At 62.8% G+C, this 55,387-nt stretch carries 55 protein-coding genes and 1 tRNA gene (1 of these 56 cut by a window edge); 25 read left to right on the top strand and 31 right to left on the bottom strand.

Translation table 11 applies throughout. The annotated features are described in order from the left end of the window. The 9 genes from nrdR to AC1DVW_RS14410 all read right to left on the bottom strand — a co-directional run. Positions 1 to 130, bottom strand: partial view of a transcriptional regulator NrdR gene (nrdR, locus tag AC1DVW_RS14450; RefSeq protein ID WP_477242825.1) — the 5' portion only. The gene continues 350 nt to the left of window position 1, outside the view; the window shows 130 of its 480 coding nt (coding positions 1-130); the start codon lies at positions 128 to 130; its stop codon lies off the left edge, out of view. A gap of 103 nt (positions 131 to 233) precedes the next feature. Beyond that, complete coding sequence (locus AC1DVW_RS14445; RefSeq protein ID WP_477269982.1) at positions 234 to 818, bottom strand: hypothetical protein; 585 nt, start codon at positions 816 to 818, stop codon at positions 234 to 236. A gap of 80 nt (positions 819 to 898) precedes the next feature. Further along, on the bottom strand, positions 899 to 2,212 hold the full coding sequence (glyA, locus tag AC1DVW_RS14440; RefSeq protein WP_477269172.1) for a serine hydroxymethyltransferase: 1,314 nt from the start codon (positions 2,210 to 2,212) through the stop codon (positions 899 to 901). A 173-nt stretch (positions 2,213 to 2,385) separates the two neighbouring features. Further along, positions 2,386 to 4,026 (bottom strand): Na+/H+ antiporter, encoded by a 1,641-nt coding sequence (locus AC1DVW_RS14435; RefSeq protein ID WP_477323882.1) that lies wholly within the window; start codon positions 4,024 to 4,026, stop codon positions 2,386 to 2,388. A 142-nt stretch (positions 4,027 to 4,168) separates the two neighbouring features. Further along, positions 4,169 to 5,422: a L,D-transpeptidase family protein gene (locus tag AC1DVW_RS14430; protein WP_477242822.1), complete on the bottom strand. Its 1,254-nt coding sequence runs from the start codon at positions 5,420 to 5,422 to the stop codon at positions 4,169 to 4,171. Positions 5,423 to 5,729: 307 nt separating this feature from the next. Then, entirely contained in the window at positions 5,730 to 6,119 is a 390-nt protein-coding gene (locus tag AC1DVW_RS14425) for a hypothetical protein (protein WP_477242821.1), read from the bottom strand. 203 nt (positions 6,120 to 6,322) lie between these two features. Further along, the gene (gene ldtR, locus AC1DVW_RS14420) at positions 6,323 to 6,838 is read right to left on the bottom strand and encodes a transcriptional regulator LdtR (RefSeq protein ID WP_142869475.1); all 516 of its coding nucleotides are present in this window, start codon (positions 6,836 to 6,838) and stop codon (positions 6,323 to 6,325) included. Positions 6,839 to 7,044: 206 nt separating this feature from the next. Continuing rightward, positions 7,045 to 7,467 carry a DUF6163 family protein gene (locus AC1DVW_RS14415; RefSeq protein ID WP_477242820.1) on the bottom strand — a complete coding sequence of 141 codons (423 nt, stop codon included), beginning with the start codon at positions 7,465 to 7,467 and terminating at the stop codon, positions 7,045 to 7,047. Continuing rightward, on the bottom strand, positions 7,464 to 8,501 hold the full coding sequence (locus AC1DVW_RS14410) for a 3-hydroxyisobutyryl-CoA hydrolase (RefSeq protein WP_477323880.1): 1,038 nt from the start codon (positions 8,499 to 8,501) through the stop codon (positions 7,464 to 7,466). The genes AC1DVW_RS14415 and AC1DVW_RS14410 overlap by 4 nt, the downstream gene beginning before the upstream one ends. Positions 8,502 to 8,691: 190 nt before the next feature. On the opposite strand from AC1DVW_RS14410, the gene AC1DVW_RS14405 reads away from it, so the two are divergent. Together AC1DVW_RS14405 and hemB are read left to right on the top strand one after the other, a co-directional pair. Then, positions 8,692 to 9,528 carry a DUF2066 domain-containing protein gene (locus AC1DVW_RS14405; protein WP_477323878.1) on the top strand — a complete coding sequence of 279 codons (837 nt, stop codon included), beginning with the start codon at positions 8,692 to 8,694 and terminating at the stop codon, positions 9,526 to 9,528. A 225-nt stretch (positions 9,529 to 9,753) separates the two neighbouring features. Then, on the top strand, positions 9,754 to 10,785 hold the full coding sequence (gene hemB, locus AC1DVW_RS14400) for a porphobilinogen synthase (protein WP_477323876.1): 1,032 nt from the start codon (positions 9,754 to 9,756) through the stop codon (positions 10,783 to 10,785). A gap of 33 nt (positions 10,786 to 10,818) precedes the next feature. Here hemB and AC1DVW_RS14395 read toward each other — a convergent pair whose 3' ends face one another. Next, positions 10,819 to 11,475 carry a glutathione S-transferase family protein gene (locus AC1DVW_RS14395; RefSeq protein ID WP_477323874.1) on the bottom strand — a complete coding sequence of 219 codons (657 nt, stop codon included), beginning with the start codon at positions 11,473 to 11,475 and terminating at the stop codon, positions 10,819 to 10,821. Between the two features lie 112 nt (positions 11,476 to 11,587). Between AC1DVW_RS14395 and AC1DVW_RS14390 the strand changes: the two genes are divergently transcribed. Continuing rightward, the gene (locus AC1DVW_RS14390) at positions 11,588 to 12,796 is read left to right on the top strand and encodes a polyhydroxyalkanoate depolymerase (RefSeq protein WP_477323872.1); all 1,209 of its coding nucleotides are present in this window, start codon (positions 11,588 to 11,590) and stop codon (positions 12,794 to 12,796) included. Between the two features lie 71 nt (positions 12,797 to 12,867). On the opposite strand, the gene AC1DVW_RS14385 is transcribed toward AC1DVW_RS14390, so the two are convergent. Continuing rightward, positions 12,868 to 13,194 carry a DUF1330 domain-containing protein gene (locus AC1DVW_RS14385; protein ID WP_477242814.1) on the bottom strand — a complete coding sequence of 109 codons (327 nt, stop codon included), beginning with the start codon at positions 13,192 to 13,194 and terminating at the stop codon, positions 12,868 to 12,870. Positions 13,195 to 13,374: 180 nt separating this feature from the next. Between AC1DVW_RS14385 and AC1DVW_RS14380 the strand changes: the two genes are divergently transcribed. Together AC1DVW_RS14380 and AC1DVW_RS14375 are read left to right on the top strand one after the other, a co-directional pair. Further along, positions 13,375 to 14,070: a winged helix-turn-helix transcriptional regulator gene (locus tag AC1DVW_RS14380; RefSeq protein ID WP_477242813.1), complete on the top strand. Its 696-nt coding sequence runs from the start codon at positions 13,375 to 13,377 to the stop codon at positions 14,068 to 14,070. Between the two features lie 99 nt (positions 14,071 to 14,169). Then, positions 14,170 to 14,814 carry a dihydrofolate reductase family protein gene (locus tag AC1DVW_RS14375; RefSeq protein ID WP_477323870.1) on the top strand — a complete coding sequence of 215 codons (645 nt, stop codon included), beginning with the start codon at positions 14,170 to 14,172 and terminating at the stop codon, positions 14,812 to 14,814. A gap of 47 nt (positions 14,815 to 14,861) precedes the next feature. Here the strand turns inward: AC1DVW_RS14375 and ppk2 are convergent, their stop codons facing one another. Next, positions 14,862 to 15,782: a polyphosphate kinase 2 gene (gene ppk2, locus AC1DVW_RS14370; protein WP_477323868.1), complete on the bottom strand. Its 921-nt coding sequence runs from the start codon at positions 15,780 to 15,782 to the stop codon at positions 14,862 to 14,864. Between the two features lie 214 nt (positions 15,783 to 15,996). Here ppk2 and AC1DVW_RS14365 point away from each other — a divergent pair, with 214 nt between their 5' ends. Further along, on the top strand, positions 15,997 to 17,040 hold the full coding sequence (locus AC1DVW_RS14365; protein ID WP_477323866.1) for an aldo/keto reductase: 1,044 nt from the start codon (positions 15,997 to 15,999) through the stop codon (positions 17,038 to 17,040). 20 nt (positions 17,041 to 17,060) lie between these two features. On the opposite strand, the gene AC1DVW_RS14360 is transcribed toward AC1DVW_RS14365, so the two are convergent. Then, a complete protein-coding gene (locus tag AC1DVW_RS14360; protein ID WP_477323864.1) occupies positions 17,061 to 18,029 on the bottom strand; it encodes a glycosyl transferase family 90 in 969 nt (322 codons plus the stop codon). Positions 18,030 to 18,232: 203 nt separating this feature from the next. On the opposite strand from AC1DVW_RS14360, the gene AC1DVW_RS14355 reads away from it, so the two are divergent. Continuing rightward, positions 18,233 to 18,391, top strand: a complete 159-nt coding sequence (locus AC1DVW_RS14355; protein ID WP_477323863.1) for a hypothetical protein — start codon at positions 18,233 to 18,235, stop codon at positions 18,389 to 18,391. Between the two features lie 65 nt (positions 18,392 to 18,456). Here AC1DVW_RS14355 and AC1DVW_RS14350 read toward each other — a convergent pair whose 3' ends face one another. Further along, a complete protein-coding gene (locus AC1DVW_RS14350) occupies positions 18,457 to 18,690 on the bottom strand; it encodes a DUF982 domain-containing protein (protein WP_477242807.1) in 234 nt (77 codons plus the stop codon). Between the two features lie 111 nt (positions 18,691 to 18,801). Then, positions 18,802 to 19,467 carry a GntR family transcriptional regulator gene (locus AC1DVW_RS14345; RefSeq protein ID WP_477323861.1) on the bottom strand — a complete coding sequence of 222 codons (666 nt, stop codon included), beginning with the start codon at positions 19,465 to 19,467 and terminating at the stop codon, positions 18,802 to 18,804. Positions 19,468 to 19,621: 154 nt separating this feature from the next. Here AC1DVW_RS14345 and AC1DVW_RS14340 point away from each other — a divergent pair, with 154 nt between their 5' ends. Both AC1DVW_RS14340 and AC1DVW_RS14335 read left to right on the top strand, forming a co-directional pair. Further along, positions 19,622 to 20,869 carry a multidrug efflux MFS transporter gene (locus tag AC1DVW_RS14340; RefSeq protein ID WP_477323859.1) on the top strand — a complete coding sequence of 416 codons (1,248 nt, stop codon included), beginning with the start codon at positions 19,622 to 19,624 and terminating at the stop codon, positions 20,867 to 20,869. A gap of 31 nt (positions 20,870 to 20,900) precedes the next feature. After that, positions 20,901 to 21,269: a DUF423 domain-containing protein gene (locus AC1DVW_RS14335; RefSeq protein ID WP_477323857.1), complete on the top strand. Its 369-nt coding sequence runs from the start codon at positions 20,901 to 20,903 to the stop codon at positions 21,267 to 21,269. Between the two features lie 264 nt (positions 21,270 to 21,533). On the opposite strand, the gene AC1DVW_RS14330 is transcribed toward AC1DVW_RS14335, so the two are convergent. Next, positions 21,534 to 21,665, bottom strand: coding sequence for a hypothetical protein (locus tag AC1DVW_RS14330; protein ID WP_477323855.1), 132 nt, complete (start codon positions 21,663 to 21,665; stop codon positions 21,534 to 21,536). A 164-nt stretch (positions 21,666 to 21,829) separates the two neighbouring features. Between AC1DVW_RS14330 and AC1DVW_RS14325 the strand changes: the two genes are divergently transcribed. Next, positions 21,830 to 22,909 (top strand): LacI family DNA-binding transcriptional regulator, encoded by a 1,080-nt coding sequence (locus AC1DVW_RS14325; RefSeq protein WP_477323853.1) that lies wholly within the window; start codon positions 21,830 to 21,832, stop codon positions 22,907 to 22,909. 8 nt (positions 22,910 to 22,917) lie between these two features. Here the strand turns inward: AC1DVW_RS14325 and AC1DVW_RS14320 are convergent, their stop codons facing one another. After that, a complete protein-coding gene (locus AC1DVW_RS14320; protein ID WP_477323851.1) occupies positions 22,918 to 24,096 on the bottom strand; it encodes an OpgC family protein in 1,179 nt (392 codons plus the stop codon). 202 nt (positions 24,097 to 24,298) lie between these two features. Here AC1DVW_RS14320 and AC1DVW_RS14315 point away from each other — a divergent pair, with 202 nt between their 5' ends. From AC1DVW_RS14315 to AC1DVW_RS14305, 3 genes are read left to right on the top strand one after another with little or no spacing between them, the layout of a single operon-like run. Further along, entirely contained in the window at positions 24,299 to 24,967 is a 669-nt protein-coding gene (locus AC1DVW_RS14315; RefSeq protein WP_477323849.1) for an alpha/beta hydrolase, read from the top strand. 25 nt (positions 24,968 to 24,992) lie between these two features. Continuing rightward, positions 24,993 to 25,178, top strand: a complete 186-nt coding sequence (locus AC1DVW_RS14310; protein WP_477323847.1) for a hypothetical protein — start codon at positions 24,993 to 24,995, stop codon at positions 25,176 to 25,178. A gap of 11 nt (positions 25,179 to 25,189) precedes the next feature. Further along, entirely contained in the window at positions 25,190 to 25,375 is a 186-nt protein-coding gene (locus tag AC1DVW_RS14305) for a hypothetical protein (RefSeq protein ID WP_477269132.1), read from the top strand. A 117-nt stretch (positions 25,376 to 25,492) separates the two neighbouring features. On the opposite strand, the gene AC1DVW_RS14300 is transcribed toward AC1DVW_RS14305, so the two are convergent. Together AC1DVW_RS14300 and AC1DVW_RS14295 are read right to left on the bottom strand one after the other, a co-directional pair. Then, positions 25,493 to 26,497 carry an inorganic phosphate transporter gene (locus tag AC1DVW_RS14300; protein WP_477324374.1) on the bottom strand — a complete coding sequence of 335 codons (1,005 nt, stop codon included), beginning with the start codon at positions 26,495 to 26,497 and terminating at the stop codon, positions 25,493 to 25,495. Between the two features lie 3 nt (positions 26,498 to 26,500). Beyond that, positions 26,501 to 27,142 carry a DUF47 family protein gene (locus AC1DVW_RS14295; RefSeq protein ID WP_477242797.1) on the bottom strand — a complete coding sequence of 214 codons (642 nt, stop codon included), beginning with the start codon at positions 27,140 to 27,142 and terminating at the stop codon, positions 26,501 to 26,503. Positions 27,143 to 27,249: 107 nt separating this feature from the next. On the opposite strand from AC1DVW_RS14295, the gene AC1DVW_RS14290 reads away from it, so the two are divergent. After that, a complete protein-coding gene (locus AC1DVW_RS14290) occupies positions 27,250 to 27,390 on the top strand; it encodes a hypothetical protein (RefSeq protein WP_477323845.1) in 141 nt (46 codons plus the stop codon). A 14-nt stretch (positions 27,391 to 27,404) separates the two neighbouring features. Here AC1DVW_RS14290 and sthA read toward each other — a convergent pair whose 3' ends face one another. Then, on the bottom strand, positions 27,405 to 28,793 hold the full coding sequence (sthA, locus tag AC1DVW_RS14285; RefSeq protein ID WP_477269129.1) for a Si-specific NAD(P)(+) transhydrogenase: 1,389 nt from the start codon (positions 28,791 to 28,793) through the stop codon (positions 27,405 to 27,407). A 216-nt stretch (positions 28,794 to 29,009) separates the two neighbouring features. Here sthA and AC1DVW_RS14280 point away from each other — a divergent pair, with 216 nt between their 5' ends. The 3 genes from AC1DVW_RS14280 to AC1DVW_RS14270 all read left to right on the top strand — a co-directional run bounded on the left by AC1DVW_RS14280 (position 29,010) and on the right by AC1DVW_RS14270 (position 31,513). Next, positions 29,010 to 29,480 carry an RDD family protein gene (locus tag AC1DVW_RS14280; RefSeq protein WP_477242795.1) on the top strand — a complete coding sequence of 157 codons (471 nt, stop codon included), beginning with the start codon at positions 29,010 to 29,012 and terminating at the stop codon, positions 29,478 to 29,480. Positions 29,481 to 29,619: 139 nt separating this feature from the next. Continuing rightward, complete coding sequence (locus AC1DVW_RS14275) at positions 29,620 to 30,384, top strand: arginyltransferase (RefSeq protein ID WP_107647332.1); 765 nt, start codon at positions 29,620 to 29,622, stop codon at positions 30,382 to 30,384. A gap of 232 nt (positions 30,385 to 30,616) precedes the next feature. Beyond that, the gene (locus AC1DVW_RS14270; RefSeq protein ID WP_477242794.1) at positions 30,617 to 31,513 is read left to right on the top strand and encodes a DMT family transporter; all 897 of its coding nucleotides are present in this window, start codon (positions 30,617 to 30,619) and stop codon (positions 31,511 to 31,513) included. 31 nt (positions 31,514 to 31,544) lie between these two features. Here AC1DVW_RS14270 and AC1DVW_RS14265 read toward each other — a convergent pair whose 3' ends face one another. The 3 genes from AC1DVW_RS14265 to parC all read right to left on the bottom strand — a co-directional run bounded on the left by AC1DVW_RS14265 (position 31,545) and on the right by parC (position 36,729). Further along, on the bottom strand, positions 31,545 to 32,795 hold the full coding sequence (locus tag AC1DVW_RS14265; RefSeq protein ID WP_477323843.1) for an MFS transporter: 1,251 nt from the start codon (positions 32,793 to 32,795) through the stop codon (positions 31,545 to 31,547). A 240-nt stretch (positions 32,796 to 33,035) separates the two neighbouring features. Beyond that, positions 33,036 to 34,241 carry an AI-2E family transporter gene (locus AC1DVW_RS14260; protein ID WP_477323841.1) on the bottom strand — a complete coding sequence of 402 codons (1,206 nt, stop codon included), beginning with the start codon at positions 34,239 to 34,241 and terminating at the stop codon, positions 33,036 to 33,038. 235 nt (positions 34,242 to 34,476) lie between these two features. Beyond that, entirely contained in the window at positions 34,477 to 36,729 is a 2,253-nt protein-coding gene (gene parC / locus AC1DVW_RS14255; RefSeq protein ID WP_477242791.1) for a DNA topoisomerase IV subunit A, read from the bottom strand. Positions 36,730 to 37,170: 441 nt separating this feature from the next. Here parC and AC1DVW_RS14250 point away from each other — a divergent pair, with 441 nt between their 5' ends. Further along, positions 37,171 to 38,358, top strand: a complete 1,188-nt coding sequence (locus AC1DVW_RS14250; protein ID WP_477323839.1) for a hypothetical protein — start codon at positions 37,171 to 37,173, stop codon at positions 38,356 to 38,358. A 92-nt stretch (positions 38,359 to 38,450) separates the two neighbouring features. On the opposite strand, the gene aspS is transcribed toward AC1DVW_RS14250, so the two are convergent. Together aspS and AC1DVW_RS14240 are read right to left on the bottom strand one after the other, a co-directional pair. Then, positions 38,451 to 40,247, bottom strand: coding sequence for an aspartate--tRNA ligase (gene aspS, locus AC1DVW_RS14245; protein ID WP_477242789.1), 1,797 nt, complete (start codon positions 40,245 to 40,247; stop codon positions 38,451 to 38,453). Positions 40,248 to 40,360: 113 nt separating this feature from the next. Beyond that, entirely contained in the window at positions 40,361 to 41,119 is a 759-nt protein-coding gene (locus AC1DVW_RS14240; RefSeq protein ID WP_477269116.1) for a DeoR/GlpR family DNA-binding transcription regulator, read from the bottom strand. Positions 41,120 to 41,239: 120 nt separating this feature from the next. On the opposite strand from AC1DVW_RS14240, the gene AC1DVW_RS14235 reads away from it, so the two are divergent. The 3 genes from AC1DVW_RS14235 (at position 41,240) to rnd (ending at position 45,075) form a co-directional block, all read left to right on the top strand. Next, on the top strand, positions 41,240 to 42,484 hold the full coding sequence (locus tag AC1DVW_RS14235) for an MFS transporter (protein WP_477323835.1): 1,245 nt from the start codon (positions 41,240 to 41,242) through the stop codon (positions 42,482 to 42,484). Positions 42,485 to 42,603: 119 nt separating this feature from the next. After that, on the top strand, positions 42,604 to 43,848 hold the full coding sequence (locus tag AC1DVW_RS14230; protein ID WP_477242786.1) for an MFS transporter: 1,245 nt from the start codon (positions 42,604 to 42,606) through the stop codon (positions 43,846 to 43,848). Positions 43,849 to 43,923: 75 nt separating this feature from the next. After that, complete coding sequence (rnd, locus tag AC1DVW_RS14225; RefSeq protein WP_477243113.1) at positions 43,924 to 45,075, top strand: ribonuclease D; 1,152 nt, start codon at positions 43,924 to 43,926, stop codon at positions 45,073 to 45,075. Positions 45,076 to 45,140: 65 nt separating this feature from the next. On the opposite strand, the gene AC1DVW_RS14220 is transcribed toward rnd, so the two are convergent. Genes AC1DVW_RS14220 through guaB form a run of 3 tightly spaced genes read right to left on the bottom strand, consistent with a single transcriptional unit; the run spans position 45,141 to position 47,681 of the window. Next, the gene (locus AC1DVW_RS14220) at positions 45,141 to 45,560 is read right to left on the bottom strand and encodes an MAPEG family protein (protein WP_477242785.1); all 420 of its coding nucleotides are present in this window, start codon (positions 45,558 to 45,560) and stop codon (positions 45,141 to 45,143) included. Between the two features lie 32 nt (positions 45,561 to 45,592). Further along, the gene (locus tag AC1DVW_RS14215; protein ID WP_477242784.1) at positions 45,593 to 46,228 is read right to left on the bottom strand and encodes a hypothetical protein; all 636 of its coding nucleotides are present in this window, start codon (positions 46,226 to 46,228) and stop codon (positions 45,593 to 45,595) included. Then, positions 46,179 to 47,681: an IMP dehydrogenase gene (gene guaB, locus AC1DVW_RS14210; protein WP_477323833.1), complete on the bottom strand. Its 1,503-nt coding sequence runs from the start codon at positions 47,679 to 47,681 to the stop codon at positions 46,179 to 46,181. Before guaB ends, AC1DVW_RS14215 begins: the two co-directional genes overlap by 50 nt. A 292-nt stretch (positions 47,682 to 47,973) precedes the next feature. Here guaB and AC1DVW_RS14205 point away from each other — a divergent pair, with 292 nt between their 5' ends. Next, on the top strand, positions 47,974 to 49,395 hold the full coding sequence (locus AC1DVW_RS14205) for an MFS transporter (protein WP_477323831.1): 1,422 nt from the start codon (positions 47,974 to 47,976) through the stop codon (positions 49,393 to 49,395). A gap of 18 nt (positions 49,396 to 49,413) precedes the next feature. Here the strand turns inward: AC1DVW_RS14205 and AC1DVW_RS14200 are convergent, their stop codons facing one another. Together AC1DVW_RS14200 and AC1DVW_RS14195 are read right to left on the bottom strand one after the other, a co-directional pair. Further along, positions 49,414 to 50,127 (bottom strand): RlmE family RNA methyltransferase, encoded by a 714-nt coding sequence (locus tag AC1DVW_RS14200; protein WP_477323829.1) that lies wholly within the window; start codon positions 50,125 to 50,127, stop codon positions 49,414 to 49,416. A gap of 58 nt (positions 50,128 to 50,185) precedes the next feature. Then, a complete protein-coding gene (locus tag AC1DVW_RS14195) occupies positions 50,186 to 51,535 on the bottom strand; it encodes a Ppx/GppA phosphatase family protein (protein WP_477323827.1) in 1,350 nt (449 codons plus the stop codon). A 270-nt stretch (positions 51,536 to 51,805) separates the two neighbouring features. Here AC1DVW_RS14195 and AC1DVW_RS14190 point away from each other — a divergent pair, with 270 nt between their 5' ends. Beyond that, entirely contained in the window at positions 51,806 to 52,735 is a 930-nt protein-coding gene (locus AC1DVW_RS14190; protein WP_477323825.1) for a putative bifunctional lysylphosphatidylglycerol flippase/synthetase, read from the top strand. Between the two features lie 151 nt (positions 52,736 to 52,886). Further along, positions 52,887 to 52,960 (top strand) — tRNA-Gln (locus tag AC1DVW_RS14185). 47 nt (positions 52,961 to 53,007) lie between these two features. On the opposite strand, the gene AC1DVW_RS14180 is transcribed toward AC1DVW_RS14185, so the two are convergent. Continuing rightward, positions 53,008 to 53,493, bottom strand: coding sequence for a tyrosine-type recombinase/integrase (locus AC1DVW_RS14180; RefSeq protein WP_477323823.1), 486 nt, complete (start codon positions 53,491 to 53,493; stop codon positions 53,008 to 53,010). A gap of 414 nt (positions 53,494 to 53,907) precedes the next feature. Here AC1DVW_RS14180 and AC1DVW_RS14175 point away from each other — a divergent pair. Next, a partial coding sequence (locus AC1DVW_RS14175) for a VCBS domain-containing protein (RefSeq protein ID WP_477323821.1) occupies positions 53,908 to 55,387 on the top strand: 1,480 nt, incomplete at its 3' end.

Below are 55,387 nucleotides of genomic sequence, written 5' to 3'. Positions count from 1 at the left end.
CGCGTTCGAAAGTGGTGAAGCGGCCGCCGCAATCGGGGCAAACGCGCCGCCGGCGGATCGCCGCGCCATCTTCGGCGGGGCGCGAATCCTTCACCTGCGTATCTTCGGACTGGCAGTAGGGACAGCGCATGAAAAGCCTTCGGTTCGAGATTCCTGGTGAGCGAAAGGCTTAAAGCCTTCCGCGCCTCAGAGATAGCGAGGCGCGAGGAAGATTGCCAGCGCCACCAGATGCGTCAGGGCGCGACGTCCTTGGTCGGGAAACCGCAGGATGTGCCGAGATTGCGATAGGCCTTGGTGAAGCCGTCCATCGGGATACTGGTGACAGTCTGTTTGCCGAAAACGACATCGAGCGAGACGACTTTGCGCATGGCGCGCAATAAAGCGAGGCTGGTCTTGGCTTGATTGTCGACCGTCCAGCTCGGGCGCCCTTTGATGGCATCATTGGAATAGACCGTCGCGGAAACCTTGACGCCGGGATCGCCGAAGGTCGCCGCGATCTTCTTGCCGACCGGCAAATCCTTGTTGCCGACGGTGATCATAATCGCCGGATAGGCATCGGGCGGCAGAGCGTCGCCGCTCGAGATCGAAAGCGTCAGCGTGCCCGCATTGCCGCTGCCATCGACAAAGGCCGTGGAGGCGGCACAGGTCTTGTGCGAATCCTGGCCGGTGTCGAGCGTATCGATGATGGTGGTCCACCTGCCAAAGGTGTTGGTGGCCGGACCATCCGTGCTCGGCTGCTCCTGGGCAACCGCTCCTGAGACAGCGAAGGCGGCAAACGCGCCGAAAAGGGCCAGAATGGCAAGACCGAAAGTGCGCATCATCAAGTCTCCAGTAAGCCGCGCCGCCCGATCAAGGAGCGGCGCAGAGTGCAGGATAAAAGAGGACGCGCCGCTGGCGGTCAACCGAGATAGGGATAGAGCGGGAAGCGATCGGTCAATGCCACCACCTTGGCCTTCACCGCGGCCTCCACGGCAGCGTTGCCTTCGTCGGAATTGGCGACTTTCAGCCCGTCCAGCACTTCGGCGATCAGCTTGCCGATCTCGCGGAACTCGGCCTGGCCAAAGCCGCGCGTGGTGCCGGCCGGGGTGCCGAGACGCACGCCGGAGGTGACGAAGGGCTTTTCCGGATCGAACGGAATGCCGTTCTTGTTGCAGGTGATGTTGGCGCGGCCAAGGGCTGCCTCGGCGCGCTTGCCGGTGGCGTTCTTGGGGCGCAGATCGACCAGCATCAGGTGGTTGTCGGTGCCGCCGGAGACGATGTCGAGGCCGGTTTCCTGCAGGCTGGAGGCGAGCGCCTTGGCGTTGGCAGCAACGCTCTCGGCGTAAACCTTGAAGCTCGGCTTCAACGCCTCGCCGAACGCCACAGCCTTGGCGGCGATGACGTGCATCAGCGGGCCACCCTGCAGGCCAGGGAAGACGGCCGAGTTCATCTTCTTGGCGATGTCTTCGTCGTTGCACAGGATCATGCCGCCGCGCGGGCCGCGCAGTGACTTGTGCGTGGTGGTGGTCACCACATGCGCATGCGGCAGCGGCGACGGATGCACGCCGCCGGCGACCAGGCCGGCAATGTGGGCCATGTCGACCATCAGATAGGCGCCGACCGCGTCGGCGATCTCGCGAAACCGCTTCCAGTCCCAGACGCGCGAATAGGCGGTGCCGCCAGCCAGGATCAGTTTCGGCTTGGTCTCGTGCGCGGTCTTCTCGATCGCGTCCATGTCGAGCAGGTGGTCTTCCTTGCGCACGCCGTAGGAGACGACCTTGAACCATTTGCCGCTCATATTGACCGGCGAGCCGTGGGTCAGATGCCCGCCGGAATTGAGGTCGAGACCCATGAAGGTGTCGCCGGGCTGCAGCAGCGCCAGGAACACCGCCTGGTTCATCTGGCTGCCGGAATTCGGCTGGACGTTGGCGAAGTTGCAGCCAAACAGTTTTTTGGCGCGCTCGATGGCCAGTTCCTCGGCCACGTCGACGAACTGGCAGCCGCCATAGTAGCGCTTGCCCGGATAGCCCTCGGCGTATTTGTTGGTCATGATCGAGCCTTGCGCCTCGAGCACGGCGCGCGAGACGATGTTTTCCGACGCAATCAGCTCGATCTCATGGCGCTGGCGGCCGAGTTCGTTGCGGATGGCGCCGAAAATCTCCGGATCGGCGTCGGCCAGCGTGGTTTCGAAGAAGGATTCGAATTTGTTCGACACTGCCGCTGCTGTTGCCATGGCCTGAAATCCTCGGGTTCGGGGGCAATTTACCTATGCATATCGTTGCCCCAAAACCGCTGCACACGTTTGGGCGACATGCATTGCCGCGCCATTAACACAGTTGTTTTCGCCTCGCCACGTTTGCGGCGCGAAATTTGCTGGCCGGTTTGCGCCAGCAGGGCGGGTAGTCGCTATTTCCTGGACTGCCGGCCTTTCAACAAGGCCTCGGTCAGCGTGATCTCGGCAAACAGCGCCTGTGCCGTATGGTCGTTGATTTCGCCGCTGCGCAACATGGCGCGTATAGCGGTGCGCTCAGCCTCGATGGCTGAGAACCGGAGTTCCAGCTCCAGCCGCCCGGCTTCGCGAGCCTCGGCTCGGGCTTCATTGGCTTCGTCGGAGGCGGCGATGCGGCGGCGGTAGCCGGCAACGATGCTGTCAGCCACCGCCAGGCGGGCATCGGCCGCCTCCCCTTCGCTTGCGTCATTGGCGACGCTCTCGATGCGGGCGATTGCTGCGTTGGCCGCGCCGACGCGCGCCCGGCGCTCCTCGGCAGCACTCGGATCCTCGCCCGGCTCGACCAGCCCGCGGGCGATCTTCGGCAAAGCCAGGCTGGCGATGATCAGCGAGCAGATGATGACGCCGGCGGCGAGGAAGATCACCAGATCGCGCGCAGGAAAGGGCGAACCGTCCGGCATGGCGAGCGGCAACGACAGGATGCCTGCCAGTGTTATTGCGCCACGCACGCCGGCCACGGAACCGGCGAGACGCACGCGCAGGCCGAACGGCTCGGCCTTGCGCTTGCCCAGGCGCGCCGCGATACCGGCTGCGATATCGCCGACCCAGATCCACAGGAAGCGCAACGCGATCAGGCACAGCGTCAGGATCAGCACCGTGGCAACAGGTTCGACCAGCCAATGCCGGGTCGAAAGTTCTGGTGGCACCTTTCGGATGATATCAGGGAGTTGCAAGCCGAGCAGGATAAAGAGCGCGCCGTTGAAGACGAACGACAGCGTCGTCCAAAGCGACATCGTCTGCATGCGCGCCGAGACGCCGAGATAGCGGAAAACGCCGGAGCCACCGGTGAGCAGACCAGCGGTGACTGCCGCCAGAATGCCGGAGGCGCCGGCATGTTCGGCGCCGAGATAGGCGATGAAGGGGATCAGAATCATGACCAGCACCTGAGCCTCGGCCGGCACGCCGCCGATGCGGTTCAGGAGCTGAAGCGTCTTGGCGGCGGCGAACAGCGCAGCGACGCCGACCAGGATGCCGACCGCGACGGCGTAGAGGAAGGTCAGGGATGCGGCGGCGAAAGAAAAACTGCCGGTCAGCACTGCCGCCACGGCGAAGCGGAACATGACCAGGCCCGACGCATCGTTGAGCAGCGACTCGCCTTCCAGAATGTGCATCAGCCGCGCCGGCACCACATTCCTGTCGACGATCGAGGACACCGCCACCGCGTCGGTCGGCGACAGCACTGCAGCGAGCGCGAAAGCGACCACGAGCGGTATGCTCGGCACCAGCCAGTGCAAGGCATAGCCGAAACCGACGATGGTGAAGAAGACCAGCCCGATGGCAAGGTCGAGGATCGGCCCGCGCAGTGCCAGCAATTCACGCTTCGGCGCGGTCGCGGCGTCGCTGAACAGTAGCGGCGGGATGAACACCAGCAGGAACAGTTCGGGATCGATCTCGACATGCAGGCCGCGCATCGGCCAGGCAAGCGCGGCGCCTATGGCAATCTGCAGCACCGGCAGCGGTACCCGCACCAGCCGTACCAGCGCGCCGGAGACGGCGACGAAGACCAGCACGACCAGGATGAAGACGGCGACTTCCATGTTGCGGTTCCAGACGCGTTCTTGCCGAGCATGCGCAAAGCCGGCCGATCCGTCCAGCCGGCAGGAAACAGCCGCGCCGACCAGGAATTCAAAAACAAAAGGCCGCCATATCGGCGGCCTTTTAGTAAATAAAATCAGTTTCTTAGAGCGCGGAAGTGATCTGCAATTCGCTGGCTCCGTCGAGGCCGTAAATGTCATCGCGCAGCTGCACGACGCCTGGCCCCGTCGACCAGGCCGAGACATAAAGAAAATGAACCGGTACCGGATTGGTGACCTGCACCGGCGTGTTCTCACCGGTTTTGATCGCCGCCTCGAAGTGCTGGCGATCCCAGCCTGGCGTGTCGCGCAGGATCCAGGTGACGAGGTCGCGCACATTCTGCACGCGCACGCAGCCCGAGGAATCAAACCGCATCATCTTGCCGAACAGGCTCTGCTGCGGCGTATCATGCATATAGACGCCATCCGGGCTCGGGAAGTTGATCTTGACCGAGGCCATGGCGTTGCCGGACCCCGGATCCTGGCGGAAACGGTACTTTTCTGCATCGTCGGTCGACCAGTCGACCGTCATCGGATCGACTTCGCTGCCATCCGGCGCGAACAGCCGGATATGGCTGTCCTTGAGATAGTCGGGGTTCTTCCGCATCAGCGGAATGATGTCCTTGCGCACGATCGAGACCGGAGCGTTCCAGTAAGGATTGACGATGATCTCGTTGATCTTGGAATTGACGATCGGCGTCTGGCGGTCGATCTTGCCGACGATGGCGGTGTGGCGCAGCACGACACGATCGTTCTCGACCGCCTCGATCTGGGCGCCGGGAATGTCGACCAGTACGTAGCGGTTGCCCAGCGTACCGGCCTTTTCGCGCAGGCGCTGCAGATTGGTCTGCAACTGGCCAAGCCGGATTTGCGCCGAAACATTCATCGCCGCGTAAGTGTATTTGCCCATCGAGCCGTCCGAAGGCAGGCCGTGGCGCGCCTGGAAGCGCTTGACGGCCGCGTCGACATAGGAATCGAAGGACGTCGAAATGCCGGCGCTCTGCGCCAGGTCACCCGACATCATCAGCCGCTTGCGCAGCGGCACCACGTCGGGATCATCGACGCCAAGCTGCAGCTTCTTGGTCGCGGGAACCTCGACCCAGCCGCCTTGGGCGACGATGTTCTGATACTGCGCGACGGCCTGCTCGGTGAAGGCAACGGTCTGCAGGCTGAAGATCGGCAGCGTCGAGGCTACCTTACCACCTTCTGAGGCGCGGGCATCGAACTGGTCGTCCCAATTGCCGCGGGCCGAGGATTTCAGGATATCCCCGATCACATCCTGCGCATTGGCGCTGTTCGCAACCATTGCGACGGCGAGCGCGGAGGCTCCGGAAAGGAAGAAACGGCGGCTGGTTCTCATGGACGTTCCAGACATTCTTGCAGCAATCGGATCACCGGGCGATCTCGCCCGCACTCTAAGATTGGCAATCTTAACAATTAGCCAACCATGGCTTGCATCACTTGGGCGTGAAACGCACGGGTGCGATGCCAGTTCCGGATGAGCACTCTGCCTTGTGAAATCTTGGCCTTCACCGCAGCATCACCCGTATCCTCGCTTTCACCGGGAATATGGCGGCAACGTGGCTGCTGCCCGAATTTGGATTGGCCGGAGCGGCGAAAAGCCGAGATCGGTGCTTTTCGGCACCGTCATCGCTCAGCGCGAAGTCTCAACCCTTCGGCTCCTGACCCGGCGGCGCCTTCAATTCCGAGCATCGCTGTAACACCTCATTTTGGGGATAGCGCAGGACCTTGTTGTCCAATTTGAGCAGCATCTCCCGTCTCTTGTCCGGGCTACCCTCGCCGTCCGTGCAGCTCATGTCCAGAATGATCGCGTCCAGGCGGTTGATCTTCTGGACTTTGATCAATGTGCAGCGGACTTCCCACATCTCCACCGCCTTGTCGGTGAACGTCACGATGGAGTCATTGTTGTCGCATGGGGCGCTGCCTTGCGCGGCAAAGGAATCCTTCCACCACTCCTCCGCAAACGCCGGTTGCGCGGCCAGCAAAAACACCGCGGCAAGCGAGCAAATCGTCGAGCGGTTCCCCAGGTCCATCATGCGCTCCCTCCAGGCGGCGACAATTAAGCACCGTTGCCGCAACCCTGCCAAGGAGGCTGCCGACGAGGCGGCTGAGCTTTGGGCAAGGTTTCTGCGCCACCAAAGAAAAAAGGACCGGTGCCCCCCGGCGCCGGTCCTTGATTTCCTTCTGCCCCGGCCGCGCTTCTTTCTGGCGCGGCTCGAATCTTGCTGCCTGGGATGCCTTACATCCGGTAGGCGATGGTGTCGTTCCAGAAGCGATCGAGCCGCTGCAGCGCGCGGTTCATCTGCTTGAACTCTTCGCTGTTGATGCCGCCGACCTGTTCGATCGAACCAACATGGCGCTCATAGAGACCGGCAACGACATCTGCCACCTCATTGCCTTTCGGCGTCAGCGAAACGCGGACCGAACGACGGTCGATGCGCGAGCGCTGGTGGTTGATGAAGCCAAGATCGACCAGCTTCTTCAGATTGTAGGAGACGTTCGAGCCGAGATAATAGCCACGCGAGCGCAGTTCGCCGGCGGTCAGCTCGGAATTGCCGATGTTGAACAAAAGCAGCGCCTGGATGGCATTGATGTCGGAGCGGCCGTTGCGGTCGAATTCGTCCTTGATCACGTCAAGCAGACGGCGGTGCAGACGCTCCACCAGCTGCAGCGATTCCATGTACAGCGAACGGATCGCCTCGCGGCGGTCGTCGGATACGTTGGCGGTCTTCGCCGCCGGACGCGAATTGATCATTGTCTTTGCCTCTCGTTTGTCGCCCTGGTGATTTTTTGTTTTTCACCTTGATCGCGACACTATCGAATACTCATAAAATTCGACTTAAACGCTAGGGCTAACAAGAGCTTACCGGTAATAGGTTTCGCAAGACGCTTAACGAACGGTCACCCGAGCAAGAATAATTAACCTAAAGATTTAGCCAATGATTTCGAGCCAACCAGGGCTCACGCTCGCGTCGGGCGTTTGCGCATCCAGATTACGACGCGGAAGACGATATAGAGCAGCGCCGCCGCCACGTGGGAAAAGATGATCAGCGGCCGGTGGCCGAAAAGATCAGGGAAACCGGCATACATGATGGTCTCGGTGATCGCGCAGATGAACCAGATCACGGGGCCCCACGACGCCAGCATCCACAGGCCGGCGGCGGCGAAGGGAAAGAACACGGCGAGCACCACGGCCGCCACCTGCCAGTGCACCGGCATCAGATCGAAGCGCCACAGCGGGCCGGGATAGAAGCCGATCAGCCGGATCCAGTAGAGAATGCCGAACAGCAGGCAGTAGCCCGCTATGACGCGCTGGAACCAGGCGAAGATGATCTCGACGCCGGAGGGCTGCAGCACGATGCGTCTCGAGGCGGCCTCGCTCACAGTTCGAGCTCCCGTTCGAGTGGAGCGAAATAGGCATCGATGTCGGCAGTGCCGACCGCATCGATGCTGGCCGGCTGCCAGTGTGGCTTCGAGCCCTTGTCGATGATGACGGCGCGGATGCCTTCATAGAAATCGCGGCCTGACAGCATGCGGTTGAGGATGCGGAACTCCATCTTCATGCATTCGTCCATCGACAATGTCAGGCCGGCGCTGATCTGGCGCCAGGCGACATGCAGGCTGGTCGGCGAKCGGGTGCGGATGGTCGCCAGTGTCTTGGCGGCGAATTCGTCGGCTGCTGCCGCCCGCTCCAGGCTGTCGATGATATCCCTGAGCGAGGCTTGCGCAAAATGCTGGGCGATTGCCGCCAGCGTCGGCCTGTCGGTCTCGCGCCTAGCCGAGATGAAAAACCCGCGCAGCACCGATTCCGGATCGCCAGTCGCCGCCAGCCGGTCGAGAAAGCCGGCCTGGTCCTCTGCCTTGATGGTGTGCGTGGCGAGGCCCGACCACAGCGCGTCGCCATAGCGGATGCGGTTTCCGGTCAGCGCCAGATACATGCCGAAGCTGCCGCCGAGATCCGGCAGCAGATGGCTGCCGCCGACATCGGGGAAGAAACCGATGCCGACTTCCGGCATGGCGAACTGGGCGTTCTCGGTCAGCACACGCTGCGAGCCGTGGAAGGAAATGCCGACGCCGCCGCCCATGACGATGCCGTCGATCAGCGCGACATAGGGTTTTTTGAACCGCTTGATGCGGGCGTTCAGGCGGTATTCGTCGGCGAAGAACTCGACCGGCGGCTTTCCCGCCCGGGCCTCGTAGACGTGCATTATGTCGCCGCCTGCCGAAAACGCCCTGCCCTCGGCCTTGACGACGACGACATCGACGCCGTCATCGCGCTCAAAGGCGTCGAGCGCCTTGTCCAGCGCCTTGATCATGCGATGCGTCAGCGCATTGAGCGCCTGCGGCCGCGTCAACGTGACGACGCCAGCCTTGCCCAACCGTTCGAAGCGAATTTCGTCGCCTCCGCCAAAATCCATCGTGAAAGAATCCCTCCCCGCGCCTGCGGGACTGAAGTGCTAAAGCGTGGCGCATGGGTGCGTCAATGGCGCGAGTGTATTCACCCCACCTTGGCCACCGCCACCGCCCGATGTTAGAAAGTCCGCCGCCGTCGCAGCCGGGGCGTACTGTCTTTCAGCGGCTATGACCGTCTTCGGGGGATTGTGAGCCATGCCTGGACATTCGCGCCTCTCGCTGGTGATGATCGGACTGATGGCCGTTTACGCAACAGTTCGGCCTGTGTCCGCCACGTCACTCGACGAACTCTACCAGGCGCAGACCATCGTCACCGGCCAGGGCGAGGTGAACCGCCAGATCGGCTTCAAGGCCTGCCTGGACTCGGTTCTGGTGCGGGTTTCCGGCGACCAGCGCCTGCCGAACAGGCCGGAAATGGCTGATCTGCGCGACAAGGCCGGCAGTTTCGTCGCCGAGTTCCGCTATCACGACCGGCTGGAAGGCATTCCGGTCCATGACGAACAAGGCACGCACGACCGGCCGCACGACCTCACCTGCCTCTACAAGCCGGCCGCAATCGACCCGGTGCTTGCCACGCTCGGCAGCAAGCCTTGGCTTGGCGAACGGCCGCGCCTGGCGGTGTTTTTGACGACCGAGCAAGGCAAAAGGCATTTCGCGCTGACCGCGGATGACGAGCACGGCCAAGCGATGCGCGAATCCTTCGTCAACGCCACCGGCCCGCTGGTGATGCGGATCGCCTTTCCCACGGCATCGCTGCTGTCCGGTGGCGGTCTCGACGACAAGACGCTGCGCAATGCCGATTTGGCGATGCTGGACCAGTTGGCCAAGAAAGCCGGCGCCGACCAGGCGCTCGCCGGCAGCATCGTCTGGAGCGACAAGGATCTGGGCTGGATCGCCAACTGGCGGCTGGCCATGGGCGGCAAGACCTACACGTGGCAGGTGCGCGGCGTCAGCTTTGATGAGGCGTTCCGTGTTGCGATGCGGGGCGCGGCTCAGGTTCTGAGCGGCAACGGTCAGCCTAAGTCAGGCTGATATTCAGGTGATGCCGGCCTGCAAATGGCGACTTCCTGCGCTTCCGGTGCTCACGTACCCAAAAGTACGCTCCGCTCCGGTTCTCGGAACCCACCATTTTCGACTCGGCCTGACCTGAATCTCAACCTGCCTTTGCCTCAGAGCGCACCCGCATCCCTGGCACACGTGTCGCATTGGTCAGCGGCAGGGGCTCGTGGTAAAAGCCGCCGAGCGAGAGTTTTGGCGATGAACAAATTCACCCCTGCAAGAGCTGCCGGCGCACGCAGCGTCGACGAGATCACCGGCAGCCGCCGTCTGCGCCGCATGCGCAAGGCCGACTGGTCGCGCCGCCTCGTCCAGGAGAACCGGCTTTCGGTCGACGATCTGATCTGGCCGATCTTCGTCGTCGACGGCAAGAATATCCGCGAACCGATCGCCGCCATGCCGGGCGTCTTCCGCCTGTCGATCGACCTTGCGGTGAAAGAGGCCGAGCGTGCGGCCAAGCTCGGCATTCCGGCCATCGCCACCTTCCCCAATGTCGAACTGGCCTTACGCGATCAGACCGGCTCGCACATTCTCGACCCGGAAAACATCATCAACCGCACCACGCGCGCCATCAAGCACGCAGTGCCGGAGATCGGCATCATCACCGACGCCGCGCTCGATCCGTTCACCTCGCATGGCCATGACGGCATCTTGCGCGACGGCATCATCGTCAATGACGAGACGGTGGAACAGGTGACGGCGGCGGCCGTCATCCAGGCGGCGGCGGGCGCCGACATCATCGCGCCGTCGGACATGATGGACGGCCGCATCGGCGCCATCCGCGACGCGCTCGACGCCAATGGTTTTCAGGATGTGGCGATCATGTCCTATGCAACGAAATTCGCCTCGGCCTTCTACGGCCCCTATCGCGAGGCGGTCGGCACGGCCGGCCTGCTCAAGGGCGACAAGAAGACCTACTATATCGACCATGCCAACTCCGACGAGGCGGTGCGCGAGGCCGAGCAGGACATCGCCGAGGGCGCCGACATGCTGATGGTCAAGCCCGGCCTGCCCTATCTCGACATCATCCGCAGGCTGAAGGACGAGTTCCAGATGCCGACCTTCGCCTATCAGGTGTCGGGCGAGTATTCGATGATCAAGGCGGCGGCCGCCAATGGTTGGATCGACGGCGAAAAAGCGATGCTGGAATCGCTGCTCGCCTTCAAGCGCGCCGGCTGCGACGGCATTCTTACCTACTTTGCGCCAGAGGTGGCGGCGATTCTGAAGGGATAGGGTGGCCGCCGCGGCCGCCCTGCTCCAGCGTTCTCAAAACTCCACGTCGAGTTCGATGATGTCCTCGGGCTCGGCAAGCGCGTCCTGCGTCCATTCCTGCATCAGCGGCCAGGCGAGGATCGCCTCGCAATAGGTGGCGAGCGGTGCTTCGAGCTCAACCGCGTAGGTGCGAAAACGGGTGCAGACTGGCGCATACATGGCGTCGGCAACGGTCGGCGAGGAACCGAACAGCCAGGGACCGCCATAAGTCGCCAGGCATTCGGACCAGATCGTCTTGATCCGCTCCACATCTGGCCGCGCGCCGGAAAAGATCTTGAAGCTCTTGTGCCGGGCTTTCAGGCTCATGGGCAGCGCCGAGCGCAAATTGTGAAAGCCTGAATGCATCTCGCCGGATACCGCGCGGCAATGCGCGCGCGCCACGCGGTCGGCCGGCAGCAGGCCGGCACCCGGCATGGTCTCGGCCAGATATTCGGCGATCGCCAGCGTGTCCCACACCGTCACCCCGTCATGGGTCAGCCGCGGCACCAGCACCGATGGCGACAGGAGCAGCAATTCCTGGCGCTGCTCGGGGTCATCGATATCGATGCGCTTCTCCTCGAACTCCAGCCCGGCCATGCGGCAGAGCAACCAGCCACGCAGCGACCAGGACGAATAGTTTTTCGACGAGATCGTCAATGTCGCCTTTGCCATGCCATTGGCCCTCCGAGCCCTTTGCCGGCAGCAATCCTCTCGCAATGCACAAAATTTTGCACTAGATTATTTTGCACTGCCACATGGCCGCTTCGGAACGGGATGCATCTCGATGCTGTACCAGGCCTACCAGGTTCAGGACGACCTCATCGCCCCGTCGCGTTTTTTCGCCGATCTCATGCGCTCGGCGATGAGCAGCATGGTTTCAGGCGACAGCGTCAAACAGCGCCTGGCCGCCGGGCTGGAGATGATCGGCCGCTTCAAGCTCACCCATGCGCGGCCCGATTTCGATATCAAATCGGTCAAGGTCGGCAATCGCAACGTGCCGGTTACCGTCGAGACGGCGCTCGAGCTGCCGTTCGGCACGCTTCAGCGCTTCGCCAAGGACATGGATACGCGCCAGCCCAAGGTGATGGTGATCGCCCCTTTGTCGGGCCACTTCTCGACCTTGTTGCGCGGCACGGTGGAGACGCTGCTGGCCGACCACGAGGTCTACATCACCGACTGGGCCAATGCCCGCGACGTCCCGCTTGCGGCCGGCCGTTTCGGCGTGGACGACTATGTCGACTACATCATCCGCTTCCTGGAGGCGATCGGCCCGGGCACGCACATACTGGCGGTCTGCCAGCCCTGCGTCCAGGCGCTTGCCGCCGTTGCCGTCATGTCCGAGGACCGGCACCCGGCGACGCCGCGCTCGATGACGCTGATGGCGGGGCCGATCGATCCGCGCGAGAGCCCAACCAAGGTCAACGAATTCGCCGTCAGCAAGTCGCTGGCCTGGTTCCAAAGCTCCGTCATCTCGCGCGTGCCGTGGCGCCACGCCGGCGGCGGACGCCGGGTCTATCCGGGCTTTCTCCAGCTTGCCGCTTTCATGGCCATGAACATGGACCGCCACAACAAGGCCCACCAGAAACTCCACGACCATCTGGCCGCCGGCGAGACCGCCGAGGCCGAGAAGATAAAAACCTTCTACGACGAGTATCTGGCGGTGCTCGACCTGACCGAAGAGTTCTATCTCGAAACCATCGACCGGGTGTTCCAGAAGGCGGAGCTCGCCACCGGCACGTTCACGTTCCGTGGCAGCCCGGTCGATCCGGGCGCAATCCGCAACACGGCGCTGCTCACGGTCGAGGGCGGGCGCGACGACATTTGCGCCCTTGGCCAGACCTCGGCCGCCCATGAATTGTGCCGCTCGCTGCGCCCGCATCTGAAGCGCCACCATTTGCAGGCCAATGTCGGCCACTACGGCGTCTTCAACGGCAAGCGCTGGGAGCGCGAAATCTATCCGGTCGTGCGCAACCTCATCCTGTCGATGGAATAGTTTTTGCTCGACAGGGATAGAGACTCTGAAGAGGTAGCCGGAACCCGGAAACGCCGGGTTCCGGCTGCTCCTTACGCCTTGGGCAAATAAGGTATCGTTCCGGCCAGATCGGTATTGTCGATCATCTGGAAGCGGCTGTCGCTGCCGGCCTGACGCGCTGCCACGAACGGAGCGTATTGCGGATCGGTGGTGAAGGCCTCGGCGGCCTGAGCCGAGGGAAACGCCATGATGGCGATGAGGCTAGTGTCCAGCGGCTTGCCCTCAAGCGTCTTCACATTGCCGCTGCGCGCCAGATATCGGCCGCCATGCTTGTGCACGAGATCGTGCACCGAAGCGGCATATGCCGGCACCCACTTGTCGTCCTTCACCTTGATGTCTGCGATCACATAAGCGGTCATTGTCTTTCAAACTCCTCATTGATCGGCACCGGACTGCCCGGTGACGTGACCGCTGCTTCCCACGGCGATGACGCATCCCTCCAGTCACCGAACTGTACCAGGGGGCCCAGTACAGGTTCTGTACTGGCCCCATGATCGGCTTTTGGGTAATGTCGGTCATCTTCTGTTGGAGATCACCACATGACCCAAGCCGGATACAAACAGTTCTGCCCGCTTTCGATGGCCGCCGAACTGCTCTGCACACGCTGGACCATGGTGCTGCTGCGCGAACTGGTGGCGGGATCGACCCGCTTCAACGATCTGCGCCGCGGTGTTCCGAAAATGTCGCCAACCCTTCTGTCGCAACGGCTGAAGGACCTTGAAGCCGGCGGCATTGTCGAGCGCACGGAGGTCAAATCCGAGAAGGGCGTGTTCGAATACCGGCTGACCGAGGCCGGCAGAGATTTGCGCCCGGTGGTCGAAGCGATGGGCTTCTGGGGCCAGAAATGGGTCGAGGCCCGGCTCTCGCTGAAGAACCTCGATCCGTCACTGCTGATGTGGGACATGCGCCGCAATCTGAACCCCAGTCCGCTGCCCGACGGACGCACCGTGATACAGTTCCTGTACCATGACCTGCCGGCGACAAAGCGGTCCTGGTGGCTGATCGTCGAGAAGCAGGGTGATGTCGATCTGTGCTGGTACGATCCGGGATTTGACGTCGATCTCTACGTGTCGACCGACCTGTGCACCATGACCTCGATCTGGATGGGGCTGACGACAGTGCACAAGGAACGCGACAAGATCAGCCTGACCGGAGACCTCGATATCGCCGCCAAAATGCAGACCTGGCTTGGCCTCAGCCCGTTTGCGGTGATGCCGAAGCGTGCCGCGGCGTAGCTGACGTCACCGGCCTCTCGACTAACCGCTTGCAATTCGCAATCAGTTTGCTACAAAGAAGGCAATTGCAAATCACAATCGGTTATCTCGGAGGCACTCATGTCAAAGCTTCGCGTCAATGCATTCACCCTGTCGCTCGACGGCTACGGCGCCGGTCCAGACCAGACCCTGCAAAATCCGCTCGGCGTTGGTGGCGAGGAGCTGCACAAATGGATGACAAGCACCCGCAGCTTCCACCAAATGGTCGGCAAGGATGGCGGCACCACCGATGTGGACGACCGCTTCACCGTCCGCAGCTTCGACAATCTCGGCGCCTGGATCCTCGGCCGCAACATGTTCGGGCCGATCCGCGGCGACTGGCCGGACGACAGCTGGAAAGGCTGGTGGGGCACCAATCCGCCCTACCACGTGCCGACCTTCGTGCTGACCCATCATCCGCGCGCCTCTATTGTGATGGAGGGCGGCACAACCTTCCACTTCGTCACCGATGGTATCCATGCCGCGCTTGAACAGGCGAAAGCGGCGGCGGGCGGCAAGGATGTTCGCGTCGGTGGCGGCGTCGCCACCATCCGACAATATCTCCAGGAGAAACTGATCGACGAAATGCATCTGGCGATCACGCCAGTGCTGCTCGGTACAGGCGAGAACCTGTTTGCCGGCCTCGACATGCCCAAGCTAGGCTACCAGTGCAGCGAGCAGACCGCTACGCCGCTCGCGACGCATGTGGTGATCAAGCGGGCGTAATTACAGCTATTTCTCCCCGTCACTAGACGGGGAGAAGGAAGAACCCCTCAATATTTCTCCGGCACGTAAAGCTCGCGTGGTAGCGTCTGGCGCTCATATTCGGGGTTGAAGACGCGCTCGGGCAGCGTGATCTCCTCGTGTGGCACTTCCTCATAAGGCATCTGCTTGAGCAGATGATCGATGCAGTTCAGCCGCGCGCGCTTCTTGTCGTTGCCTTCGACGATGAACCACGGCGCTTCGGGAATGTTGGTGCGGGCGAAGGTCTCTTCCTTGGCCTTGGTGTACTGCTCCCAGCGCACGCGCGACTGCAGGTCCATCGGTGACAGCTTCCACTGCTTCATCGGATCGTGGATGCGCATCAGGAAGCGCATCTGCTGTTCCTCATCGGTGATGGAGAACCAGTATTTGACCAGCGTGATGCCGGAGCGGACCAGCATGCGCTCGAACTCCGGCACGTCGCGGAAGAATTCCTCGACCTGTTCGGGTTCGGCAAAACCCATCACCCGCTCGACGCCCGAGCGGTTGTACCAGGAGCGGTCGAGCAGCACGATCTCGCCACCGGCCGGCAGATGCGGCACGTAGCGCTGAAAGTACCATTGCGACTTCTCGCGCTCGGTCGGCGCTGGCAGTGCCACGACGCGGCAGATGCGCGGATTGAGCCGCTGGGTGATGCGCTTGATGACGCCGCCCTTGCCGGCCGAGTCGCGGCCCTCGAAAAGGACCACCAGCTTCTTCTTGTGATAGGCGACCCAGGACTGCAGCTTGATCAACTCGGACTGCAGGGTGATGAGGTCACGAAAATACTGCATGCGATCGATCGAAGGCGGATGCGCGTTCTTGTAGATCTTGGCAATCTCCATCGACAGCGCCGGCTCCGACATTTCCAGTTCGTAGTCTTCGTCGAGCGTGTCGGCCAGCTCCGCTTCAAGCCAATCCCTGGCTGGAGAATTCTGTTTTAACTCGGTCATTTGCGCTGCTCCGCTTGCCGGCTGACATGAAACCCTGAGCCGACTTGATATAGGCCGGTAGTGACGGTTTTATTGCAGCCACCGGACGCCGCAAATCCGCGAGGCATGGTCGATCCGTCGCCGTGGCATGGCGACAAGCCACTCATATTGTCCTACAAATGCCGAACCCGTTCGGGCTCCCCTGCCCTCCCCACCGAAATTGCGAGGATTTGACATGGAATACCGCACGCTTGGCCGTTCCGGCCTGAAAGTTTCGACGCTGACGCTGGGCACCATGACCTTCGGCGGCACCGGGCCGTTCGCCGCCGTCGGTAATTCCGACGTCGCGGAAGCCAGGCGTATCATCGACACCTGCATCGATGCCGGCATCAATCTCATCGACACCGCCAATGTCTATTCGAACGGGCTTTCGGAAGAGATCATCGGCGAAGCGCTCGGCGGCAAGCGCAAGGGCGATGTGCTGATCGCCTCCAAGGCGCGCATGCGGATCGGCAAGGGTCCGAACGACGAAGGCCTGTCGCGCTACCACCTGATCCGCGAGTGCGAGAAGAGCCTGAAGCGCCTCAGGACCGATGTCATCGACATCTATTTCCTGCACGAATGGGACGGCGTGACGCCGCTCGAGGAAACCATCGCCGCGCTCGACACTTTGGTGGCGCAGGGCAAAGTCCGCTATGTCGGCTGCTCCAATTATTCCGGCTGGCACGTGATGAAGGCGTTGGGGATCAGCGACAGAAGTCATCAGCCGCGTTTCGTCACCCAGCAGATCCACTACACGCTGGAAGCGCGCGAAGCCGAATACGAACTTCTGCCAATCTCGGTCGATCAGGGGCTTGGCGTGCTGGTATGGAGCCCGCTTGCCGGCGGATTGCTGTCGGGCAAGTACAATCGCGACAGCCCTACGGCCCGCCAGCTCAGCGGCTGGTCGGAGCCGCCGATCCGTGATGAGGACCGGCTGTGGCGGATCGTCGACGTGCTGGTCGAGATCGGCAAGAGCCGTGGCGTTTCGGCGGCGCAGGTGGCGCTGGCCTGGCTGCTCGGCCGCCCCGCGGTCAGTTCGCTGGTGATTGGTGGGCGCACCGAAGCGCACTTCAAGGACAACATTGCCGCTGCAAGCCTGGTGCTTGCCGAGGACGAGCGCGCCCGGCTTGACGCCGTCAGCAGGCCGCCCTTGCTCTATCCCTACTGGCACCAGCAGCTCACGGCAAAGGACCGCTTCGGTCCGGCCGATCTGGTCATCGACCGGAGCGGTGTCTGAGCGACCTAGAAGCGCCGGCGCTAGCCCGAGATATAGCGCCAGACCTCGGCGTCGGGCTCGACCTGGCCACTGAGCACGAAATATTTGTAGAGCACGAGCAGCGAGATCGCCTGCTCGGTCTGCTCGTTGCAAAACTTTCGGCAATAGGCGTTGGCGGCGGCAATGATGCGTTCGGCCTCCGCCGGATGCTGCTCGAAATACCGCATTTTTTCGGCAAGATCGGAGAAATCCGGGGCGAGCGGCACATAGTGGATATCAGCTTCTATCTGCTTTTCGGCGAACCAGGTCTCGTATGTCGGCGGCGGCATCAGGCACAGCGAATTCGAACTCATGATCCATTTGAGGTTGGTCGCCACATCATTGCCTTCGAGCGAAACGATGTAGCGGTAGTGCCGCTGCTGGTCGATGCTGAGATACGGCTTGCGGTACGCCGCTGCGGTCGACTTGGGTGAGCCGACGTCGCAGAACGGCAGATCGCGCACCGCCTTCAGGAACACCGTCCGGATCGGATTGTTGAGTTCGCCGCGCCAGACCACGGCCGGACGCTTGTCCGCGAAACGCATGGTGTCTGCGGGCATGTTGAAATGTCGAAACTTGTCGAGCTTCATCAGCACGGCATTGCTGTTGTCGTCCTGGATTGGCCGATCCTTGACGATCGAAGGCACTTTTGGCACGTCAATGACGTCGCCGAACTCCAGATCGATCAGCAGGCCCGGATCGAAATAGCGGGCGAATTCCTTCAGGTCGTAATAATACATGCTCGGCCTGAACGGCAATCGGCGGACAGGCACGGCATTCGGGCTCGGCACGAAGGCGTGCTGCAGCTTGTTGTAGTAATCCAGCCGTTCGCGCACCGCCGCGTCGGAAAGGCTTGCCTGGCGAAGCCGACCGGCCAGCCTGCTGCGGAACAATGCCTGCGGCGCCAGATCGCGCACGACGTTGCGTGCGTAGTAGAACACCTTGACTGAGTTGCGTAGGACTGTGGCCATCGGTCACTTGATCAAAACAGACTGGCGGCCCCAGCATTTCGGCGCCTCAAGTCTTTCCTACACCATTGTGCCGCCTATCTTGCAAGCCCGGAACCACTCGGAAGCTCACCGCAGGGCATCTATGGGTGCCGATCGTCCCCTGCGGTGTTGTGTTTGCAGCCCAATGCTCCTAGGCAGGGGCAAGTCTAGAGAAAGGATACGACATGGCACGACCACCGAACTACGGGCAGGAACGCAAGGAGCKTGACCGGCAGAAGGCTGCCAAGAAGGCGGAGAAGCTGGCGGCCAAGGTCGCGGCCAAGGATCGTTCGACGCCCGAGAACGAGACCAACGCTGAAACCGAGACCGAAACGGCAGAATAGAACGGCAGCCGACCCGCGCGGCGGGTCGGGTTACGCCACCCGGTTATGCTTTGGATTCGCCGTGATCAGGCCGGCATTTTGTCGCTGACGAAGACGTTCACTTCGCGCGCGGCGGCGATGAAGGCGCGCCTTGCGTTCATCGCCGGCTTGTCGCCGGCCAGCGCGTCATGACAGGCCTGCAGCGCTTCGCGGTGCTTCATGCTGCGCTTGCCTGGCCAGCTGTTGAGCAGATAATCGGAAGCCTCGCGCGCCGTACGCAAGAGCTGAGTGCTTCCCTCCGCGACCGACTTGACGGTCACGGGTGTTTCAAATCGGTTGTTTTCCATGGCCGCTCTTACGCCATCGGCGTTCGCGAAGCGAGGCCGAAAGTGATTGCACCGCCCGTTCTGCCTTTTTCGTGATGACGTGCGTCAGGCGGCGACGACGGCAAACCCCCTGGCGCGCAGGCCGCGCCGGTCATTGTGCAGCGACGTCACCAGCCGGTCGCGGCTGCCGACGATGTGGGCTGAAAGCAGGCCTGCCGCCGCGTCGGCATCGCCGGCCCGCACCGCCGCCAGAATGGCGTGGTGCTCAGCCCAGGCACGGCCAAGGGCTGCCTCGTCGCGGACCTCAAGCCAGCGGGCGCGCGACAGACGCGTCATCGCATCGCGCACCGCCCTGAACAGAAACTCGTTGCCGGACAGACGCGCCAGCTCGATGTGGAAATCCATGCCGACGCGGTGCCATTCCTCGCGCGGGGTGCCGGCATCGCAGGAGTCGAGCATCGCTTCGATGACGTCGACGGCGCTCCTGTCCTCAAGGGCGCAGGTCAGGCGCAGCGCCCCGACCTCGACCGCCTCGCGGTAGACGGCGATCTGCTCGAGCTCGGCAAGGTTGATCGGCGACACCGTCCAGCCGCGCCCGTCGCGGCAGATCAGCCCCTCCGTCTCCAGCCGCAGCAGTGCCGCCCTGACCGGCGTGCGCGACGCGCCGAAGCGGCTTTCTATCCAACGCTCGGTCAGCCGCTCGCCCGGACCGATCTCGAGGCCGAGGATCATCTCGCGAAGCTGTTTTTCGACACTTTGCATCTGCGACATTTTCGTTCCGCTGTTCTTGTGACTGGACCAATCGGCCGGCCGTCTGAGGAGGCCGCATTGACAGCAGCCGGACTTGCGTCCATGACGGATACCAGCTTGGTATCCCAAAATGGTATCCGCAGCAAGCCATCGGCTGCCGGAACAGGACAAAGACATGCCGCAAGACAGCGCAGGCACATACAACGCCCATTGGCGGCGCAATCTGTTCGTCTGCGTTGCCGGCTCGTTCAGCACGCTGATTGCGATGACGCTGCTGCTGCCGTTCCTGCCGCTCTATGTCGAGCAGCTCGGAGCCGAGGGCCACGCGGCAATCGTGCAATGGTCCGGCATCGCCTATGGCGCGACCTTCTTTGCCGCGGCACTGGTCGCGCCGCTGTGGGGACGGCTGGGTGACCGCTATGGCCGCAAGCTGATGCTGGTGCGCGCCAGCTTCGGCATGGCCATCTGCATGTCGCTGACCGGCATGGTGCAGACTGTCTGGCAACTTGTGCTGCTGCGCCTGCTGATCGGATTTGCCGGCGGCTATTCCTCAGGTTCGACCATCCTTGTCGCCATGCAGACCCCCAAGGAGCGCTCCGGCTGGGCGCTCGGCGTGATGTCGGCCGGCATCACCGCCGGCGCCTTGGTCGGCCCCCTGCTCGGCGGCGTGCTGCCGCCATTGATCGGCATCCGCACCACCTTCCTCATCTCTGGCGGCGTCATTTTCCTGGCCTTCCTGGCGACGACCTTTCTCATCAAGGAGAACCCTCGCCCGGTCGCGACAGACACCAGGTCAAAGGAGAAACCCAGAGGTGGCTGGGCGCAGATTCCCGACAAGCGCCCCGTCGTCGCCATGCTGGCGACTGGCATGCTGTTGAGTTTCGCCACCATGTCGATCGAGCCGATCATCACCGTCTATGTGCAGCAGCTCATCGAGGATCAGAGCCGGGTCACGTTGATCTCCGGCGTCGTCATGTCGGCGGCCGCACTCGGCGCCATCCTGTCGGCCTCGCGGCTCGGCAAGCTCGCCGACCGCATCGGCCACTGGAACGTCATCGTCGGCGCCCTTGCTGTCTCGGCGCTGCTGCTCATCCCGCAGGCTTTCGTCACCGAAGGCTGGCAGCTGGTGGCCTTGCGTTTCCTGATGGGCCTGGCGCTCGGCGGCCTCCTGCCCTGCATCACCAGCGTCATCCGCCACAATGTTCCGGACGGTGTCGGCGGCAATGTGCTCGGCTTGTCGATCTCGGCACAGTATGTCGGCCAGGTTGCCGGGCCGCTGCTTGGCGGCTTCGTCGGCGGTCATTTCGGCATGCGGGCGGTGTTTCTCGGCACATCGGTGCTGATGGCGGGCGGCGCGGTGTATAACTGGCTGGTCCAGTCACACCGCACACGCGACATGCTGGCGCAAGCCGGCAAATCCTGACACTGCTATTTCAGATCACGGAGACATTGACATGGCCGAGCAGCTTGCAGGCAACAGTGGCCGCATCCTTGTTTTTGCCGGCGGCCTGTGCGGCGCGGCGGGCGTGGCGCTGTCCGCCGCGGCGGCGCATCTCGGCGGTGCATTTGTAAGCACCGCTGCATCCTTCCTGCTGATGAATGCGCCGGTGTTTCTGGCCGTTGGCCTTATCGGCGTGAACCGGGTACTGCGGATCGGAAGCTTCATCCTTCTCGCCGGGCTGCTGTTGTTCTCGGGCGATCTTCTCGCCCGAGATTTCCTTGGCTCACGGCTGTTTCCGATGTCAGCGCCGATCGGCGGCACCTTGCTCATCGCCGGCTGGCTGGTGATTGCCGGCTCGGCGCTGGTGCGTCCACGCGCTTGAGGTGCGCCCTGTTGTGAGCGTCGGCCCTAATGACGTTCACCCTTGCCGGCGCTCGTCCTCCCGGCGCTCAGGTCGGAGCGGCAGTTCACGGTCGCGCGTGGCCGGCTCGGCGGCACGCCGCCGCTCCGGCCGATTGGAGGCCGGCGACATACCCCAATAATTGCGAAGAATTTCTTCGAACAGACGATTAACGGGATGCATGGCACTCTCCCTGTTATGAAACTTGAATCGATCCAATCGACCGGCACAAAAATGCCGCGCCGATCAGCTCCGCTTGCGCTCCACGAGGAAACGCAGATCGCGCTTCGCGGCCTTGCCGCGGCGCTTCCGGGCAACCGGAGCGATGCCCCAGTCGTTGCCGTAGATGTCTTCGAACAGATAGTTGACGGGATGCATGGCACCCTCCTCTTCAAGCGATCCAACCACAATTGGCATGACACTTGGATCGATTCAAACATAGGTCTTGACGGGCGGATGTCAAGCAAAAATTTGAATCGATCCAACGAAAGTGCTAGATGCTGCCAACGAACGTGCTAGATGGGAGATGGAGGCAAGCAAAAATGGCGCTACGCGGCGAAGGCAGCACAAGACCCATCCGGCTGGCGGACATCGCCAAGGCCGCCGGGGTTTCGCACGGCACTGCCTCCAATGTCTTCAGCCGTCCCGAGATCGTGCGCGAGGAAGTGCGCGAGCGGGTCAAGGCGGCGGCGGAAGCGATGGGCTATGCCGGGCCTGACCCCAAGGGCCGGCTGCTGCGCGCCGGCAAGGTCAATGCGATCGGCGTCGCGACAGGCGAACCCCTCGCCTATTTCTTCGACGATCCCTATGCCCGCGCCATGATGGCCAGCATTTCCACGGCATGCGACGCCACCGGCGCCGGCATAGCACTGGTGTCCGCCAACAATGAGGAAAAGCTTGCCTGGAACATCCAGAGCGCGCTGGTCGACGGCTTCATCCTGTTTTGCATCGAGGGCGGCTCGCGCCTTGTCGAGCTGACACGCGAACGCAAGCTGCCCTTCGTTGCGCTTGAGCTCGGCTTCGAGGACGAGACGGTTTCGGCGATCGGTGTCGACAATGTCGCCGGCGCCCGCATGGCGGCGCGCCATCTCGCCGAGCTTGGCCATCGCCGCTTCGCCGTGCTGTCGCTGCAGTTCGCCGACGGCCGCACCGGCCTTGTTTCGCCTGAGCAGGTCGCGGCGGCGGTCTACACCGGCACGCGCGACCGCCTTGCCGGCTACTTCGAGGTGCTTTCCGGCTTCGGCGTCGACACCGCCAAGGTGCCGGTTTACGAGACCGAGAACGACGAAGCCAGCACAAGAGCCGGCCTCGAAACCATTTTCGCAAGCGGTGAGAAGCCCACAGCTATCCTGGCGATGTCGGACCGGATGGCCATGATCGCCATCGAATGGCTGGCTGCGCGGGGTATAGCGGTGCCCGGCGATGTCTCCATCGTCGGCTTCGACGGCGTGCCTGGCGCCGCACTTTGCGATCCTGCGCTGACCACGGTCGCCCAGCCGATTGCCGAGATGGGCCGCCGGGCGGCGCGGGCGATCCTTGATTTCGACGGCAAGGTGCTGCGCGAAATACTCGATGTCGAGCTGATCGTCAGGGCTTCGGCCGGGCCGCCCAAGAAAGCTTGAACCCGAATCTATCGGTTGGCGCCTGCCGCCGCCGGCTGCGCGCTGAAGGAGGCCCGCCCGGAGGCTGCTTCGCTGCGTGTCGGCCTCTTGCCGGATGCACCGACGGTCGAAAACCATTCGAGATAGAAGGCGAGCGCGAACTGCATGGCGATGCCTGCAGCGATCAGCAGAGTGTCATAGACAAGGCCTCCGGGATTGATCAGCTTCAGCACCTGCGCTGCCATGGCGAGCACCGTGCCGGCGATGAACACCGGCAGCGAGCGCTTGCCGAGTATGGCGAGCGGATGATCGCGAGCGGTGCGGAACAGGTTCGAGATGGCCGGAAAGGCAACGATCAAATAGCTCATCGCCAGAATGTGCAGCAACCGCGGCAGCGACAGGAACGTCTTGTCGAAGCCGGTCAGCACCACCGGCAGATCCAGCCATGACACGTGCCCCCAGAGCGGGCTGTGCACCCAGACAAGCGCTCCCGCGACATAGATTGCCGCCGCGCCGACCAGCCAGCGATTGACTGGAATGGTGCCGCCGCGCCTGACATGCAGCGTGCCCGCCAGGCCGATGTTGAAGAGGAACTGCCACGACAGCGGATTGAGAAACCAGAACCCCGGCTCGGGATAATTGGGCGGCGCGATCTGGTAGATTCCGGCAACCAGCCACAACGTGCCGGACACGGCCAGCGCCAGCAGCGGCCGGTAGCTGACGAACAGCAGGAAGGCCGGCGCCATCAGCAGCAGCGCTGCATAGACCGGCAAGATGTTGTTGTAGCCGAGCTGATGACCAAGCGTGACGATGCCGATCAGCACCTCCGGCGTGTTTTTCATCAGCGGCTCGATGTTGATCAGTTTCAGCAGCTCCGGGCGCCGGGCGAACACCGCTGCCGCGCAGAACATGGCCATCACCGCCATCGTGGTGACGATATGGGCGGCATAGAGCACACCCGCCCGCCGCCACATTTTCAGCGTCGCCAGCAGCCGGCCTCCCGGCTGAAACTTGCTGCCATAGGCAAGGGCGACCGACATGCCCGAGATCAGCACGAACGCTTCCGCCGCGTCCGAAAAGCCGAAATTCTTGTAGGTCAGGGTTTCGAAAGCGGTGCCTGGCACGTGGTCGATGAATATTGTGATGAGCGCGAGTGCGCGAAACACATCGATACGCGTGTCGCGTTCGGACGAAACTGGCATGGACATCGACAAAAGGCCTCAAAGCTGGTCGTTCATTGGGGCAATGCGACCCCCGACGCACCGCTTCGATTCCTCCCGTGAGAGAGTGTATCGGCGCAGAAACGGACTGAAGTTAGCCTGGTTCAATCAACTTTCACGGAGCATGAAAATATTCCGTTTTGAAGCCGGCAAATGAACAAAAGTGACGTTATATCAAAAGGATGTGATGATGGCTGAAGAGGCCGCTGAAGATGGATTTCTGAGGCGCGACCTGGACTTTCCCTACCGCCTCTACAGGCCTGCCGATGCAACCGGCGAAGTGCTTTTTCTGCTGCATGGTTCCGGCGTCGACGAGACCACGCTGGTCCCGCTCGGCCGGCAGATCGCGCCGCGCGCGGCGCTGGTGGCGGTGCGTGGCCGCATCCCCCAGGAGGACGGGTTCCGCTGGTTTACACGCATCACGCCGACGCGCTTCGAGCAGGACAGCATCCGCACGGAGACAGACGCATTCGCGGATTTCATTGCCGACGCCGCGAAGCGCCAAAACCTCGATCTCTCCCGCTCCACATTTCTCGGTTATTCGAACGGTGCCAATCTGGTTTCCACCATGATGCTGCTGCATCCGGGCCTCGTCGAACGGGCGGCGCTGTTACGCGCCATGCCGGTGCTGGACGACGTGCCGCCGGCGGACCTCAGCAAGGCGCAAGTGCTGATCATTGCTGGTGCCGCCGACCTGACCTACGCCCCTTTCGCGCCGGCGCTGGTGTTACTGCTCAGCCAGCGCGGCGCCGAGATCGACGCCCGGATCATCCCATCAGGTCATGAATTCGGCGGCCGGGATGCCGAAATCGTCAGGCAATGGCTGGCAGGCCCAGCGGCCATCACACAGGCGGATTGACCGCTCAGCGCGCGGCGACGGCCGCATGGCATTCCGCGGCGAGATCGACCACGCCATGCTGGTCAAGATTTACGGCGTCGCCGGAAAGCGTTGGGAGATTGCAGACATCGTTGCGCTGATCGAGGCGAAGGAAGCCGAGAAGCCACTGGCGCGCTGCCCCTACGCGGTTGACAAGCCATCGCGTTCGACGAGCTTAATTGGAGCTATCTAGCGGAATGTGCTATGATTCCTGTCGTGGGCAAGAAGGCAAAGCAGAGGATCGAATCCTTGGCAGATCGCGAAATGGCGATCGAAGCCGCCTACTTTGCCCGCAAGTTCGGCCTCACCAAAGAGGAGGCACTCAAAACCCTCAAAGAGGCCCGCGTCGTGAAACCGTTGCCTAGCAGAAATCTGACAAAAACCCGATAAGGGTTGGGTTGGACGACAACCGGCTTTTGGCAAGAAATCGAACGGCACTTCAGGGCCATAGATTTTGCGTCAGATCTCTATGGACGTTCATATTCAGATTTCGGCGTCCTCTCCGCGTCAGCCGCCCAGGCGCGTGACAAGATAGGTGAGGGCCGAAATGGCGGCCGTGGCCGGCAAAGTGACGATCCAGGCAATGACGATGTTCCCGGCGATGCCCCAGCGTACGGCCGAGACGCGGCGGGCCGCGCCGACGCCGATGATGGCGCCGGTGATGGTATGCGTGGTCGACACTGGAACGCCGAGCCAGGTGGCGGCAAACAGGGTGATGGCACCACCGGTCTCGGCGCAGAAGCCCTGCATCGGGTTCAGCCGGGTGATCTTCGAACCCATTGTGTGGACGATGCGCCAGCCGCCGAACAAGGTGCCGAGCGCCAGCGCCGTCTGACAGGTGAGGACGACCCACAGCGGCACATAGAAATTGGCGCCGAGCATGCCTTGCGAATAGAGCAGCACGGCGATGATGCCCATGGTTTTCTGGGCGTCGTTGCCGCCATGGCCGAGCGAATAGAGCGAGGCGGAAAAGAACTGCAGGACGCGGAAGGTGCTGTCGACGGCGAACGGCGTCTGGCGCACGAACAGCCAGGAAACGACAAGGATCAGGGCAAGCGCCAGAACAAAACCTGTCGCCGGTGACAGGACGATCGCGGCGACCGTCTTGCCAAGCCCCGTCCAGACGATGGCGCTGACCCCACCCTTGGCAACGCCGGCACCGACCAGCCCGCCGATCAGCGCATGCGAACTGCTCGACGGGATGCCGGCAATCCAGGTGACGATGTTCCAGACAATAGCGCCGACAAGGGCTGAGAAGATCACCGCCGGCGTGACGATGCTGACGTCGACGATGCCCTTCCCCACTGTCTCGGCGACATGGAGACCGAAGAACATGAAGGCGATGAAATTGAAGAAAGCCGCCCACAGAACGGCATATTGCGGCCGCAGCACGCGGGTGGAGACGATGGTGGCGATGGAATTGGCGGCATCGTGCAGGCCGTTGAGAAAATCGAAGAACAGCGCCACGGCGACAAGGCCGATCAGCACGGGAAAGGCAATGGTGGCTTCCATCACCTAAACATTCTCGATGACGATGCCGCTGATCTCGTTGGCGACGTCCTCGAAACGGTCGACCACCTTTTCCAGCTGGCCGTAAATCTCGCTGCCGATCAGGTAAGCCATCGGGTCGCTGCGGCCGTGCCGCTTGAACAGGTCCTTCAGCCCCTGCTCGTGCAGATCGTCGGCGCGGCTTTCGACGCGCATGACCTCTTCGGCGATGGCGTTGAGGCGCACGGTGTGCGTGCCGACCTTGCTCAGCAGCGGGATCGCCTCGGCGACCAGCTTGGCGGCAGCGACGATGACGCCGCCCATTTCCTGCATCAGCGGGTCGAATTCCTTCTTTTCGAACAGCTTCACCGTCTTGACGGTCTTGTGCATCATGTCGATGGCATCATCCATCGACTGGATCAGATCCTTGATGTCGCCGCGATCGAAAGGCGTGATGAAGGAGCGCCGCACCGCAAGCAGTACTTCGGCGGTGATATGATCGGCCTCATCCTCGAGATCGATGATCTTCTGACACCAGCGATCGATGTCCTTGCCCTGCAGAAGCTGCTCCAGCGCCTCGGCGCCGCCGACCACGGTGCGGGAATGTCGCTCGAACAGCTCGAAGAATCGATCCTCGCGCGGCAGCAGCTTGCGGAACCAGCCCAGCATGTCCGACCTCCCGTCGCGCTTCCATGACCCTGTCCATTCACATAGCGCCCCAGCGAGCCACTGGAAACAGTAAGCCGGCTGAAAGATGTGGATGCGGACAACGAGGCTTGAGACGGAAACCGACTTTCGAGAAGCGCAGGATATCTGCGATTAAGATCGCCGGCGTGCGGCCGGCGGAAATCGAAGCGGTGCTGCCGATGCCTTCGGCCAACGTCATGCTGTCGCTGCTCGCCCAGATGGAAGGCTGAGCAGAAGTAACCGCCTACCCTCGCCCCATCCTGTTCCAGGCATCCAGCCCGGCGATCTTGTAGGCTTCGGCGAGCGTGGGATAGTTGAAGGTGTTGTTGACGAAGAAATCGACGGTGCCGCCGAGGTTGATCACCGCTTGGCCGATGTGAATGAGTTCGGTGGCGCCCTCGCCAACGATGTGGGCGCCGAGCAGGCGGCGGGTTTCGATTGAGAACAGCAGCTTCAGGAAGCCGGTGTTGACGCCCATGATGTGGCCGCGCGAGGTCTCGCGGAAGCGCGCCACGCCGACCTCATAAGCAGCGCCACTGTCGCGCACCTGTTCCTCGGACTGGCCGACGGTGGAGATTTCCGGCACCGCGTAGATGCCATAGGGAAAGGTTTCCGGCGGCGGCGGCAAGGGCACGCCAAAAGCATGGCAGGCGGCCACCCTGCCCTGCTCCATTGAGGTGGAGGCAAGGCTCGGAAAGCCAATGACGTCGCCGGCGGCATAAATGTTGGGCACGCTGGTCTGGAAAGTCTGCGGGTCGACTTTGATGCGGCCCCTGGAATCGGCGTCGATGCCGACCAGGTCGAGGCCCAAGGTTCCGACATTGCCGGTGCGACCGGCGGCGTAGAGTACGACATCCGAACGGATGGTGCGGCCATCGGCCAGTTCGACTTCCGCGGCCTCCGGCTTGGAGCGGATTTCCTTCACCGCGCTGCCCAGCCGGATCGTCATGCCGCGGTCGCGCATCTGGTGGATGAAATCGTCGACGATCTCGCGGTCGACGAAATCGAGGATGGTGTTGCGCGGCTCGACCAACGTCACCGGCACGTCGAGCGCGGAAAAAATCGTCGCATATTCGACGCCGATGACGCCGCCGCCGATCACCGTCAGCGTGCGCGGCAACTGGCCGAGCTCCAGCATCTCGTCACTGTCGAAGACACGGGTCTTGTCGAAGGGCACGTCACGCGGCCGATGCGGCCTGGTGCCGACCGCGATCAGCGCATGGGCGAATCCGACTTCGCTGTAGTCGCCGGTGTCGGTGGTCAGGCTGACCTTGTTGGGTCCGAGGAACTTTACCGCGGCGCGCGCGCTCTTCACCGTATTGCGCATGAACTGGTGCTGCAGCACCTCGACCTCGTGATCGAGCGTCTTGTGCAGGCGTTCGACCAGATCGCCAACCGAAATGTCCTGCTTGACCCGGTAGCCGCGTCCGTAAAAGCCACGCTCGCGCCAACCGGAAAGGTTGAGCACCGTCTCGCGCAGTGTCTTCGACGGGATGGTGCCGGTGTGTACGGACACGCCGCCGAGGCGCCGCCCCCTGTCGACCACCAGCACCGATTTGCCGAGCTTGGCCGATTGCACCGCGGCGCGGCGCCCGGAAGGCCCGCTGCCGATGACCAGCATGTCATAATCCATATTGCCCCGTCCCTCGCCCCTGGCGCCTGACTGCCTTTGTTGCGCCGCAGCAAGCTAACGCCATCCGTGCGGTGAATTCAACCGATTCGCACCGCGCCGGCGCAGCTTCGTCATTGATGCCGCTGAAAGGCCCGATCTTGATTATGCCGCAGGCCTTCACCATTTCATCACAGCCAGGTCCGCACCCTATTGCGGCCCCGATTACGAGGATATGACATGAACGCGCGCGTACTTGACGGCGAAATCATCACCAGCAGGCTCGAAGATATCAGGGCCTATGAGGGCGTGCGCTCTCGGCGCATCTTTGCCTTCATCATCGACTATTGCATCGTCGCGCTGCTGACCATTCCGTTCGCGATCCTGGTGTTCCTGTTTGGGCTACTGACGCTCGGTCTCGGCTGGATGCTGTTCTCAATCCTCGTGCCGGCTGTCGCCATCCTCTACATCTGGAACACGCTGGGCAGCATCGACCAGGCGACGACGGGCATGAAGATGATGGGCATCCGGCTCGACCGCCTCGATGGCACCCGCATTGATGGGCTCACCGCCGTGGTGCATTCGGTGCTGTTCTGGGCCGGCAACGTCATGCTGACGCCGCTGGTGCTTCTGGTGACCCTGTTTTCCGACCGCAAACGCACGCTGCACGATCTGCTGCTCGGCACGGTGGTCAGCCGCAGCGACCGTTGAAACAGCTTTTTACGAGTCCCGGGAGCCGCTTTTGCATAAATGTGAAGGCGTCCGGTCAACCAAGCGTCTATAATCCTGTTGAATTTTTCGCCGTCCGCGCCAAAGGTAGGACGATTCGCAGGAGTGTTTCCAAGGCTCGATGACGCAGCACCCGACCCAGTCGCCGCAGTTCTTCCTGACCGCGCCGTCGCCGTGCCCGTATCTTGAGGGCCAGTTCGAGCGCAAGGTGTTCACGCATCTGGTCGGCGACAAGGCGCCGGAGATGAACGACCTTCTGACGCAAGGCGGGTTCCGGCGCTCGCAGAACATCGCCTATCGGCCGGCCTGCGAGACCTGCCGCGCCTGCGTCTCGGTGCGCATCCTGGCGCAGGAATTCACCGCCAGCCGCAACATGAAGCGGGTGATCCAGCACAATTCCGATCTCGTCGGCGCCATGCACGACGCGCAACCGTCGACCGAACAGTACTCGCTGTTCCGCTCCTATCTCGATGCCCGCCACCGCCGTGGCGGCATGTCCGACATGACGGTGCTCGACTACGCCATGATGGTCGAGGACACCCATGTCGACACCAAGGTCATCGAATATCGCCGACGCGGCCCCGACACCTTCATCACCGGCAAAGGCCAGGGCGAGCTGATCGCCGTGGCGCTGACCGACAAGATGGCCGACGGCCTGTCGATGGTCTATTCCTACTTCAATCCCGACTTCGAGGACCGTTCGCTCGGCACTTTCATGATCCTCGACCACATCGCCCGCGCCAGAGCCATGGGCCTGCCCCATGTCTATCTCGGCTACTGGGTCAACGGCTCGCGCAAGATGAACTATAAGATGCGCTTCATGCCGCAGGAGCATCTCGGCCCGAAAGGCTGGGAGCGCTACGACCACGAAGCGGTTTCGCGCTGATTTTTTCCTTCGCTGTTCATCCTTAAAGCGCGTCGCGTTGAAGCGGATTTAGGCAACGCGCTTTAAGTGTTTGTTTTGATGCATGTCGTTGTCCCAAAACCGCTGCGCACTTTTGGGCGACATGCATTGGACTGTTTCAAGGGGGATGCCGCTGGTCTTCCGGTCAATCGACTGGAAAACAGACGCTGGGCCGGTTTACGGCTGCCTCAAATTCATTGAGAGAACTGCCCGCATGTCGGCCCACCACGACCACCAGAAAGGCCTTCTCATCACCGCCATAGGCGGGCTGGCGCTGACTTTCGACATTCCGCTGATCCGGCTCGCCGACGGCGGCGCCTGGACAATCCTCTTGCTGCGCACCGGCACAACTTTCCTCGCAGCGCTGGTCATCTGGGCCGTCTGGCGCTCGCTGAGCAAGGACGCGCCGCAGCTCATCCCCGGCTGGTCGGGGCTGATGGTCGCCGCGCTCTACGGGCTGGGCTCGATCTGCTTCGTCACCGGCGTCTTCAACACCTCGACCGCCAACCTTGTCTTCATCCTCGCCTTCACGACCATGTTTTCAGCCCTGCTGTCATGGCTGTTCCTGAAGGAGCGGCCGCGGCCGATCACGCTCGCCGCTCTCGCCCTGATGATAGTCGGCGTCGCCATCATCGTCGGCGATTCGATCGGCACCGGGCATCTGTTCGGCGACCTGATGGCGCTGTGTGCGGCGTTCATGATTGCCGCCGCCATCACCATCTCGCGCGCCAGCGGCAAGGACATGGGGTTTACCGCCCTGATCGGTGTCATCCTGCCCTGTGCCGTCGCCGCGTTCATGGTCTCGAGAACCGGTGTTCAGGTGAACGCGCCGTGGTGGATCATCTTCAACGGCGCCGTCATCATGCCGATTTCGTTCTTCTGCCTCGCCAACGGGCCGAAATACATTTCCGGCCCGGAAGTGGCGATGTTCTATCTGCTGGAAACCGTGCTGGCACCGGTCTGGGTGTGGGTGATCTTTGCCGAGACCCCATCGCGCAACAGCCTGATCGGCGGCGCCATCCTCATCGTCACGCTGGTCGCCCATTCGCTGTGGCAATTGCATGAGGGGCGCAAGCGCCGCGCCACGCTTGCCGTCAGTCACCCGGCTTAGAGCGCGGACGCGCAAAGATGCGGCCCGCTTGCTAGATTGAACTGGCAGCTGGTTTGAAACTGCTCCGATCGACAAATGCCGCAAACAACGCCGCCAACAAGGCGAGCGATGCCGACGTGAGCAAGATACCGAGCAGCAGGCGCACCGCGCCTGCCTCTCTGAGGAACAGGCCGGCGATCATGGCGATAAGCGCGCCGCCTGCTAACGACATCGCGGCAGCCAGACCGGCGGCGGTGCCGGCAAGATCAGCACGAACCGACAGCACACCCACATTGGCGGCGGGCAACGTCAGCCCGTTGCCTATGCCAATGAACATGCAAGGCACAAAGAACGCCAAAGCGTGAGTCGCGCCCGAGATCGACAGGATCAATCCGAAAAACAGGCCGAGGCAAGTCAGGAGGCGTGCAACCACGAGCACAGCGCCTCGCGCATATCCGGACCCGTATCGGCCGGACAAAAAGCTGCCCAGCAGAAAACCGGTCGGGACCATTCCCATAAAGAGGCCCAGCATCGCGCTTGAGCCGCCGAGAGATCCGCTCATGGCCAGCGGAGCGCCGCCAAGGAAGATGTAGAATGTGCCCATCGAGCAGGCCATGCACAGCGCGAAAGCCCAGAATCTGACCGAGCCCAGCAGCTGCAAGTAGGACGCAAAATAGCTGCTTGCCGACGTCCTTGAAGGCGCAGCCGTCTCTCTCAGATCGCGCAGGCAAAAAACCAGCATGGCCGCACCCAGCGCCGCAAGTACGATGAAGATCGACCGCCATCCGAACAACTCGTCCAACACCCCGCCGAGGGTAGGCCCGAGCATCGGCGCAACAGCCCATCCCATGGCGGCGTAGCCTATTCGGCTTGTCGCTTCGCGTTCGCCTGATGTCTCCTTGATGACCACGAGGGCGACGGAGAAGCAGGCGGCGATGGATGCTTGCATCATTCGAAAGAGCAAGAAAACTTCAATGCTGGTGGCAAGGGCGCATCCAACAGACGCAAGGATGAAGATCGCGATCGAAGTCAATGCGACCGGCCTGCGCCCAAATCGATCCGACAATGCGCCTGAGATCAGTTCTGTCAGCGCCGTGACAATCGCGTAGCCGGCAACCGAAAAATTGACGAGCGCGAAATCAGCGTCGAACTCGACCGCGATCTTGGGCAGCGAAGGCAAATAAATGTTCACCGGCAGCACCGAGAGGGCCGTCAGGAATATGAGGATGGCATAAGGGGGTGGCACCGAAACCGTCTTCCCGGTTTGCATGCCTGCAGGCTTGGTGGAGCTGTCGCGCGTCATGGCCGTACCGTCTTGTCAGGTGGATTTTCAGAAATCTGACGAGGACCGGCCCGGGCTGCAGGCACAAAAAAGGCCCCGTCAGGAGCCTGCTTGCCGCGCATGGGTGCTTCCGCCGGGTGGCTACCCCACCCTGCCCATGCGCTCTCCTACCACGACAAAGACGAGTTCGAACTTCATGGCGACATAGCTAGACAGCAATTGAAGGGCCGTCAATCGCCGGATTCTCAGCCTTCCGCAGGTTCATGCCCTGGCCTTTTTCTCGGCGACAATATCGATCTGCGGTGGACCACCCGCCGGCTCCTCGGGCGCAACGACGGCAAGTTCGTCCACCAGTTCCACCTCGCGCAACCATTCGCGCCAGATCGCGACCAGCAGCGCCATCAGCACCGGGCCGATGAACAGGCCGAGAAAGCCCATCGTCTTGACGCCGCCGATCAGACCGAAAAAGGTCGGCAGGAAGGGTAGCTTGATCGGCCCGCCGACCAGCTTCGGACGCAATGTTTTGTCGACGATGAACAGCTCGACCGCGCCCCAGATGAACAGCGCCAGCCCGGCCATCGGCGAACCGCTGGCGGCGAGGTAGATCGACACCAGGGTGAACGAGAGCGGGGCGCCGCCGGGAATCAGCGCCATGACGCCGGTCAGCGCGCCGAGCGTCACCGGCGACGGCACGCCGGCCAGCCAATAGGCGATGCCCAGCACCAGCCCCTCGCCGATGGCGATGACGGTCATGCCGGTGACGGTCGAGGAGATCGTTGCCGGCACCACACGCGAAATCCGCTCCCACCGCGTCGGCAGGATGCGCTCGCCGAGACGGTCGACCTGGCCCGCGAAATGCTCGCCGTCGCGATAGGCGAAGAACAGCGCGATCATCATGAACAGCAGCGTCAGCAACAGGCCGAAGGCGCTGCCGCCGGCGGCCAGCACGCCGCGATAGATGCTGCCGATATTGGCGCCGCTGATCAACTGGATCAGCTCGCCGATGCCGCCGGGATGGCCGATATTGGTCGTCCACTGATCGTTCAGCCACTCGCCCACTACCGGCAGTGTCGCTATCCAGTGCGGCGTCACCGCGCCGTGCCGGTTGGTCTCGATCGCCCAACCGACCCATTCGCGGACCTCGTTGATGGCATAGGTGCCGGCAAGTGCGATCGGCACCACCAGGAAGGTGAGAATGAACAGGATCGCCAGGGTGGCGGCAATGGTGCGATTGCCACCAACACCGGCGAGCAGCCGCCGATAGAGCGGCCAGCTGGCGAAGGCGATGACCAGAGCGGCCAATACCGGGAACAGGAAGCCATGGAAGAAATAGACGCCGGCGGCAACAATCAGCACCAGCAGCCAGCGCGCCGCCGACAGCGGCGGGATGACGGCGGACCGAACCGGCGTCGACAGGCCGAACAGGCGCTGATGCCGCTCCGGTTTCTGGATTTCAGCCTGCTTCAAACGCCCATCTCTTCCCTGCCATCTCAGCGTTTATGCACTGTTATAGTGCCGCAATCGTGACGATAGTCCAAATGCGTGGGAATCTCCCCCCTCGAGGGGGAGATGGCCGGCAGGCCAGAGGGGGTCGCCGCGCGTGAAGCGCTAGCCTCTCCTGCCGGCAAAGGGGTGTCGCGTCTGGACGTACCGACCCCCTCTGTCGCCTTCGGCGACATCTCCCCCTCGAGGGGGGAGATACCTACCCAAATTTCCCCGTCCTCGGGAATCCCTTCGGCACCATGCGCCCTGCCGAAGCGCGAGCCCCGATCCACTCCGCCAGTTCCTCTCGCGATCTGGTGAAGGTGCGGTCGGCCGAATCTTGCCACGACAGGCCGCTCTCCAGCACGAAAGGCTTGAGGTCGAGCACGCCGCCATCCTTGTATTTCTGCAGGCGAACGCCCTTGCCGCGGCCCATTTCCGGGATCTCGGAGAGCGCGAACACCAGCATCTTGCGGTTCTCGCCGACAATGGCGAGATGATCGCCGGTGACCGGCACGCAGCGCTTGGCCTCGTCGGGCGCCTTGACGTTCATCACCTGCTTGCCCTTGCGGGTGTTGGCGATGACCTCTTCCTCCGGCACGACAAAGCCGTTGGCGTCGTGCGACACCAGGAGCAGCTTGCGCTTGGGATCGTGGATAAAAGCGGTGACGATGTCCTGGTCGTTGTCCATGTCGACAATGATGCGGATCGGCTCGCCATGGCCGCGGCCGCCCGGCAGCCGGTCGGCGCCGATGGTGTAGAACTTGCCGCCGGTGGTAAACACCAGCACCTTGTCGGTGGTCTGGGCATGGAAAGCGAGCTTGAGGCTGTCGCCCTCCTTGAAGGTCAAGGTGGAATGATCGGTCAGGTGACCTTTCATCGCCCTGAGCCAGCCCTTTTCCGAGACCACCACGGTGACCGGCTCGCGCTCAATCATGGCGTGCGCGATGTCGGTCAAATCGTGTTCGGGCGCGTCGGCGAACTGGGTGCGGCGCTTGCCGAGATCGGTCTCCGGTCCGAATTTGTCGCGGATGCTGGTGACTTCCCACTTGATCGTCGACCACTGCTTGGCGTCGGAGGCAAGCAGCGCCTCGATCTGCTTCTTCTCGGTGGAGAGGCCGTCGAATTCCTTGCGGATCTCGAATTCCTCCAGCTTGCGCAAGGCGCGCAGCCGCATGTTGAGGATGGCTTCGGCCTGGGTGTCGGTGAGCGACCAGCGCGCCATCATCACTTGCTTGGGCTCATCCTCCTCGCGGATGATCCTGATCACCTCGTCGATGTTGAGGTAGGCGATCAGATACCCGGCGAGGATCTCGAGGCGTCTTTCGATCTCGCCAAGGCGATGCTTCGAGCGGCGGACCAGCACCTCGCGGCGGTGCTCCAGCCATTCCCTGAGCACGCCCTTCAGCGACAAGACGTTCGGCACCTTGCCGCGCGACAGCACATTCATGTTGAGCGGGAATCGGCTTTCGAGCTCGGTCAGCTTGAACAGCGATTCCATCAATATGCCCGGATCGACCGAACGGCTCTTCGGCACAAGCACGACGCGGATGTCTTCCGCACTTTCGTCGCGGATATCTTCCAGCAGCGGCAATTTGCGCGCCATCAACAGCTCGGCGATCTTTTCGATCAGCCGGGCCTTCTGGACGCCATAGGGGATTTCGGTGACGACGATGCTCCAGGTGCCCCTGCCCTGGTCCTCCTGGCTCCATTTGGCCCTGACGCGAAAGCCGCCGCGGCCGGTTTCGTAGGCTTCGAGAATCGAAGCGCGGCTGTCGACGATGATGCCGCCGGTCGGGAAGTCAGGCCCCTGGACGAAGTCCATCAGCTTGGTCACCGGCGCATCCGGATGCTCGATCAGATGCAAGGCGGCGTCGCAAAGCTCGGCGGCGTTGTGCGGCGGGATCGAGGTCGCCATGCCGACCGCAATGCCGGACGAGCCGTTGGCGAGCAGGTTCGGGAAGGCGCCAGGCAGAACGACCGGCTCTTCGTCCTCCTCATTGTAGGTCGGCCGGTAGTCGACCGCGTCCTCGGTGATGCCGGCAAGCAGCTCGGTCGCCACATCGGTCATGCGCGCTTCGGTGTAGCGCATGGCGGCGGCGTTATCGCCGTCGATGTTGCCGAAATTGCCTTGCCCGTCGACCAAGGGGTAGCGCATCGAAAAATCTTGCGCCAACCGCACCAGCGCGTCGTAGATCGACTGGTCGCCATGCGGATGGAACTTGCCCATCACCTCGCCGACGATGCGGGCGCATTTGGCAAAGCCCTGGTCGGGGTTGAGCCTGAGCAGCCGCATGGCATGCATGATGCGGCGATGCACCGGCTTCAGCCCGTCGCGCACATCCGGCAGCGCCCGGTGCATGATGGTCGACAGCGCATAGGCGAGATAGCGCTCTTCCAGCGCCTTCTTCAGGTCGACCGGTTCGATATGATCGCCGCCGCCATCTTGAGGCGGCAAAAGCCTTTTTCCCATGGGCTGGAACTAGCCGAGCGGGTGATTCGCGGCAAGGCGCCGGTGTGGGAATCCGCATCGGCGCGACCTTGGACGGTCTATGAGCCCACATTCCGGCAATGGGAGCATCGCCATTGACCGCGCTGTGTGATGGATTTCACTGAATTGCCGGCGCGAGCACTCCAATTTGCCGACCTTGTGCAACAGCATCGGAAGCGGTGCGGGCGCCTGCCAACATCAATCTGTTACACGCGCTGTCTAAGGCATGACGCGACGACGCATGGACCCGATCTTCATGACAAATTCACCGCATCACGCAAAGGCTGGCGATCGGGTTTGCGTTTCGCCGTGATTTTCGGCCATTCTAATGGACAAATGCCTTTATCCGGTCCAGTTCGTCACGGAATGGTGACGACGCAACGAATGAAACCATTCTTTCAAGGACATCTCAGGGGACTTGCAATGACAATCCAACGCTCATTTTACAAACTCGCTCTTTCGACCTTTCTGCTGACGTTGCCGCTGAATGCGGCCCTTGCGCAGAACACGGCGGTCGCCGACCGGCTCAAGGCTCTGGCTGCCGCCCAGGGCATGGACATCTCCTGGACCGGCGTGACCGGTGACGACTCCAATTTGGTGCTGCAGGGCGTGACCGTGAAGCCGGCGGCAGAAAAGGAAGCGCTGCCGATCGGCGACGTCAAACTTGAAGGCGTGACCGAGGCCAATGGCGGCTACGATATCGGAACCGTCTCGACCTCCGCGTTCACGCACAGCAAGGATGGCGTCACGCTCGATCTCAGCCCCTTCGTGATCCACGACATGAACGTTCCGGCCGAGGGCGCCACGGGCCCGATGGGTTCGATGATGATGTACAAGTCGGCCGAACTCGCCAACATGACGGTGAAGGTCGCTGACAAGACGGCCTTCTCGATGGACGGGCTCGCCGTCGAAATTACCCCGCCGGCCGACGGCAAGGCGATGGAGTTTTCCTTGACGACGGAAAAATTCAACGGCGACCTCACCCTCGTCGACGATGCCCAGTCCAAGGCAGTGATCGAAGCGCTCGGCTACCAGAACATATCAGGCAATATCGAAATGGCCGGCACCTGGCAGCCCGCGGACGGCAAGATGGAATTGTCGAAATACGACATGTCCGTCGACAATGCCGGTACGCTCGGCATGACTTTCGATATCGGCGGCTACACGCTCGATTTCGTCAAGTCGATGCAGGAGATGCAGAAAAAGATGGCGGCACAGCCCGAAGGCGCCGACAATTCGGCGCAAGGCATGGCCATGCTCGGCCTATTGCAGCAGCTTTCGTTCAACGGCGCCTCGATCCGCTTCGACGACGATTCGCTGACCGGCAAGCTGCTGGACTATTTCGGCAAGCAACAAGGCATGTCCGGCAAGGACATTGCCAACCAGGCCAAGGCGATCGTGCCCTTCGGCATGGCGCAGCTCAACAATCCCGAGCTGACGGCTGAAGTGTCGGCCGCCGTAAACAAATATCTCGACGATCCGCAGAGCCTCGAGATTTCGGCAGAGCCGCCGGCATCGGTGCCGTTCGCGCTGATCATGGCCGGCGGCATGTCCAACCCGTACGACTTGCCGAAGACGCTCGGCGTCCACGTCAAGGCGAACGAAGACTGATAAACGCGCTTTCAAATGGAAAAGCCCGGCAGCGATGCCGGGCTTTTTTGTGGGCCGATTCTCGAATCGGAAGAACCGGTTGAGCCAGGTTCTTAAACCTCTTTCTTCGTCACCGCGACGCGCAGCGACAAGTCGCGAAGCTGCTGCGGGCTCGCTTCCGACGGCGCGTTCATCAGCAAGTCGTAGGCCTGCTGGTTCATCGGGAACATGGTGATTTCGCGCAGGTTCTTGGCCCCGACCAACAGCATGACGACGCGGTCGACACCCGCCGCCATGCCGCCATGCGGCGGCGCGCCGTACTGGAAGGCACGATAGAGACCGCCGAAGCGTTCCTCGACCGTCGCACGGTCCAGCCCGACCGTCTCGAAAGCCTTGACCATGGTTTCCGGCAGATGGTTGCGGATACCGCCGGAGGCGATCTCGAAGCCGTTGCAGACCATGTCGTACTGGAACGCCTTGATGCCGAGCAGATCCTCGCCGTTGAGCGCGTCGATGCCGCCCTGCGGCATCGAGAACGGATTGTGGGCGAAATCGATCTTCTTCTCGTCCTCATTCCATTCGAAGAACGGGAAGTCGACGATCCAGCACAGTTCAAAACGCTCGCGGTCGACAAGGTTCAGCTCCTCGCCGGCCCGCGTGCGCGCAGCGCCGGCGAAGGACACGAACTTCTTCGGATCGCCGGCAACAAAGAAGGCGGCGTCGCCGTCGGCGAGGCCGAGCTGGAGGCGGATCGCTTCGGTGCGCTCCTCGCCGATGTTCTTGGCCAGCGGTCCGGCGCCTTCGAGCTTTTCGCCCTCCTTGCGCCAGAAGATGTAGCCCAGTCCCGGCTGACCCTCGCCTTGCGCCCAGGAATTCATGCGGTCGCAGAAAGCGCGTGAACCACCGGTCCTGGCCGGGATGGCCCAGATTTCGGCCTTCGGGTCGTTGGCTAAGATGTTGGCGAACACCTTGAACCCGGACTCGCGGAAATGATCGGAGACAGCCTGCATCTCGATCGGGTTGCGCAGGTCCGGCTTGTCGGAGCCGTATTTGCGCATCGCCACGTCATAAGGAATGCGCTGGAAGTTCTGCGTCACCGGCTTGCCGTTGGCAAAAGTCTCGAAGACGCCGCGCATCACCGGCTCCATGGTCGACAGCACATCATCCTGCTCGACGAAGCTCATCTCCAGATCGAGCTGGTAGAACTCGCCGGGCAATCGGTCGGCGCGCGGGTCCTCGTCGCGGAAACATGGGGCGATCTGAAAATAGCGGTCGAAGCCCGACACCATGATCAATTGCTTGTACTGCTGCGGCGCCTGCGGCAGCGCGTAGAAGGTGCCGGGATGGATGCGCGACGGCACCAGGAAGTCGCGCGCGCCCTCGGGCGATGAAGCGGTCAGGATCGGCGTCGAGAATTCGGTGAAGCCGACCTCGCCCATGCGCTTGCGCATCTCGGCGATGATCCTGGTGCGCGCCACGATGTTCTTGTGCAGGGTCTCGCGGCGCAAATCGAGGAAGCGGTATTTGAGGCGGATGTCCTCGGGATAATCCGGTTCGCCGAACACCGGCAGTGGCAATTCCTTGGCCGCTGACAGCACTTCGATCTCGCGCGCGAAAATCTCGATCTCGCCGGTTGGCAGATTGGCATTCGCGGTCTCGGCCAAACGTGCCTTGACCTCGCCGTCGACGCGGATGACCCACTCGCCGCGCACGGTCTCGGCGATCTTGAAAGCCGGCGAATCCGGGTCGGCGACGATCTGGGTCAGGCCGTAGTGGTCGCGCAGGTCGATGAACAGCAGGCCGCCATGGTCGCGCACGCGATGCACCCAGCCCGACAGGCGAACGGAAGCGCCGACGTCGCTCTTTCGCAATTGGGCACAGGTATGGCTGCGGTAACGATGCATTGTCATAGGGATTAAGTCCGGATGCTGGGGTTGCGGGCCGACGGCCCGGCTCGAAATTTGCGCGAAAAGCGCATGAGAGCCCAGCTTTGTCAAGGCAAGCGGGTGCGGGCGCTGCCTGTTCAGGCGAAGTGGATTTCGGCGCCCTGCCGTTCGAAATCCGCGAGGATCGCTGCCGGCGCGGTCTTTTCAACCACCAGATGGCGGATCGCTTCAGGCCCAGTGACGCGGTAGGGCGCGGCGGTGGCCAGCTTGTCGTTGGTGACGGCGATGACGATGCCGGCGCTGTTCCTGGCCATGGCCCGCTTCACTTCGGCCTCTGCCGAATCGAAAGCGGTGACGCCGCGTGAGGCATCGAGACCGCAGGAGCCCAGGAAAAACAGATCGGCGCCAAGCTGGGCGACGGCCGCCAGCGTATCGCCGCCGACACAGGTTCCAAGGTCGCGATCGAACCTGCCGCCCAGCACGATCAGTTCGACCAGGGGATGATCGGACAATGCCGAAGCAACACTGAGCGAATTGGTGGCTATGGTCAGCTCGAGGTCGCGCGGAATGGCCCTGGCGATCGCGGCATTGGTGGTGCCGCCATCGATGAACAGGCTCTGCCCGCTGGAAAGCAGCGCCACCGCCGCGCTCGCCAGCCGCATCTTCTCCTCGACCGCATGGCCACCGCGCTGGCCGACCGGCGCCGCGGCGAAGGGCGCCGGAGCGACCGCGCCGCCATAGACGCGGCGGCACTGCCCGGCCTTTGCCAGCTCCCTCAGGTCGCGGCGGACCGTGTCTTCCGAAACGCCGAACCGGGTTGCCAGCTCGCCGGCCAATACCCTGCCCTGCGCCGCAAGCCGGTCGCGGATGAGCTGATGCCGTTCATCGGTGAGCATTGCATGATCCTGTTTCTTCATGCACGTTCTTGCATGTTTTGCACGTTTATGCAAGAAGCGAGGCGCGCCTGCAGTTGGACAAGCCAACTGACGGCCCCCTCCTTCGTTGAAAGCATTGCGATGATTTTTGGCCTCAGCCTCACCCCTCAACACCGGATTTATGCCGGGTTTGCGATCTATTCGTTTGGCATGGGCAACATCTTTCCGCGACTGCCTGACATCAAGCACGCCATGGACATCCAGGACGGCACGCTGGGGCTCAGCCTGATCGGCACGCCGATCGGCACCTTGACCGCGCTCACCCTGGCGGCGCCGATACTGGAGCGCGTCGGCTTCCGCCGCGCGCTGCTCGGGCTGGTTCCGCTGCTGACGGTGGCCTATGCGATCGCGGTGCACGCACCGGGGCCTGTCTCCCTGTTCCTCATGCTGTTTCCGGTCGGGCTGATGATCGGCAGCATCGAGATCATGCTCAATGTCGAGGCCGACAGGACGGAATTCCTGGTCAAGCGCCGGATCATGAACCGGGCACATTCGTTCTGGAGCATCGGCTTCTTCGGCGCTGGCCTGTTCGGCGCGGCACTCGCGCATCTCGGCGTCTCGCCGCAATTGCACCTGGCGATGGTCGTGCCGATGGTAGCAATATCGACGGCGCTGTTTCTCGGTGGTTACCAGCCTGCGCCAAGCCGCTTTGCCGGCAATGGCGACGAGCCTCCCATGCGGGCACCCACGCTGGCACGGCCGACGCTGCCGATCCTTGTCCTCGTTGCGGTGACGCTGTCGGCAATGCTAATGGAAGGCGCCAGCATGGACTGGTCGGCGATCTATATGCGCACCGTGTTCGAATCGGGGCCGTTCGTCGCCGGGTTCACGGTGGCGCTGTTTGCATTCTCGCAAGCAACCACGCGCTTTTTCGCCGACAGCTTCGTCGAACGCCACTCGCCAAGCGGCGTGGCGCGCGTGCTGTTGGCGAGCATGGCGGCGGGCGTGCTGCTGGTCTTCCTGTCGCCTGCCCCATTCCTGTCCATGCTGGGCTTTGCCCTTCTGGGCATCGGCAGCAGCGCGCTCTTTCCACTGGCGATTTCCGCGGCCGCCCAGCGAACGGATCGCCCCGCGGCAATCAATGTCGCGGCGCTGTCGCAGATCTCCTTCGTCGCCTTCCTGCTCGGTCCGCCGCTGCTCGGCTTCGTCTCGGAGCATTGGGGCATCCGGTCGGCCTTTGCCATCGGCATCCCGTTCATCGCGCTCAGCCTGCTGACCGCCGGATCGCTTGGCCGACGGGCGCCGTCGGACAAGCCTGAGGCGCCGTCGAGCGAGGCGCCCGACCCGGCCCGGCGGAAAATGTCGGCGCAGGCCAGCGAGGCATGAACGGCTCTCACTGCTAAAAGCACAGGTCGTCGCAACAAGACGCCCTGTTGGCGGATAAGCCGCTGGCAATGGCCGCACCGATGGTTCAGAAAAGCATAGCCATCCAACCGCGGTCCTCCATGTCCTCGATCCGCCCGCTGATCCCGCTCCTTCTCGCCGCCGGCATCCTGCTTGGCGGCAATGGGCTGCAGAGCACGTTGATCGCGCTGCGCGGCGCGCAGGAAGGCTTTCCGGCCTCATCCATCGGCCTCATGGGCACCTTCTATTTCGCCGGCTTCCTGCTCGGCTGCCTCGCCGTCACCCGCATCATGAAGGCGGTCGGCCATGTGCGTGCCTTCGCGGCGCTGGCCGCGATCGCCTCCGCCGGCACGCTGCTTCTGGTGCTGGTCATCGATCCGGTGATGTGGTGCGCGGTGCGTTTTGCCGGCGGCTTCTGCTTTGCCGGTTTGTTCACCATCATGGAAGCCTGGCTCAATTCCGGAGTCACCAACAAGGATCGCGCACGGGTTCTGGCCATCTACCGCATGGTCGACATCGGCTCGGTGACCGGCGCGCAGTTCCTTATCCCGATCTTTGGCGCCGGCGGTTTTGCCATCTTCGCCATCATGTCGATCATGATCACTTTGTCGCTGGTGCCTGTCTCGCTCGGCGACCGTTCCAACCCTGCGCCACCCGAAGAGGTCAAGCTCGATCTGGCGCGCGTCTGGCGGATTTCGCCGCTCGGCTGCTTCGGCTGCATCGCCGTCGGCGTCACCAACAGCGCCTTTCGCACGCTGTCGCCGGTCTATGCCGAACAGATCGGCATGTCGGTCGCCGATGTCGTCACTTTCGTCAGTGTCGGCATTTTCGGTGGCGCCATCATCCAGTATCCGCTCGGCTATCTCTCCGACCGCTGGGACCGACGCCGGGTGCTCTTGATCACCACCTGCTGCGCGATGTTTGCCGCGCTGGCGCTGGTGTTCGTGGCGGGCACCAACCCGACGCTGAACTTTATCATCATCTTCATCTTCGGCTGTTTTGCCATGCCGCTCTATTCGCTTTCGGCGGCGCATTCCAACGACCGCGCCGACAAGGGCGAGTTCGTGCTGATCAACGCGGCCTTGATGCTCTTTTATTCCTTTGGCGCCATTGGCGGCCCGTTTGCCGCTTCGACGGCGATGCAATATTTCGGGCCAAGCGCGCTGTTCGTGTTCAGCGCCACCGTCTACGCTGTCTTCATCGTCGTCATCCTCTACCGCATGCAGGTGCGCTCCGGCGTGCCGGCAGGCAAACGCAGCCGGTTCATCGCGCTTTTGCGCACATCGACGGTTTTCGCCCGGCTGGCGAGGCGCAGCGGCGATTCCGACGGGTCCGCTGAGCCCTGATAAAGGGGCTGCGGCTTGACGAAAGCCCGCGCGGCTGAAATTGAAAGAGACCGTACCCTTGCCAAAAGCGATTTGATGCACGTCATCACCACCCAGAATGAACTTGAGACCGTTCTCGCCGCTTTCGAAAAGTCGGAGTTCGTCACCGTCGACACCGAATTCATTCGCGAAACGACCTTCTGGCCGATTCTGTGCCTGATCCAGATGGCGGCGCCGGGCGTGACGGCGCTGATCGACCCCTTGTCACCCGACATCGACCTGAAGCCATTCTTCAAGCTGATGGCCAATGAGGCGGTGGTCAAAGTCTTCCATGCGGCCCGCCAGGACATCGAAATCATCGTCCATCTCGGCGATCTCGTTCCGCATCCGGTGTTCGACACCCAGGTGGCGGCGATGGTGTGCGGCTTCGGCGACAGCGTCTCCTACGACCAGTTGGTGCAGCGGATCACTGGAGCGCGGCTCGACAAATCCTCGCGTTTCACCGACTGGCGCCATCGGCCGTTGTCCGACAAGCAGCTCGACTACGCGCTGGCCGACGTCACCCATCTGATCGATGTCTACCAGCACCTCAGCGCCGAACTGGTGCGGGAAAACCGCGCCCATTGGCTGAACGAAGAGATGGAGGTGCTGACCTCCCGCGAAACCTACGATCCGCATCCCGAGGATGCCTGGAAGCGGCTGAAGATGCGGCTGCGCAAGCCGCAGGAGCTGGCGATCGTGCAAGCGGTGGCCGCCTGGCGCGAGCGCGAGGCACGCGAACGCGATGTGCCGCGCGGCCGGGTGCTGAAGGACGACGCCATCTACGAAATCGCCCAGCAGGCGCCGCGCGATGCGGCCGCACTTGGCAAGCTGCGCACCACGCCGAAGGGCTGGGAACGCTCGTCGACAGCAACGACGCTGCTTGGCGTGACCGCCACGGCGCTTGCTTTGCCCAGAGAAGAGATGCCGAAGCTGCCGAAGAGTTTTCAGCCGCCGGAAGGTTCAAGTGCTGCAGCCGAACTGCTGAAAGTGCTGCTGCGCATCGTCGCCGAAAAGGAAGGCGTCGCCTCGAAGGTGTTGGCCTCCAGTGACGATATCGACCGCATCGCCGCCGAGGGCGAGGCCGCCGACGTGCCGGCGCTGCAGGGCTGGCGGCGCGCCGTGTTCGGGGACGCGGCGCTCAAGCTGGTGCGCGGCGAGATCGGCATCAAGTTCGACAAGCGCAGAATAGCGGTGTTCGACCTCTAGACGCCGTAACCCCGCTCCGCTCGGCGGAGCGACCCTCCCCACAAGGAGGAGGGTAAACAACTTCCCTACACCGCTCCGAGCAGGTGCAGTGCGAACCAGATCCATGCCAGCAACAGAATCACCGCGCCCACGTAGAAGGCGCGGCTGCGAAAGCGCAGATTGTTGCTGGTGAGATGGACCCAGGCGTGGGCATAGCGCGAGATCACGAAGATCCACATCAGCGTCAAGGTCAGGTAGTTGACGCCGTTGGTCACGTGCAACGTCAGGCATAGCACGTAGAAAAGCACCGGCAGCTCGAACTGGTTGATGAGATTGTTGGCGACGGTGACGCTGGACGCCGGCTCGGTGGTGCGCACCTTGTATTGACCAACCCTGGCCTCGCCTGATCTGACCGCGCCGTAACGGCGCCGGGCCATCACGCCATAGACGAGATAGATCAGCAGAACCTGCGCCAGCATCGGCCAGAAGATCGCAGTCTGGTTCACAAGCTGTTCCCTGCCCCGTTAGATTATTTTGCTCACGCCTGACGCCGGCGCTGGCCGGCCAGCGTGAAGGCCGCAATGACGATCGCCGGCACCGCCAGAAGCGCGAATTTGGTGACGATCAGCGACGAGGCGAAAGACAGCGAATCCGGATTGGCCGACAGGAAATCGGACAAAAGCCGCGCAACCGCGATGTTCTGCGCGTAGTCGGCAAGCGTATAGGGCAGCACCAGCACCAGTGCGACCAGCGATTGTAGCTGCGTCGACAAGGCGCGAAAATTCGTCAGCCGCCGCCCGGTGGCGAGAATCAGGCTGACCATGGTCACCGACAGCAGCGCCGGGAACAAAAGGTCAAAAGTCAGATAATGCCAGACCAGGATGATCTCGCTGCCGCGCCGGCCGAGCGCCGTCAGCCAGGCCATGCCCTCGTCCGGGGTAAAGCCGGCAAAGCGCAGGTCGAGCGACGGCAGCCCGCCGCTCAAGCTGCGGAAATAGAAGAACTCCATCGCCGTCATGGCGATGAAAACCGCCGCTGAGACCACACAGAGTGCGGCAGCATGGCGCGACAGCCGCAGGATCATGGCCGTCAGGCCGCGCCAGAGCGCATACTGATCGGGCTGATCAGGCTCCGCCGGGATAGTTCGGGCTTTCGCGGGTAATCGTGACGTCATGGGCGTGGCTTTCACGAAGTCCGGCATTGGATATGCGTACAAAGGTGGCGCGTTCGCGAAAATCTGCAAGGTCGCGGCCACCGACATAACCCATAGCGGCTTTCAGGCCGCCTGCAAGCTGGTGCAGCACGCCAGACACAGGCCCTTTGTAGGGAACCTGCCCTTCTATGCCTTCCGGGACCAGTTTCAGCGTGTCGCGCACCTCGGCCTGGAAGTAGCGATCGGCCGAGCCGCGGGCCATGGCGCCGACGGAGCCCATGCCGCGGTAAGCCTTGAAGGAGCGGCCCTGGTGCAAATAGACCTCGCCCGGGCTTTCATCGGTTCCGGCCAGCAGCGACCCGATCATGGCCGCACTTGCGCCGGCGGCGAGCGCCTTGGCGAGATCACCGGAAAATTTGATGCCGCCATCGGCGATGACCGAGACACCCGATTTGTGCGCGGTCTCGACCGCCGACATGATCGCCGACAGCTGCGGCACGCCGACACCAGCGACGATGCGGGTGGTGCAGATCGAACCGGGGCCGATGCCGACCTTGACGGCGTCGGCGCCGGCGTCGATCAGCGCCAGTGTGCCTTCTGCCGTGGCGACGTTGCCGGCCAGGATGCGCACCGAATTGGAGAGTTTCTTGGCCCGCGTCACCGCGTCCAGCACGCGCTGCGAATGGCCGTGTGCTGTGTCGATGACCAGAAGATCGACGCAGGCATCGATCAGGCGCTCGGCGCGCTCGAAACCGTCATCGCCGACGCTGGTGGCGGCAGCAGCGCGCAGGCGGCCCTGCGCGTCCTTGGTGGCGTGCGGGTTGAGCTGCGACTTCTCGATGTCCTTGACGGTGATCAGGCCGACGCAATTGCCGTCCTTGTCGACAACGACCAGCTTTTCGATGCGGTGCTGGTGCAAGAGCCGCTTGGCCTCGTCCTGGTCGACGTTTTCCTTGACCGTGATCAGGTTCTCACGGGTCATCAGCTCGTAGACTTTCTGCGTCGGGTCCGAGGCAAAGCGGACGTCGCGGTTGGTCAGGATGCCGATCAGCCGGCCAACCTTCTGGCCGCCTGAGCCGCCATTCTCGACCACCGGAATGCCTGAGATCGAGTAGGTGCGCATCAGGCCGAGCGCGTCGGCGAGCGTGGCTTCAGGGCCGATGGTGACGGGATTGACCACCATGCCCGATTCGAACTTCTTGACCTGCCGCACCTGCTCGGCCTGTTCGGCCGGCGAGAAATTGCGGTGGATGACGCCGATGCCGCCGGCCTGGGCCATGGCGATGGCCAGCCGCGCCTCGGTGACGGTGTCCATGGCGGCCGACAGGATCGGCACGTTGAGGTCGATGTCGCCAGCGATGCGGGTGCGGATATCGGTTTCACCGGGCATGACCTCGGAATGACCGGGCTGCAGCAGCACGTCGTCAAAGGTCAGCGCCAGCGCGCCGGTGGACGTTTCGATGATTTTTGCCATGGCCAGTCCTCGGAATACAGAAAAAGCGCTTGACCAGAATGGACAGCGCCGACTCGTCTTCTTCCCTTTCAGGATTGGCGCTGGCTCGTAACACGTCGCGGCGCCGATGAAAAGCCGATGATTGCACGCTCCCGGAAAGGTGACGTTTCGCTCAGAAAGACACCACCTCTGGTTGCCGGTCGCGCAAACGTGACAGCAATTTAATGCGACATGCGGGCCAAGCCATGATAACCGCCCCTCGTGTCGGCTTGCCCCCAGTCGGCGACACAAGAATCAAGTCCGGACGCGTTCGTTGAACCGCACCATTCCGCTCATCCTGGCGGTCGCCCTGTTCATGGAAAACATGGATTCGACCGTCATCGCGACGTCGCTGCCGGCGATCGCCATCGACATCCATACCAGCCCGATCGCGCTCAAGCTGGCGCTGACCGCCTATCTGGTGTCGCTGGCGATCTTCATTCCGATCAGCGGCTGGATGGCCGACCGCTTCGGCGCCAAGAACGTGTTTCGAGCCGCGATCGGCGTGTTCATCGTCGGCTCGGTCGCTTGCGCGATCTCCGATTCGCTGCCGGCTTTCGTGGTCTCGCGCTTCCTGCAAGGCATAGGCGGCGCGATGATGACCCCGGTCGGGCGGCTGGTGCTGGTGCGGGCGACGCCCAAGAGCGAGCTGGTCGCCGCCATGTCGTGGCTGACCGTCCCGGCCCTGGTCGGGCCGCTGGTCGGGCCACCGATCGGCGGCTTCATCACCACCTATTTCACCTGGCACTGGATTTTTCTGATCAACGTGCCGATCGGCCTGGTCGGCATCTGGCTCGCCACCCGCTTCCTGCCGCAAACCGAAGCGACCGAGACGCCGCCGCTCGATTTCATCGGTTTTGTGTTGAGCGGGTTCGCCGCCTCAGGCGTCGTGTTCGGCCTGTCGGTAGTCAGCTTGCCTGCGCTGCCGCCGATGGCCGGCTTCATCACCGTCGCCGTCGGATTGGCGTCGGGCGCGCTTTACCTCCTGCATGCGCGCCATGCGAAAAACCCGCTGCTTGCGCTCGAATTGTTCCGCCACCAGGTGTTCCGCTCCTCGGTGCTCGGCGGCGGGCTGTTTCGCATCGGCATTGGTGCCGTGCCCTTCCTGTTGCCGCTGATGTTCCAGATTGGCTTTGGGCTGACGCCGTTCCAGTCGGGCATGATCACTTTCGTCTCGGCGATCGGCGCCATCGGCATGAAATTCGCCACCGCGCTGATTTTTCGGGTTGCCGGGTTCCGCCGCGTGCTGGTGGTCGGTTCGCTGGTCGCCGCGGCGTCAATCGCCGTCAACGGCCTGTTCACGCCCGACACGCCCTATGCGCTGATGCTGGCCATGCTGCTGGCCAGCGGCTTCATCCGCTCGATGTTCTTCACCGGCGTCAACGCGCTCGCCTATGCCGAGATTTCGGCTGCCGACACCAGCAAGGCGACGCCGATCGCCGCCGTCTTCCAGCAACTGTCGATCGCGCTCGGCGTCGCCGTGGCGGGCGGCATCCTGGAGGTGTCGCAGACGCTGCATGGCGGGCCGCTGACGCTGGCCGACTTCCACACCGCCTTCTTCATCGTGGCCGTGATTTCGGCAGCGGCATCACTGTCGTTCATGCGGCTGGCGCCCGATGCAGGCAACGCCGTGTCGGGCCATGGCAGGCTGACAACGCCCAAGGAATTGGAGCCGATTAGCCCTCCCGGCAATTGAGGCCACGCAACGGCGACCTCAACCTTCGGTCGGCGCGCGCCCCTTGAAGTCCTTCGCCAGCAAATACAGCTCCACCGACTCATCACGCGAAGCCGGCGGCTTGACGTGATGGACCGAACGGAAATTCTGCTTGAGCAGGGACAGCAGCTCGTTTTCGGCGCCGCCCTGAAAGGTCTTGGCCAGAAAATGGCCGCCCGGCTTCAGCACCGCCAGCGCGAAATCTGCCGCCACTTCGCACAGATACATGGTGCGGATGTGGTCGGTCCTTTTGTGGCCGGTGGTCGGTGCCGCCATGTCGGAGAGCACTATGTCGGGCGGGCCGCCCAGCGTCTCGGCAAGCTTTTGCGGCGCCTCGGGGTCGAGGAAATCCATCAAAATCACCGGCGCGCCGGGCACCGCGGCCATTTCGAGATAGTCGATGCCAACGACATGCGGGCTCTCCGCCGTCGATTTCGTCCGCGCCGCGGCCACCTGGCACCAGCCGCCGGGGGCGGCGCCGAGGTCGATGACCTTCATGCCGGGCTTCAAGAGATGATGCTTGTCGTCGATCTCGATCAGCTTGTAGGCCGCGCGCGACCTGTAGCCGTCGGCCTTGGAGCGTTGGACATAGGGATCGTTGATGTGGCGCTGCAGCCAGCGGCGCGACGATTCCTTGAGGCCGCTTTTCTTCTTGATCCGCGTCTTCAGCACGCGAATGCTGGCGGAGCCTGGTTTTTCTGGTTTCTTGGTCATTGTTTGATTTCTTGTTTGAGCATGATCTCTTCCGAAACCCGCTCCCCACTTTTCGGGATCATGCTCTGCCCCGCCCGCTGTTGCGCCAGACACCGTCGTCGGCCATCAGTTCGCTCAGTATGCCTTCGCGCAGGCCACGGTCGGCGACACGCAGCCGCTCCGACGGCCACACGGCGCGGATCGCTTCCAGTATGGCGCAGCCGGCCAGCACCAGATCGGCGCGGTCGGCGCCGATGCACGGGTTGGCGACACGCTGCTGGAAATCCCAGCCGACCAGTTTTTCTACCATGCGGTCGACGCTGTTGCGGTCCATCCAGAGCCCGTCGACGCGGCGACGGTCATAGCGCTCGAGGTCAAGGTGAACGCCGGCCAGCGTCGTCACCGTTCCGGAAGTGCCCAGCAGATGGAATTTCGGGCTGGCGAGCACATGCGCCAGCCGGTCGCGGCCGTCGAAGGCGCGCAGGCGCACCGCGACATCCTCGACCATGGCGGCAAAGATCTCGCGCGTTACCGTGCGGCCGCCAAAGCGCTCGGCCAACGAAACGACGCCGACCGGCAGCGACGTCCACGAAACGATGTGGTTGGCAAGCCGTGGCGAGCGATGGCCGGTGAGATCGATCAGCGCGATTTCCGACGAGCCGCCGCCAATGTCGAACAGCACGACGCCTTGCGTGTCGCGCTCGACCAGCGAGCCGCAGCCCGACACCGCCAGCCGCGCCTCGGTCTGGCGGTCGATGATCTCAAGTTTTAGCCCAGCCTCGCGCTCGACGCGGTCGAGGAATTCGACGCCGTTTTCAGCGGTGCGGCAGGCCTCGGTGGCGATCAGCCTGGCCTTCCTGATCTTGCGGTTGCGCAATTTGTCGCCGCAGATCTTTAGCGCCTCGACGGCACGATCCATCGCCGGCTGGCCGAGCCGGCCGTTGGCGGTGAGCCCCTCGCCCAGCCTGACAATGCGCGAGAAGGCGTCGATGACGCGGAACTGGCCATGGCGCGTCGGCACCGCGACCAGCAGCCGGCAATTGTTGGTGCCGAGATCGAGCGCGGCAAACACCGGCAGTTCCTGCATCGGCGGCCGGTAGTCGCGCTGCTCCTGCCTTGCCGGCGGGGTTGCAGGCAATGGGGCCGCCACGGGCGGCTGGACGGCTGGAGCGAGAACAATGGCGGGCGACGAGAGCCCACCGGGCTGATTCTCATCGCGCGCAAAAACCTTGCGTCCGCGCCGGCGTTTGCGCCGCTTTCTCGCCTTGCCCTTCTGATGTTGGGCGTCTCCTGCCTGCCCGTCTCCGGACTGTGGACCCGCCCGGCGGTCGTGATGCCGCCCGGTGGGTGGGCTTGCCTGGCCTGACGGCGGCGAAGCCCTGGACACGCCCACTTCCGGCGCGCCAACGCCGGTGTCGTGGTCTTCCACTTCAGTTCCTTCCGGCGCCGCGCGAACCGGAAACCGGACGCAGCAGGCGCTTTCATGTGTTTTAAGTTGCCGCCAGAGTAGCAGCGCCGCGCCGGATCACCAAGAGTGCAAGGGGCGAATTTTGCCGGCGTCAGGCAGCGGCAAGGTGTTGCCGGTTGAATAGCCGGCTTCAATAAGGCATTTCTCAAGTGAAGGGGTGAATACTGATCACGTCTTCGCACCCCGACCTGGAACCGAGCTGCAACGCATGACGACACCGCCATGAGGGCCATGAACTGGAGGCGCTATCTCTGGCCGGCCATCGGCATTGCGGCGGTGATTTTTTCGCTGCTGCTGCTCTGGCACGAATTGCGCGGCATTTCGCTCGACGATGTCTGGGCCGGCATCGTCGCCATCCCGACGCGCGGGTGGGTGCTGGCCGGCCTAAGTTCGTTGGTCGCCTATGCCTCGCTCGCCGGCTACGACCACATCGCGCTGCTGCATATCGGCAAAAAAGTCTCGTGGCTGTTCGTCACCTTCTGCTCCTTCACCACCTATGCGCTGTCACACAATATCGGCGGCTCGGTGTTTTCAGGCGCGGTGATCCGCTACCGCGCCTACGGCACCAGGGGCCTGACGGGACAGGATGTCGGTATTCTGGTGGCTATCTGCTGGATCACCTTCATGCTGTCGACGATCTTCGTCTCCGGCATCGTGCTGGTGCTGGAGCCCGAGATCATCGACCGCTTTTCCGGCGCTCCGCACCATGGGCTGGCGATCGCCGCCGGCCTCGCCATGCTGATCCTGGTCGGCGCCTACATTTTCGGCAGCTGGCTGCATCTCAAGCCGCTGACAATCGGCCGCTTCCAGCTGCATTACCCGGCGCTGCCGATCGTGGCGCGGCAATTGCTGATCGGCCCGATCGAGCTTTTGGCAGCAGCGGCGATCATCTTCTTTGCCCTGCCCGCAGGCAATCCCGGCTATTTCGTCGTGCTCGGCGTCTTCCTGGTGTCGTTCTCGATCGCGCAGATCTCGCACGCGCCGGGCGGGCTCGGCGTGTTCGAGGTCGTGTTCCTGGCCGGTCTGTCGCATATGGACCCGGTCGGCGTGCTGGCGGCATTGCTGGTGTTCCGGCTGTTCTACCTGATCATCCCGCTGCTGATCGCGCTCGGCATCGTGCTGTTCTTCGAACGCTCGCAATTTGGGCGGGCAGAGAATTGAGGCGCTGCGCCTGAAGCGCCTGTCTGAAATAGACTGACGAAACCCGGTGATTGAAACGCTCGACAGGCTTGACTATTTTCCGTCGGCGGCTACAAGGCACGCGCGGCCAGTTGGCTGCCACGCCTGCGTGGTTTGTAAGAACTACGCCTGCTGGGGAATAGGTTAACGGTAGACCCACGGACTCTGACTCCGTTAGTCCTGGTTCGAATCCAGGTTCCCCAGCCAGTTGATTTTAAAGCGATTTTCCCGTTTCACCATTAGAACATTTCGTGTCAGTCGGACGCACGGTCGGGAATTTTTGTTCCCGTTTCGAGCTTGCGGATGGCGCTTTCGCCGAGCGCCGGATCGCGGTTGAGGTAGTTGGAATCAAGGATTGCATTCACGTCGCGCAGGCTGTGGCCGGTGATCGTCGCAATCTCAGGCACCGTCGCGCCGGCGATCGCCAAGCGCGTCACAGCCGTTCCGCGAATATCATTGAAGGTGACGCCGACCACGCCGGCGGCGGCGCATGCCTTGCGCCAGGACGATCGGAAGCCGTCGGCTGTCCACGGCACGCTGTCGCTGTTGAGCAAAATCTGGCCGGCCTTGCCGCGCAGCGCATCGAGCGCGGTTTTCAGCGGCGCGCCAACTGGGATGACCACGCGGGTTCCCGTCTTGGATTGCTGAAGGCGGATCAGCTTGCCGTTATACTGCTGCCCGGTCAGGCGCAGCAGGTCACCCTGGCGCTGGCCCGTCCACAGAGCAAGCGTTAGCGGCAAATGCAGCCGGCTACCTAGGACCGTGCGGATGTTTTGACTTCGACTATTAACCATCGGCCAAATTGGTGCGTTGACGCGCCCTCTCCGATAGAGTTAATAATCTCCTAATATTAGCGTCTTCTTAAAACTTGTGATGCGAAAACAACGAGTTGGTCGACGCAATTGGGGTAGGGAGACGTAGCGCGACGACCAATGTCGTCGCAGCCATCATCATCATCGAGCCGCCATCCGTCTGTAAACGGCCAGCTTAAGCGGTCGTTCGTAGCGCGGCGGCTTCTTGGATGATGCGCTGACAATCCACCTCCGCCCCAATTTGTGTGCCGATCGTGCGATTTGACAGGAGCAGTTGGTCTTTCAGGGCGGTCAATAAACAGGCGTTGGGCGCGTCTGTCGTTAAACAACAGGGGGTGAAATATGGCTACTCAGGTCACCGGTGCCGGCGGCACCACGACGTCGTTCTCCAACACACCGCAGGCGAAGGATGACAGCTTCCTCTTTTCGGAAGATGCCACGGGCATCCTGATTCTGAATGTGCTGGCCAATGACCTGGGCGGGGCGGCCAAAACGCTCTACTCCATCGATAACGCTGACAGTTCTTCGACTGCAACCAAGACCTATGCCCCGGCGGACCTGCTGACGCGCGACACGACATATTCCACCGACCTTGCGGGAGCCGCCAGCACCGACACCAGCCTCCTGGGCGCCAAGATCTGGATAGCCAGTGATGGTACGATCCACTACAGCACGGCGAGCATCAACGGGCTGTTGCAGGCACTTGCCCAGGGACAGGTCCTTGTCGACAAGGTGACCTACGCCATCCAGCTCGGCAACGGCACGCTGAGCTGGGCCACGACCACCATTCAGTTCACCGGCACCAACGACAAGCCGGACATCCATCTGGTGACGACGGACAAAGACGCCGCCTCGCTGACCGAGACCAATGCGCCCCTGACCGCCAGCGGCACGCTGACCGTCAACGATGCCGATGTCGCCGATACGGTGAGCGCGGGCGTGACCTCGGTGTCACTCGGCGGCACCACGGGCGGCCTGAACAGCGCTGCCGTCATCAACATGCTGACGATTTCGCCGGCCTCGCTGACGGCCAATCCGGGCGAAACCCACAATCTGAGCTGGGCCTTCAACTCGACACCGCAGGCCTTCGACTTCCTGGCTGTCAATGAAACACTGACGCTCACATACACAATCAATGCCAACGACGGCCACGGCGGCACCGACACTCAGCTGGTGACGATTACCATCCAGGGCACCAACGACGCGCCCGACATCACCGTTGGCGCCGGCGACAGCGCAGCGACGTCATTGGACGAGACCAACGCCGCCCTGACCGCGAATGGCACGCTGACAGTGAACGATGCAGATCTCTCTGACACGGTGACCCCGAGCGTGACCTCGGTGACGCTCGGCGGCGCCACAGGTAGCCTGGATAGCGCTGCCGTCATCGGCATGCTGACGGTTGCGCCCGGCCCGCTCGCGGCCAATCCTACCGACACCCACAATCTGAGCTGGGCGTTCAATTCAACGCCGCAGGCCTTCGATTTCCTGGCCGCCGGCGAGACACTGACGCTTACCTATACGGTCAAGGCTGACGACGGCCATACCGGCACTGATATGCAGACGGTTACGATCACCATCCACGGCACCAACGACAGCGCCGTGATCGGCGGCGTCTCGACCAGCGACGTCACCGAGGACAATGGCGCCGACGGCATCGTTGCCGGCAATCTGACCACCGGCGGCGCGCTGACCATCAGCGACGTCGACGCCGGCCAGGCCAACTTCGCCACCCAGGCCGGCACCGCCGGCTCCAACGGCCACGGCACCTTCAGCCTCGATGCCGCCGGCAACTGGACCTACAGCGCCGACAACACCCAGG

It is taken from the genome of Mesorhizobium sp. P3_B5 (assembly GCF_056402815.1).
Note: the sequence above shows the minus strand (reverse complement) of the source record. Positions and strands in the feature narration are given on the sequence as shown.

Excerpts from the sequence above, each read along its gene's own strand:
- AC1DVW_RS14445 (WP_477269982.1), bottom strand. The coding sequence starts at position 818 with ATGCGCACTTTCGGTCTTGCCATTCTGGCCCTTTTCGGCGCGTTTGCC.
- glyA (WP_477269172.1), bottom strand. The coding sequence starts at position 2,212 with ATGGCAACAGCAGCGGCAGTGTCGAACAAATTCGAATCCTTCTTCGAA.
- AC1DVW_RS14435 (WP_477323882.1), bottom strand. The coding sequence starts at position 4,026 with ATGGAAGTCGCCGTCTTCATCCTGGTCGTGCTGGTCTTCGTCGCCGTC.
- AC1DVW_RS14430 (WP_477242822.1), bottom strand. The coding sequence starts at position 5,422 with ATGAGAACCAGCCGCCGTTTCTTCCTTTCCGGAGCCTCCGCGCTCGCC.
- AC1DVW_RS14425 (WP_477242821.1), bottom strand. The coding sequence starts at position 6,119 with ATGATGGACCTGGGGAACCGCTCGACGATTTGCTCGCTTGCCGCGGTG.
- ldtR (WP_142869475.1), bottom strand. The coding sequence starts at position 6,838 with ATGATCAATTCGCGTCCGGCGGCGAAGACCGCCAACGTATCCGACGAC.
- AC1DVW_RS14405 (WP_477323878.1), top strand. The coding sequence starts at position 8,692 with ATGCCTGGACATTCGCGCCTCTCGCTGGTGATGATCGGACTGATGGCC.
- hemB (WP_477323876.1), top strand. The coding sequence starts at position 9,754 with ATGAACAAATTCACCCCTGCAAGAGCTGCCGGCGCACGCAGCGTCGAC.
- AC1DVW_RS14395 (WP_477323874.1), bottom strand. The coding sequence starts at position 11,475 with ATGGCAAAGGCGACATTGACGATCTCGTCGAAAAACTATTCGTCCTGG.
- AC1DVW_RS14390 (WP_477323872.1), top strand. The coding sequence starts at position 11,588 with ATGCTGTACCAGGCCTACCAGGTTCAGGACGACCTCATCGCCCCGTCG.
- AC1DVW_RS14385 (WP_477242814.1), bottom strand. The coding sequence starts at position 13,194 with ATGACCGCTTATGTGATCGCAGACATCAAGGTGAAGGACGACAAGTGG.
- AC1DVW_RS14380 (WP_477242813.1), top strand. The coding sequence starts at position 13,375 with ATGACCCAAGCCGGATACAAACAGTTCTGCCCGCTTTCGATGGCCGCC.
- AC1DVW_RS14375 (WP_477323870.1), top strand. The coding sequence starts at position 14,170 with ATGTCAAAGCTTCGCGTCAATGCATTCACCCTGTCGCTCGACGGCTAC.
- ppk2 (WP_477323868.1), bottom strand. The coding sequence starts at position 15,782 with ATGACCGAGTTAAAACAGAATTCTCCAGCCAGGGATTGGCTTGAAGCG.
- AC1DVW_RS14365 (WP_477323866.1), top strand. The coding sequence starts at position 15,997 with ATGGAATACCGCACGCTTGGCCGTTCCGGCCTGAAAGTTTCGACGCTG.
- AC1DVW_RS14360 (WP_477323864.1), bottom strand. The coding sequence starts at position 18,029 with ATGGCCACAGTCCTACGCAACTCAGTCAAGGTGTTCTACTACGCACGC.
- AC1DVW_RS14345 (WP_477323861.1), bottom strand. The coding sequence starts at position 19,467 with ATGTCGCAGATGCAAAGTGTCGAAAAACAGCTTCGCGAGATGATCCTC.
- AC1DVW_RS14340 (WP_477323859.1), top strand. The coding sequence starts at position 19,622 with ATGCCGCAAGACAGCGCAGGCACATACAACGCCCATTGGCGGCGCAAT.
- AC1DVW_RS14335 (WP_477323857.1), top strand. The coding sequence starts at position 20,901 with ATGGCCGAGCAGCTTGCAGGCAACAGTGGCCGCATCCTTGTTTTTGCC.
- AC1DVW_RS14330 (WP_477323855.1), bottom strand. The coding sequence starts at position 21,665 with ATGCATCCCGTCAACTATCTGTTCGAAGACATCTACGGCAACGACTGG.
- AC1DVW_RS14325 (WP_477323853.1), top strand. The coding sequence starts at position 21,830 with ATGGCGCTACGCGGCGAAGGCAGCACAAGACCCATCCGGCTGGCGGAC.
- AC1DVW_RS14320 (WP_477323851.1), bottom strand. The coding sequence starts at position 24,096 with ATGTCCATGCCAGTTTCGTCCGAACGCGACACGCGTATCGATGTGTTT.
- AC1DVW_RS14315 (WP_477323849.1), top strand. The coding sequence starts at position 24,299 with ATGGCTGAAGAGGCCGCTGAAGATGGATTTCTGAGGCGCGACCTGGAC.
- AC1DVW_RS14310 (WP_477323847.1), top strand. The coding sequence starts at position 24,993 with ATGGCATTCCGCGGCGAGATCGACCACGCCATGCTGGTCAAGATTTAC.
- AC1DVW_RS14305 (WP_477269132.1), top strand. The coding sequence starts at position 25,190 with ATGATTCCTGTCGTGGGCAAGAAGGCAAAGCAGAGGATCGAATCCTTG.
- AC1DVW_RS14300 (WP_477324374.1), bottom strand. The coding sequence starts at position 26,497 with ATGGAAGCCACCATTGCCTTTCCCGTGCTGATCGGCCTTGTCGCCGTG.
- AC1DVW_RS14295 (WP_477242797.1), bottom strand. The coding sequence starts at position 27,142 with ATGCTGGGCTGGTTCCGCAAGCTGCTGCCGCGCGAGGATCGATTCTTC.
- sthA (WP_477269129.1), bottom strand. The coding sequence starts at position 28,793 with ATGGATTATGACATGCTGGTCATCGGCAGCGGGCCTTCCGGGCGCCGC.
- AC1DVW_RS14280 (WP_477242795.1), top strand. The coding sequence starts at position 29,010 with ATGAACGCGCGCGTACTTGACGGCGAAATCATCACCAGCAGGCTCGAA.
- AC1DVW_RS14275 (WP_107647332.1), top strand. The coding sequence starts at position 29,620 with ATGACGCAGCACCCGACCCAGTCGCCGCAGTTCTTCCTGACCGCGCCG.
- AC1DVW_RS14270 (WP_477242794.1), top strand. The coding sequence starts at position 30,617 with ATGTCGGCCCACCACGACCACCAGAAAGGCCTTCTCATCACCGCCATA.
- AC1DVW_RS14265 (WP_477323843.1), bottom strand. The coding sequence starts at position 32,795 with ATGACGCGCGACAGCTCCACCAAGCCTGCAGGCATGCAAACCGGGAAG.
- parC (WP_477242791.1), bottom strand. The coding sequence starts at position 36,729 with ATGGGAAAAAGGCTTTTGCCGCCTCAAGATGGCGGCGGCGATCATATC.
- AC1DVW_RS14250 (WP_477323839.1), top strand. The coding sequence starts at position 37,171 with ATGACAATCCAACGCTCATTTTACAAACTCGCTCTTTCGACCTTTCTG.
- aspS (WP_477242789.1), bottom strand. The coding sequence starts at position 40,247 with ATGACAATGCATCGTTACCGCAGCCATACCTGTGCCCAATTGCGAAAG.
- AC1DVW_RS14240 (WP_477269116.1), bottom strand. The coding sequence starts at position 41,119 with ATGCTCACCGATGAACGGCATCAGCTCATCCGCGACCGGCTTGCGGCG.
- AC1DVW_RS14235 (WP_477323835.1), top strand. The coding sequence starts at position 41,240 with ATGATTTTTGGCCTCAGCCTCACCCCTCAACACCGGATTTATGCCGGG.
- AC1DVW_RS14230 (WP_477242786.1), top strand. The coding sequence starts at position 42,604 with ATGTCCTCGATCCGCCCGCTGATCCCGCTCCTTCTCGCCGCCGGCATC.
- rnd (WP_477243113.1), top strand. The coding sequence starts at position 43,924 with ATGCACGTCATCACCACCCAGAATGAACTTGAGACCGTTCTCGCCGCT.
- AC1DVW_RS14215 (WP_477242784.1), bottom strand. The coding sequence starts at position 46,228 with ATGACGTCACGATTACCCGCGAAAGCCCGAACTATCCCGGCGGAGCCT.
- guaB (WP_477323833.1), bottom strand. The coding sequence starts at position 47,681 with ATGGCAAAAATCATCGAAACGTCCACCGGCGCGCTGGCGCTGACCTTT.
- AC1DVW_RS14200 (WP_477323829.1), bottom strand. The coding sequence starts at position 50,127 with ATGACCAAGAAACCAGAAAAACCAGGCTCCGCCAGCATTCGCGTGCTG.
- AC1DVW_RS14190 (WP_477323825.1), top strand. The coding sequence starts at position 51,806 with ATGAACTGGAGGCGCTATCTCTGGCCGGCCATCGGCATTGCGGCGGTG.